The 56,916-nt window shown below is 62.0% G+C and carries 52 protein-coding genes, 1 tRNA gene and 1 pseudogene (1 of these 54 only partly in view); 32 read left to right on the top strand and 22 right to left on the bottom strand.

What is annotated here, in order from left to right; genetic code table 11:
* From hpnE to AB1555_17745, 6 genes are all read right to left on the bottom strand, one after another.
* On the bottom strand, positions 1-811 hold the 5' portion of the coding sequence (gene hpnE / locus AB1555_17770; GenBank protein ID MEW6248534.1) for a hydroxysqualene dehydroxylase HpnE. 566 nt of this gene lie to the left of the window's left edge; the window shows 811 of its 1,377 coding nt (coding positions 1-811); it begins with the start codon at positions 809-811; its stop codon lies beyond the left edge, outside the window.
* 352 nt (positions 812-1,163) lie between these two features.
* Positions 1,164-2,024, bottom strand: a complete 861-nt coding sequence (gene hpnD / locus AB1555_17765) for a presqualene diphosphate synthase HpnD (protein MEW6248533.1) — start codon at positions 2,022-2,024, stop codon at positions 1,164-1,166.
* An 8-nt stretch (positions 2,025-2,032) separates the two neighbouring features.
* A complete protein-coding gene (locus tag AB1555_17760; GenBank protein MEW6248532.1) occupies positions 2,033-2,965 on the bottom strand; it encodes a cobalamin-binding protein in 933 nt (310 codons plus the stop codon).
* Between the two features lie 110 nt (positions 2,966-3,075).
* Complete coding sequence (locus AB1555_17755; GenBank protein MEW6248531.1) at positions 3,076-3,759, bottom strand: HAD family phosphatase; 684 nt, start codon at positions 3,757-3,759, stop codon at positions 3,076-3,078.
* A 192-nt stretch (positions 3,760-3,951) separates the two neighbouring features.
* Positions 3,952-4,590 carry a hypothetical protein gene (locus tag AB1555_17750; GenBank protein ID MEW6248530.1) on the bottom strand — a complete coding sequence of 213 codons (639 nt, stop codon included), beginning with the start codon at positions 4,588-4,590 and terminating at the stop codon, positions 3,952-3,954.
* A 172-nt stretch (positions 4,591-4,762) separates the two neighbouring features.
* Positions 4,763-8,983, bottom strand: coding sequence for an LAGLIDADG family homing endonuclease (locus AB1555_17745; protein MEW6248529.1), 4,221 nt, complete (start codon positions 8,981-8,983; stop codon positions 4,763-4,765).
* 171 nt (positions 8,984-9,154) lie between these two features.
* Here AB1555_17745 and AB1555_17740 point away from each other — a divergent pair, with 171 nt between their 5' ends.
* Together AB1555_17740 and AB1555_17735 are read left to right on the top strand one after the other, a co-directional pair.
* Positions 9,155-9,568, top strand: coding sequence for a secondary thiamine-phosphate synthase enzyme YjbQ (locus AB1555_17740; GenBank protein MEW6248528.1), 414 nt, complete (start codon positions 9,155-9,157; stop codon positions 9,566-9,568).
* Positions 9,569-9,750: 182 nt separating this feature from the next.
* On the top strand, positions 9,751-10,764 hold the full coding sequence (locus tag AB1555_17735) for a hypothetical protein (GenBank protein MEW6248527.1): 1,014 nt from the start codon (positions 9,751-9,753) through the stop codon (positions 10,762-10,764).
* Between the two features lie 127 nt (positions 10,765-10,891).
* Here the strand turns inward: AB1555_17735 and AB1555_17730 are convergent, their stop codons facing one another.
* The 3 genes from AB1555_17730 to folB all read right to left on the bottom strand — a co-directional run bounded on the left by AB1555_17730 (position 10,892) and on the right by folB (position 13,196).
* Complete coding sequence (locus tag AB1555_17730) at positions 10,892-11,317, bottom strand: hypothetical protein (GenBank protein MEW6248526.1); 426 nt, start codon at positions 11,315-11,317, stop codon at positions 10,892-10,894.
* 105 nt (positions 11,318-11,422) lie between these two features.
* The gene (locus AB1555_17725; protein ID MEW6248525.1) at positions 11,423-12,268 is read right to left on the bottom strand and encodes a PHP domain-containing protein; all 846 of its coding nucleotides are present in this window, start codon (positions 12,266-12,268) and stop codon (positions 11,423-11,425) included.
* A complete protein-coding gene (gene folB / locus AB1555_17720) occupies positions 12,255-13,196 on the bottom strand; it encodes a dihydroneopterin aldolase (protein MEW6248524.1) in 942 nt (313 codons plus the stop codon). The genes AB1555_17725 and folB overlap by 14 nt, the downstream gene beginning before the upstream one ends.
* 141 nt (positions 13,197-13,337) lie before the next feature.
* Between folB and moaC the strand changes: the two genes are divergently transcribed.
* From moaC to AB1555_17695, 5 genes and pseudogenes are all read left to right on the top strand, one after another.
* A complete protein-coding gene (moaC, locus tag AB1555_17715) occupies positions 13,338-13,829 on the top strand; it encodes a cyclic pyranopterin monophosphate synthase MoaC (protein MEW6248523.1) in 492 nt (163 codons plus the stop codon).
* Between the two features lie 10 nt (positions 13,830-13,839).
* Positions 13,840-14,640, top strand: a complete 801-nt coding sequence (locus AB1555_17710; protein ID MEW6248522.1) for a molybdenum cofactor biosynthesis protein MoaE — start codon at positions 13,840-13,842, stop codon at positions 14,638-14,640.
* Between the two features lie 60 nt (positions 14,641-14,700).
* Positions 14,701-15,753, top strand: coding sequence for a GTP 3',8-cyclase MoaA (gene moaA, locus AB1555_17705; protein MEW6248521.1), 1,053 nt, complete (start codon positions 14,701-14,703; stop codon positions 15,751-15,753).
* Positions 15,754-15,821: 68 nt separating this feature from the next.
* Complete coding sequence (locus AB1555_17700) at positions 15,822-16,529, top strand: urease accessory protein (GenBank protein MEW6248520.1); 708 nt, start codon at positions 15,822-15,824, stop codon at positions 16,527-16,529.
* 138 nt (positions 16,530-16,667) lie between these two features.
* A pseudogene (locus AB1555_17695) lies at positions 16,668-17,153 on the top strand (MBL fold metallo-hydrolase).
* Here the strand turns inward: AB1555_17695 and AB1555_17690 are convergent.
* Positions 17,116-17,212: transfer RNA gene (locus AB1555_17690), tRNA-OTHER, on the bottom strand. The pseudogene AB1555_17695 and the gene AB1555_17690 overlap by 38 nt on opposite strands.
* Before the next feature lie 61 nt (positions 17,213-17,273).
* Here AB1555_17690 and AB1555_17685 point away from each other — a divergent pair.
* From AB1555_17685 to recN, 7 genes are all read left to right on the top strand, one after another.
* Complete coding sequence (locus tag AB1555_17685; protein MEW6248519.1) at positions 17,274-17,465, top strand: hypothetical protein; 192 nt, start codon at positions 17,274-17,276, stop codon at positions 17,463-17,465.
* A gap of 13 nt (positions 17,466-17,478) precedes the next feature.
* Positions 17,479-18,315 carry an acetyl-CoA carboxylase, carboxyltransferase subunit beta gene (gene accD / locus AB1555_17680; protein MEW6248518.1) on the top strand — a complete coding sequence of 279 codons (837 nt, stop codon included), beginning with the start codon at positions 17,479-17,481 and terminating at the stop codon, positions 18,313-18,315.
* 31 nt (positions 18,316-18,346) lie between these two features.
* Complete coding sequence (locus AB1555_17675; GenBank protein ID MEW6248517.1) at positions 18,347-19,642, top strand: folylpolyglutamate synthase/dihydrofolate synthase family protein; 1,296 nt, start codon at positions 18,347-18,349, stop codon at positions 19,640-19,642.
* A gap of 61 nt (positions 19,643-19,703) precedes the next feature.
* A complete protein-coding gene (lptD, locus tag AB1555_17670; protein MEW6248516.1) occupies positions 19,704-22,100 on the top strand; it encodes an LPS assembly protein LptD in 2,397 nt (798 codons plus the stop codon).
* Between the two features lie 83 nt (positions 22,101-22,183).
* Positions 22,184-22,738, top strand: a complete 555-nt coding sequence (locus AB1555_17665) for a hypothetical protein (protein MEW6248515.1) — start codon at positions 22,184-22,186, stop codon at positions 22,736-22,738.
* Between the two features lie 170 nt (positions 22,739-22,908).
* A complete protein-coding gene (gene trxA / locus AB1555_17660; protein ID MEW6248514.1) occupies positions 22,909-23,256 on the top strand; it encodes a thioredoxin in 348 nt (115 codons plus the stop codon).
* Between the two features lie 24 nt (positions 23,257-23,280).
* Positions 23,281-24,981 carry a DNA repair protein RecN gene (recN, locus tag AB1555_17655; protein MEW6248513.1) on the top strand — a complete coding sequence of 567 codons (1,701 nt, stop codon included), beginning with the start codon at positions 23,281-23,283 and terminating at the stop codon, positions 24,979-24,981.
* Here recN and AB1555_17650 read toward each other — a convergent pair.
* The 8 genes from AB1555_17650 to AB1555_17615 all read right to left on the bottom strand — a co-directional run bounded on the left by AB1555_17650 (position 24,978) and on the right by AB1555_17615 (position 36,904).
* Positions 24,978-26,117 (bottom strand): HD domain-containing phosphohydrolase, encoded by a 1,140-nt coding sequence (locus AB1555_17650; GenBank protein ID MEW6248512.1) that lies wholly within the window; start codon positions 26,115-26,117, stop codon positions 24,978-24,980. The genes recN and AB1555_17650 overlap by 4 nt on opposite strands.
* A gap of 200 nt (positions 26,118-26,317) precedes the next feature.
* Entirely contained in the window at positions 26,318-27,730 is a 1,413-nt protein-coding gene (locus AB1555_17645; GenBank protein ID MEW6248511.1) for a sigma-54 dependent transcriptional regulator, read from the bottom strand.
* A complete protein-coding gene (locus AB1555_17640) occupies positions 27,727-29,019 on the bottom strand; it encodes an ATP-binding protein (GenBank protein ID MEW6248510.1) in 1,293 nt (430 codons plus the stop codon). Before AB1555_17640 ends, AB1555_17645 begins: the two co-directional genes overlap by 4 nt.
* Before the next feature lie 140 nt (positions 29,020-29,159).
* The gene (locus AB1555_17635) at positions 29,160-32,813 is read right to left on the bottom strand and encodes a PilZ domain-containing protein (protein ID MEW6248509.1); all 3,654 of its coding nucleotides are present in this window, start codon (positions 32,811-32,813) and stop codon (positions 29,160-29,162) included.
* 437 nt (positions 32,814-33,250) lie between these two features.
* Positions 33,251-34,264 (bottom strand): hypothetical protein, encoded by a 1,014-nt coding sequence (locus AB1555_17630; GenBank protein ID MEW6248508.1) that lies wholly within the window; start codon positions 34,262-34,264, stop codon positions 33,251-33,253.
* A 75-nt stretch (positions 34,265-34,339) separates the two neighbouring features.
* On the bottom strand, positions 34,340-35,137 hold the full coding sequence (locus tag AB1555_17625; GenBank protein ID MEW6248507.1) for a nuclear transport factor 2 family protein: 798 nt from the start codon (positions 35,135-35,137) through the stop codon (positions 34,340-34,342).
* 209 nt (positions 35,138-35,346) lie between these two features.
* Positions 35,347-36,108: a Stp1/IreP family PP2C-type Ser/Thr phosphatase gene (locus AB1555_17620; protein ID MEW6248506.1), complete on the bottom strand. Its 762-nt coding sequence runs from the start codon at positions 36,106-36,108 to the stop codon at positions 35,347-35,349.
* A 7-nt stretch (positions 36,109-36,115) separates the two neighbouring features.
* Positions 36,116-36,904 carry a ribonuclease H-like domain-containing protein gene (locus AB1555_17615; GenBank protein MEW6248505.1) on the bottom strand — a complete coding sequence of 263 codons (789 nt, stop codon included), beginning with the start codon at positions 36,902-36,904 and terminating at the stop codon, positions 36,116-36,118.
* Between the two features lie 170 nt (positions 36,905-37,074).
* Here AB1555_17615 and AB1555_17610 point away from each other — a divergent pair, with 170 nt between their 5' ends.
* The 18 genes from AB1555_17610 (at position 37,075) to AB1555_17525 (ending at position 50,277) form a co-directional block, all read left to right on the top strand.
* Positions 37,075-37,458, top strand: a complete 384-nt coding sequence (locus AB1555_17610; GenBank protein ID MEW6248504.1) for a cyclophilin-like fold protein — start codon at positions 37,075-37,077, stop codon at positions 37,456-37,458.
* A gap of 116 nt (positions 37,459-37,574) precedes the next feature.
* Positions 37,575-37,856, top strand: a complete 282-nt coding sequence (locus AB1555_17605; protein MEW6248503.1) for a DUF507 family protein — start codon at positions 37,575-37,577, stop codon at positions 37,854-37,856.
* Positions 37,857-37,945: 89 nt separating this feature from the next.
* Positions 37,946-38,224 (top strand): DUF507 family protein, encoded by a 279-nt coding sequence (locus tag AB1555_17600; protein MEW6248502.1) that lies wholly within the window; start codon positions 37,946-37,948, stop codon positions 38,222-38,224.
* Between the two features lie 37 nt (positions 38,225-38,261).
* Positions 38,262-38,705 (top strand): tetratricopeptide repeat protein, encoded by a 444-nt coding sequence (locus AB1555_17595; GenBank protein MEW6248501.1) that lies wholly within the window; start codon positions 38,262-38,264, stop codon positions 38,703-38,705.
* 26 nt (positions 38,706-38,731) lie between these two features.
* Positions 38,732-39,199, top strand: coding sequence for a thioredoxin-dependent thiol peroxidase (bcp, locus tag AB1555_17590; GenBank protein MEW6248500.1), 468 nt, complete (start codon positions 38,732-38,734; stop codon positions 39,197-39,199).
* A gap of 99 nt (positions 39,200-39,298) precedes the next feature.
* Positions 39,299-39,538 (top strand): hypothetical protein, encoded by a 240-nt coding sequence (locus AB1555_17585; protein MEW6248499.1) that lies wholly within the window; start codon positions 39,299-39,301, stop codon positions 39,536-39,538.
* A 31-nt stretch (positions 39,539-39,569) separates the two neighbouring features.
* Positions 39,570-40,469 carry a hypothetical protein gene (locus AB1555_17580; protein ID MEW6248498.1) on the top strand — a complete coding sequence of 300 codons (900 nt, stop codon included), beginning with the start codon at positions 39,570-39,572 and terminating at the stop codon, positions 40,467-40,469.
* Positions 40,470-40,642: 173 nt separating this feature from the next.
* Positions 40,643-41,290: a thermonuclease family protein gene (locus AB1555_17575; GenBank protein MEW6248497.1), complete on the top strand. Its 648-nt coding sequence runs from the start codon at positions 40,643-40,645 to the stop codon at positions 41,288-41,290.
* A gap of 542 nt (positions 41,291-41,832) precedes the next feature.
* A complete protein-coding gene (gene radA, locus AB1555_17570; protein MEW6248496.1) occupies positions 41,833-43,209 on the top strand; it encodes a DNA repair protein RadA in 1,377 nt (458 codons plus the stop codon).
* A complete protein-coding gene (locus AB1555_17565) occupies positions 43,178-44,062 on the top strand; it encodes a hypothetical protein (protein ID MEW6248495.1) in 885 nt (294 codons plus the stop codon). The genes radA and AB1555_17565 overlap by 32 nt, the downstream gene beginning before the upstream one ends.
* 14 nt (positions 44,063-44,076) lie before the next feature.
* On the top strand, positions 44,077-44,868 hold the full coding sequence (gene tsaB / locus AB1555_17560) for a tRNA (adenosine(37)-N6)-threonylcarbamoyltransferase complex dimerization subunit type 1 TsaB (protein MEW6248494.1): 792 nt from the start codon (positions 44,077-44,079) through the stop codon (positions 44,866-44,868).
* Positions 44,865-45,377 (top strand): ribosomal protein S18-alanine N-acetyltransferase, encoded by a 513-nt coding sequence (gene rimI, locus AB1555_17555; protein ID MEW6248493.1) that lies wholly within the window; start codon positions 44,865-44,867, stop codon positions 45,375-45,377. The genes tsaB and rimI overlap by 4 nt, the downstream gene beginning before the upstream one ends.
* Positions 45,378-45,445: 68 nt before the next feature.
* Positions 45,446-45,688 carry a YdcH family protein gene (locus AB1555_17550; protein ID MEW6248492.1) on the top strand — a complete coding sequence of 81 codons (243 nt, stop codon included), beginning with the start codon at positions 45,446-45,448 and terminating at the stop codon, positions 45,686-45,688.
* An 81-nt stretch (positions 45,689-45,769) separates the two neighbouring features.
* On the top strand, positions 45,770-46,534 hold the full coding sequence (gene tatC, locus AB1555_17545; protein MEW6248491.1) for a twin-arginine translocase subunit TatC: 765 nt from the start codon (positions 45,770-45,772) through the stop codon (positions 46,532-46,534).
* Positions 46,535-46,542: 8 nt separating this feature from the next.
* Entirely contained in the window at positions 46,543-47,652 is a 1,110-nt protein-coding gene (locus tag AB1555_17540; GenBank protein ID MEW6248490.1) for a hypothetical protein, read from the top strand.
* Positions 47,653-47,776: 124 nt separating this feature from the next.
* Positions 47,777-48,286, top strand: coding sequence for a peptidylprolyl isomerase (locus AB1555_17535; protein ID MEW6248489.1), 510 nt, complete (start codon positions 47,777-47,779; stop codon positions 48,284-48,286).
* A gap of 22 nt (positions 48,287-48,308) precedes the next feature.
* Positions 48,309-49,046 (top strand): hypothetical protein, encoded by a 738-nt coding sequence (locus AB1555_17530; protein ID MEW6248488.1) that lies wholly within the window; start codon positions 48,309-48,311, stop codon positions 49,044-49,046.
* Between the two features lie 241 nt (positions 49,047-49,287).
* Positions 49,288-50,277 carry a tetratricopeptide repeat protein gene (locus tag AB1555_17525; GenBank protein MEW6248487.1) on the top strand — a complete coding sequence of 330 codons (990 nt, stop codon included), beginning with the start codon at positions 49,288-49,290 and terminating at the stop codon, positions 50,275-50,277.
* 42 nt (positions 50,278-50,319) lie between these two features.
* On the opposite strand, the gene AB1555_17520 is transcribed toward AB1555_17525, so the two are convergent.
* From AB1555_17520 to AB1555_17505, 4 genes are read right to left on the bottom strand one after another with little or no spacing between them, the layout of a single operon-like run.
* A complete protein-coding gene (locus AB1555_17520) occupies positions 50,320-51,726 on the bottom strand; it encodes a TolC family protein (GenBank protein ID MEW6248486.1) in 1,407 nt (468 codons plus the stop codon).
* Positions 51,727-51,756: 30 nt separating this feature from the next.
* A complete protein-coding gene (locus AB1555_17515; protein MEW6248485.1) occupies positions 51,757-52,962 on the bottom strand; it encodes an efflux RND transporter periplasmic adaptor subunit in 1,206 nt (401 codons plus the stop codon).
* Positions 52,963-52,992: 30 nt separating this feature from the next.
* Positions 52,993-56,235 carry an efflux RND transporter permease subunit gene (locus AB1555_17510; protein MEW6248484.1) on the bottom strand — a complete coding sequence of 1,081 codons (3,243 nt, stop codon included), beginning with the start codon at positions 56,233-56,235 and terminating at the stop codon, positions 52,993-52,995.
* 35 nt (positions 56,236-56,270) lie between these two features.
* A complete protein-coding gene (locus AB1555_17505) occupies positions 56,271-56,576 on the bottom strand; it encodes a PG0541 family transporter-associated protein (GenBank protein ID MEW6248483.1) in 306 nt (101 codons plus the stop codon).
* Between the last annotated feature and the right edge of the window lie 340 nt (positions 56,577-56,916).

Raw genomic sequence — 56,916 nt, 5'->3', positions numbered from 1 at the left:
ACCAGTCCGCAGCGAGGGTCTCGCCGTTGCGCAGGTGCACGCCGGCGACGCGGTCGTCGTCGAAAACGAGCCGCGCGGCGGCCGAGTTCAGCCGCAGCGTGACGCCGGCGCGCAGCAAGCGCTCCCGCAGCGGATCGAGCAGCCAACGGCCGGCCTCCGTCGGCGGAATCGTGACGGCCGAATCGCGCTGCCGTGAGAGAAAGCACCGTTTCAGCATGGTCGCGAACATGGCGGCCGACACCGTTTTGAGGTCATCGCCCAGCAGGAATCGGGCCAGAGGGTTCCAGACCGTCGCCCGCGCGGCCTGCGACTGGCCGGTCTCCTCCAACCAGGCGTCGGCCGTCCGAAGTTCCAAGTTCTGCGGGAGCGGGGGATCGCCTTCCCAGGTTCGTTCCAAGAATGAGAGGAGGCGCCAGCGATCGCGGAACGACAGCGCCGTGAACAGCGCCACGCCGCCGAGGGCGTGCCAGGGGCCGGGTGCCAACAGGCGGGGGAACCGCACGCGCCGGTCGGCGGCGGGGAGTAGTTCGAATCCGGACGTCCGGGATGAACGGACCAGCGGAGCCGTACCGCAGTGTTCCAGGAGATCCCACGTCGCGGTCTGGCAGCCTAATAAGACGACCGGCCTAGCCTCCGGGAGGCGCTGTCCTCTGGCCGGCGGCCCGCCGTCTGGGCTATCCATCAGGCGCCCGCCGAGGCGGCCGCGTTGCTCGCACAGGGTGACCGTGAAGCCCCGTTCGCTCAGCTTGAGCGCGGCGGTGAGCCCCGCCGCGCCTCCACCGATGACAAGAACGGACCGTGAGCCTGTCATTGGTCAAGGGTCATTGGCCCAACAGATCGCACAGAACACACGTCGGAAACAGTCCTGGCCATTAACGCATTATTCATGAACGCTTCTGCTGTAAACGCGGATACGCTGTTCCGACGGGCGTGCTCGCCACTCAGTCGGTCAACATACTGTTTCAAGTATGCCTTCCTCCTTCGTGGCTGTGCTTGGGGGTACCCATTGCTCTTCTTGCTGCAATGGGTCTAGCACGGCGCGTCTGCCGGGTACCCGTTGCTCTTTCGGTGCAACGGGTGCAGCGCGACGAACCGTCATGAATAATGCGGGTGAATCTCCCGTTACCAATGACCGTTGGCGCTTGACCATTGACGTCATGTCGTCAGGTCAGACGACTGCGCAGCCACACACCGGCGGCGATGGCCAGTCGATGGGAGGGAGAGAGGCTGATGCGCGGCCCGAACACGCGGTAACCGGATCGCTCGATGCGCCCGAGAATCCGGACATACACCCCGCGCATAATTTCGGCCACAGTCAAGGCGCGCCGATCGTGTGCGGGGAGGGCGGCGATCGCCGCCTGCGCCTTGTCGTAAAACCCGCGCGCCCGCGCAGACTCGAACCGCATCAGCTCCAGGAATGTCGGCGAATACGTCCGTTTGAACAAATCGTCTTCGCTGTAGCCGAACCGCGCCAAGTCTTCCTGCGGGAGATAAATGCGGCCGCGCTCCGCGTCCGCCCCCACGTCCCTCAGGATGTTCGTGAGCTGGAACGCTGTACCCAGATTGACGGCGTAGTCGCGCGCGCAGGGGGAGGTCGTGCCGAAAATATGCAGACAAATCAACCCGACGACCGAGGCGACGCGGTAGCAGTAGAGCGAGAGTTCCTGGAACGTCGCATAACGCGAGATCGTCAGGTCCATCTCGACGCCGTTGATGAGATCGTCGAAATAGTCCTGCGGTACCGCCAAGCGGCTGGCATGTTCCGCCAGACTGATCGTGACCGGGTGGGTGGGGAAACCGCGATAAGCGGCGGCCAGCTCCTCGCGCCAGCGACGAAGCTGGTCGTGCGGATCGCTTCCGGACGGCGGTTCATCCACCGCACTGTCCACTTCCTTGCAGAAGGCGTACACGGCATACATCGCTTCACGGCGCGGCTTCGGCAGGAACAGGAAGGAGTAGTAAAAGTTGCTGCCGCTCTTCTTGGTGACCGCGGTGCAGTAGGCTTGGGCGTCGGCGAGGGTCATGCGTACTGTTAGGACGCGGCGTGGAGGAGCATGTCGAGCTGTTGGACGCCGGGCGGCAACGCTTCTCCGAAGACAGTCGGGTGAAAGATCGCGGCCAGGAGCCCTACGCCGTCCACGAGGCGTGGTCCGGGACGGCTGAAAAAGGAGGCCGCCTCCACGACGTAGGCCTGGCCCTGTCGCCAGGCGCGCAGCGACTGCCACTCCGGGCGATCGATGAAGGATTTGATCTCTCGCGCCGTTCTGGTGATGGAAAAGCCGCACGGCATCAGGACGATGATGTCCGGGTCTGCGGATGTGAGCGCTTCCCAGACGATCCGTTCCGACGGCGCCCCGCTTGTGCCCAGCGCGTCGATCCCTCCCGCCGCGGCGACCATGTCCGGCACCCAATGGCCCGCCGCATAGAGGGGCGACAGCCATTCGAGGCAGGCGACCCGCGGGCGTCTTGTGTCGCCGGCGACTTGTTCGCGGATGCGGGCCAGCCGCGCGCGAAGGTCGGCGACGAGCCGCCGCGCCTCGGTCGTCCGCTCGGCCGCCGCGCCGATCCGTTCGATATCCCCGAGCACCTCCTCCATGGTCGTGGGATTCAGCGTCAAGAGGCGCGGCGCGCGCGGCAGCGCCCGTACGGCCTGTTGCAGTTGGTCCGGCGTGATCGCGCACACGTGGCAGAGGTCTTGCGCGATGACCAGATCCGGTGCCGCCTCGAGGAAACGCGGTTCATTCAGTCGATACAAACGCCGGCCGGCTTGCAGGGTCTCCAGCACGCGGCGGTCGATCTCTTCGCTGGACGTGCGTTCGCCGTCGATGACGGCCTCGACCAGGACCGGTTTCCCGCGGACGGTCGGCGGATAGTCGCACTCGTGGCTGATCCCGACCAGATGATCGACCAGACCCAGCGCGGCGACGACTTCGGTGGCTCCGGGGAGGAGGGAAACGATGCGCATGGCGTAACAGGTCAATGGTCACTGGTCAATAGTCAGCGGCGAAGGACAGAATAGAATGCGGTCGTTTGTTCTTATGGCCATTGACCGATGACCATTGACCATCGGCGATTTTACCTCCACAACCGTTCGCTCAATTCAGCCAGACTTACCTGCTCCAAGGAATGGGTGAGGGCGTCGGCTTCGCGCAAGTCCTGAGCCGTATGCGTGTTGGCCACGGCTAAGACCTTCATGCCGGCGGCGCGGGCCGCGCGGATGCCGGGGATGGAGTCCTCGATCACCAGACAGTCCGCCGACGTCAGGGGTTCATCGGGCCGTCCTCGGTTCAGCGAGGCGAGCGCGTGCAGAAAGCCCTCCGGGTCCGGTTTGCCGCGCGTCACGTCTTCCGCGCTGGTGATGTGCGCGAATTCCTTGCGGATGCCGGCCTGTTCCAGAATGAATTCGATCTCGTGACGCAGGGCCCCCGAGGCAATGGCCAAGCGATACCGGGCCGCCGCGTCCCGCACCAGTTCGCGCACGCCGGGAAAGACGACGAGATGCCGCCGGATGTGCTCCATGTAGGCGCCGGCCTTGCGGGCAACCAGATCGGCGATGGTCGCAGGCGGCGCGGGACGCCCGTTCGCTGCGAGTGCCGCCGCGAAACAGCCTTTGTCGTCGTAGCCCAGATAATTGGCGTAATAGTCGGCCTCCGTCAGGACGACGCCCATCTCGGCGAGGACCTTCCGGAATGCCGCGAAGTGGATCGGCTCGGTATCCGCAATGACCCCGTCGAAGTCGAAGATCACGGCGCGCAGCATGTCACCACAATCGAAATGGGAAGGCCGTCAAGTTGGCCCGCGGATAGCGCGGGCCTGTTCACGTTCCGAGAGTCCGGCGGAAGATACGAGGGTCGGCGCATTATAGCACAGCATTGTGCGTTGACAGGGTCGCGCATGCGGCGAGACGGCAGGGCTGAGAGTCGGAGAATAACGCGCGCTCGTGAGGCGGAATCAGGGTTTCAGCCGCAGGCGACTTTCCGGGATCCAGCCCTTGGTGCCTTCCTCGGTCTTCACGACATACACCCAGGCGTTGTTCCGCCATTCGCCATCCAATACGGTCAGGGTTGAGCCTGGTCGAACCACGGGACCGGGTCGCGTCCCGGCGGCATCGAGCGACAACGTGACCGTTGCGCCGGAAACGCCGGGATCGGCCGTGACGGCGACCTGCTGCCCTTCGGCGAACAATGGGCTGGGCGGCGAGGCCGGAACCGCCATGGGGGACGGGAGGCCCGGTTCCGCGGCCGGAGGAGCCGGTGGAGCCGGCGTAGGCGCGGTCGGCCTCCGCGGCGGGACCGTGGCGGTCGGCGCAGGTGCGGGTTCGCCCAGCAGCGACCCAAGAAGGTCCATGACAATCTCCGGATCCATCGCCACATACGCGCCGCCCGCCACGAGTACGAGGAGCAGCACCCACAGGAGCGGGCGTCCGCCCGAACGTTTGGGCGGCTTGCGGTCCGCGGTCCCGCGGCCGGGGCCGTTCTCTTCTTCGAGCGCGTCTTCGAACTCCAGGTCCGGTTCGGGTTCGCGGGCGAAATGGATGTTCCAGTTGGGGGCGCCGGTCAGCGTGCCTGCGATCCCTGACAAGGCGAGCATCAACGACCTCCTTGGACCCTGATGGCGAGCCACGATCAAACTGGGCCAGTAGATAGCATTATCGACCGGCGGTGTCAATTTTGTTTCGGGAGGGAGATCTCTTGGCGCCCGATCGCGTACGCAGCGACCCTTAACGAAAGATTGCGCCGAGACGACGTGAGCGAGGCACGCCTCAGCAATATTGAATCTGCGCGCAGGAGAGCACCTGTTTCTCGCGGCTCCCGGATCGGAAGACCGTGATGCCTTTGCAGCCGAGCCGGTAGGCCAGCAGAAATGCGGACGCCACGTCGCGCTTGGTGGCCGTCGGCGGAAGGTTGATGGTTTTCGACACGCCGCTGTCGCTGTATTTCTGAAAGACCGCCTGCATGCGCACGTGGTGCTCCGGTGCGATGTCGTGCGCGGTGACGAAAAGCCGCCGCAGATCCGCGGGCAGGTCGGTCAGCTTGCGGATCGATTCGTTCGTCGCCACGCGGCGCAGCAGCCGGGCGGAATAGAGTCCGGCGGCGCGCAGGCGGCTGACGAACTCGGGATGGACCGTGATCAGCCGCACGTCTTCCATGACGGTGCGGACGAAACTGACGCCGTAGAGCGGTTCGATGCCGGGGGAGCAGTCGGCGATGATGCTGATGGTGCCGGTGGGGGCGATCGTCGTGGCGGTCGCATTCCGGAGGCGCCGGCCTTCGGACTCCCATCGGCTCCCCTTGAAGCTCGGAAACACCCCGCGCTCCTTCGCCAGATCGGCCGAGGCGGCGTGCGCGCGCGCCTGCACGAACCGCATGAGCGCTTCACCGGCCTTCAACGCGGCTTCGGTGTCATAGGGAATCCCGAGTTTGATCAGCAGGTCGGCGAACCCCATGATGCCCAACCCGATCTTCCGCGTGCTTTTCGTGATCGTCTCGATCTCGGGCAGGGGATAGCGGTTCATGTCGATCACGTTATCGAGGAAACGGACGGCGACGGGGATCACTTGCGCGAGGCGGTCGTAGTCGATCGACGGCGCGTTGGCCGGTCCTTTCACGAACCGGCCGACATTGATCGAGCCAAGCGTGCAGGATTCGTACGGCAGCAGCGGCTGCTCGCCGCAGTTGTGCACGAGGAATCCGTTGGCGTCGAAAGCATGAATGCCGGAGATCTGCGCGTCATAGACGTCCTCAATGCCGGCCTCAACGATATCCTTGACGCGCGCGATAAAGCGTTCTCGATTGAGTCGGCGCCGGTAAGTGCGAAGAAGGTTGGAAAGCTTAGCCGCTTTCTCTGTGTCAGAGAAACCGACGAGTTCTTGATAGCGGAGCAGATTATCTTTCGATACCGTCAGTTCATGCTGGCTCTGGGTCCGGTACTGCCTGCGTCCTCCCCTTCCGTCCGGCAGGTTCCGTGTCCCTTCCGGTCTGCGGTTTGCGTAGACGGTCGAGGCGATACCGAGACGCAACAGCATCCTTTGGACAGCTTGAAGTCGCGCCAGGTCTGTTTGCGAAAGGCGAACGCTCACGCCCTTGGCAAGCGTGCCTTGCACCGAGCCGTCCGTGTCAAAAAACGCTCTGAGAAAGCCTCTATAGAAATCACTGGAACCCTGTTCGACCAGTGAAGTCATGGCTGTGTTGCCCGGAGTCAACCCGCAGGAGACGGCGAAATCCCGAATGGCAGCCAGGACCAGACGGCTTTCTTGACGATCAGGAACGGCGATCCGACCGCGAAAGTCGCTCCTGTGGGGCAGGGTGGCGGCGCATCGCATCGCCTCGTTTCTGAGGCTGGCGACGCCCTTGCCGCTTGTGTGCCAGATCGAAAGAACAGCCTTATCTTCTTTCAGGACACCATCGCCGATGAGCAAACCCAGGAGATAACCCTGTTCGAAGGTAAAGCGTCCTTTCCATGTCGTGTTGGCCCGGTGATCGTTCAGGATCACCGAATCCCCTGGACGGAGGTCGCCGGTCCGGCACCAATCACTCTCGACGATGTGACGCGTCTTGCGTACGACTCGGCGAACGAGGTGATCCGCCGTCAGGCGAAGGCTGTAGCCCTCAACGGTGTTGAGCTGCACGACGGGCTTGGCGCCGGTTCGGAAAAAGCCCGCGTGACCCGACACATGAAATTCGCCGTTGACCTGAGTCACAAACGGGACACCGATGAGGTCCTTCACTTGCCGTGGGCCATCGAGAGTGTGAACCCAGGTGTCAGCCGTTACGCAGGGATTCGTCGCCTCGATCCGGCCGAGATGCGGCGTCGGGTTGGCGGCGTTGATCGTGTCCAGGAAGACCACCCCCGGCTCGCCCGTGCGCCACGCGGCCTCCGTCAGGCGATCGAAGACTTCCGTCGCCGACAGGCGTCCCGCCGGCCGGCCCGTACGCGGATTGATCACGGCATACGAACGCCGCTCCGTGAGTGCCTGCATGAAGGCGTCCGTGATTCCGACGGACAAGTTGAAGTTCGTCAGCTCCTTGGGATCTTCCTTGACCGCGATGAAGTCCAGAATGTCCGGATGATCGACGCGCAGAATGCCCATGTTCGCGCCGCGACGGGTGTTGTGACTGACGAATCCGTTGGCAATATACGTGTGATGGCCAGGAACGGAGAGATCGACCGTCGGGCACCGGTCCTCTTCGATGGTTTCGATCTGGTCGTAGAACTGGTCATGTTTGAGGAACCACCCCAGAGGGCTGTTCCGGATCTCCTCATGTTCCTCGGCCAGCGCGGCGAGGCGAGATCGAGTCAGATTCCTTGGCGACAACACCCCCGGCAAGTAGTGCTGAATGGCTCGGTAGAGGGTGGGATTGGCTCCGCGCGATTGCCGCATCGGCCCGGATCCGTGTCCGGGTCCGGCGTAGAGCGCTGCGAGGACGTGATGCTGGTTCGGGATGACGTCGTTGAATTCCCATGAAGGTCTGCGGGCTCCGGTCAGGAGCGAGGAACGGGCCGTATCGATGAAGCCGATCTGCCTCGCAAACTGCTCAAGACCCGCGAGCGTCTGAATGTGCAGGCGGTACAGCGGGTTTTTCCCGAACGCTCCCTGCCGCTGTGTCGTGACGCTCACGCGGCTGGGAATTCCCACCGACAACAGCAGTTGTTGGACGTCCTCGATCAACCCTTGCGACACTGATGAAAGAGACGGGCGCCCGTCTCTGGACACCGTTCCATCCGCCGTGAACAAGCCGCGTAAGAATCCGCAGGCCATCTGCCTGCCTTTGCGGAAGACGATTGCCGGAATCCTGGCGGTCAATGCGGAAGATTTCTCCACGCCGAGTTGTTTGAGCCAGGAGACCAGCGTGGTGGCGTTCAGATAATAGTTCGTGCTCCTGTCGTTCACTTTTTGTCGCGCCACAGGAGTGATACCGAAGAGTTCACGGCACGTATTCAACAGCCACGCGCGGATCTCCGGCTGGTCATCGCAAACCGTGACGATGAGGCGGCCGGTCGTGCCCTCGCGATTGTATCGGTTGAAGCTGCCGTCGCCGATGACAAAGCCGATGAATTCGCCGAGCCGTGCGGACGCTTCAGACGGAACGCTGACCGGGGAGGCATTATGATGAGGCGTGTGGTTCAGGGCGGGCAGGCGGTAGTCGTCGGGTTCGAGCATGTGGTCTTTCTGCAAGACTGCCCAATCACCCGGCCGGAGGTCCTTGAGCTGCCTCCACACGTAGCGGCCGTCTTCATCGATCACGCGAATGCGGTGTTCGAGAGTCGCGGACAGGCGATATCCCCTTCGCGTTCGGATACGGCGTACAGGAGCGACGCCGTGAACGTAGAATTCGTCGGAACGTCGGGATCCATCGTCAGTGGCGACGATCAAGCTTGTGGGATGCGGATGCCACGTATGTGGAGCGGCGTCCCCGGGACCGAGTTCGCAAATCGGCACCATGCCGCGGTTGGTGCTGACAAACGTGTCGGGAGCGACGCATCCCCCCTGCTTGATCACTTCCGTCGCCATGTTGAAAATCTTCATGAACGAGACCGGACCCGACGCGACGCCGCTGGTCGATGCGACGCGGTCGTGCCTGGGGCGCAGGTGGCTGAACGAAAACCCGGTGCCGCCGCCCGACTGGTGGATCAGCGCTTGATGCTTCACTGCGTCGAAAATGGATTCGAGCGAATCCTCGACCGGCAGGACGAAGCACGCGGACAGTTGCTGGAGATCCCGGCCGGCGTTCATGAGCGTGGGCGAGTTGGGTAGAAAGTCGAGTTGAGTGATGAGCCGGTAGAACTGCTCCGCGATCCGGCCGCGTTCCGCGCGGGCGGAGTACAGGTGTTCGGCTTCGGCGATGTTCTCCGCGACGCGCCGGAACATGTCCGCGGGCGATTCGATCGGCGCGCCGGCCGCGTTCTTGGCGAGGTACCGGCGGCGGAGCACCGTCAAGGCGTTGGCGGAAAGACGCGGAGCGCGGGAGCGAGTCTTGCTCATCGGGGCACCATCATCGCAATCGGTGATGGCCTATTATAAGTGATAGCTCCCAATCGCTACCACGCCAAATCTCCGACTCCCGTTCTCAGCGGAGAGTCCGCCTCCGAGGCGGCGAGGGCTTGCATCCGGGCGGCGTCTGCGGCAGAATCGCCCTCCCGCACCGGCGCCGCGATGAAGACCTACCGGGAAGAGCTGTGGTTCAAGACCGAGACGAGGCGGGCCTACATCAACATCACCCCGCAGGTCGAAGCGGCCGTCAAGAAAAGCGGCGTGCGGGAGGGTCTGGTCCTGGTCAATGCGATGCACATCACCGCTAGCGTGTACATCAACGACGACGAGCCGGGGCTGCTCAAAGACTACGACGATTTTCTGGAAAAACTGGCGCCGCAGGGCGCCCGCTATCGCCACAATGAGACCGGCGAGGACAACGGCGATGCGCACATCAAGCGCCAGGTGATGGGACGGGAAGTGGTGGTCGCCATCACGGACGGCCGGCTGGACTTCGGACCCTGGGAGCAGATTTTTTACGGCGAGTTCGACGGGCGGCGCCGGAAACGGGTCCTCATCAAGGTGATCGGCGAGTGAGCGGAGCGATGAGCCGTTCGACGCGGAGTCGCCCGTCGACCTGAAAAAAGTCAAGCGGGGAGAGTCGGAGCGAACGACGGAACGGGGAAGGCGCTTGCCACGGTTGCGAAAGTTTGGCAACATGACGCATCATACGCTGGATGACCGACCCGATTCAGCGGTGACGGTCTCAGGAGGGTACCATGTCTAGTTGGTCGCGGCCCGATCCGTTGACGCGCGATCTGATCCATCTCATCAACGCTCGCCGGCACGATCACGGCGACACGGACGCGGCGGTAGACACCTTGCAGGCGTTTTTGGAGCAGGGCCGGGAGCAGGATTTGCTCACCGTGCTGGCGGCGCTCGACGAAGACATGGCGGAGTGGTTGTTCGATTTGGTCGCTGAAGCCGCCTGCTCGGTCGTGCTCGACGGCGATCTCGACGAGAAGCCGGCCTATGCGGTGATGGCGGCGTTGGAACTGCCGCTGCAGGCGAATCTGACCCAGCCTCTCAGACTGAAAATCGACCCTGTGGCGACCGCCGACCTGCTACATCGGCATCTGCGCTTGCCGGCCGGAACCGTCGTGCGGGTCGAGCCCAGACTGCTGACCGATGCGACGCTGGAGTTGATGACGCTCCAGGCGCTCAATGAACATCTCGTCGCGCTCGCCGATTCTCAGCGGACGCAGCCGATTACCGCGCGCGTGCATCCCCCGGTCGAGAACACCGCATTCCTGATCTTCGAGCTGATCGGTTCTCCGGATCCGAGTCTGCCGGAGACGCTCGAAGAGCGCCACCGCCGCGCTCTGTTGGAAGGGTTGGTGGAACAATGTCCGGAGTTGGCCCTGGCGCCCCACATGCTCGAGGCGCCGGTGTATGCGGCCTATGCTATGTTCGACGCGCAAAACGCCGTGCGGCTGCATCGACTGGCGGACGAAACGGCGGCCGTATGGCGGGACCTCGATCCGGTCGTCCGCGCGCGGACGATCGTGCACCTGCATACCCAATGCGGGAACGGCGTGTACATGCCGGTCTGGACCGACCTCTTCGACCCCGAGCTTCCCGAAGACCACGGTCCGCTGTGGACCTCGCCGGACGTGTGGGTCTTCACCGCCGACTTGCCGATCGAGTGGCCGGGAGAAATGCTCACCAATCGTCTGCTCGCAGAAGGCTGCACGCGGTTCGAGAATCACATCGTCGAAGCACCGGAAAACTAGCCTTCCTGTGCAAGCAGCCAACAGCTCATAGCGAATAGCGGGCAGCGGGCGGCAGAGGTCGACGCTGCGTCGCCTCGACTGACTGTTAGCCGGACACTCCTCGCTCTTTTCTCAATCGCCGAGTCCGTTACCGTCCAGGTTGTCCACTGCCGCCCCCGCCGAACGATCCAAAACCTGAACTCGGTGGGAACGGCGCAACCGGCGCGACCGACTCGCGGGGCATCAGCGTGCCGTGCGGATTGAACGGCAGGATCGGCGCGGGCGTGAGGTTATTGGGCGGAGGCGGCGCGCCGAAATTGTAGATGGTCCCGGACCTGGTCTCTCCGCCGGGACTCGTGAATTGATACGTAGAGACCCCGCCGAAATCGTAGACCGTCCCCCGCGTGCCGTGACTGTCCTGATACAACTTGATCCCGCCGAGGTCATAGACGGTACCGGTCGTGCCGTCGCTGCCTTGAATGATCGTCATGTCGCCGGCCTGGACGGGGACGGTGGCGAGCAGGACCCAGAGAATGAGTCCGGCGGTCCGGGTGAGCTGCAGGTGTCTGTTCATGGCCGCTTCTCCTTGAAAAAGGGTACGAGCGACGGGAGCCCCGCCGTCTTGATGTATCATACTAAACGGAGGACCGGACCGGAGCGGCGTCAGCGGGCGCGGGCGCTACGCGAAAGCGGCTTTCTTAAGCGGACCGAGTAACTTCTCCGGCACCTTGAGCCCACCGCGGCCGACCCCGACGTCGATATCGGGCTTTGTCACGCCGTGAAAGTCACTGCCGCCGGTGACGAGCAGATCGAGGCGTTTGGCGATGTTGAGGTACTCGGCCGTCTGTTGCGCGGTGTGCGTACTGTAGTAGACTTCGATCCCTCCGAGCCCCTCGCCCTTCAGCTTGTCGCAGAGCCTGAACAGTCCTTCCGCCGACTCCTTGACCCAGGTCGGGTGCGCTAACACCGCCACGCCGCGCGCGGCTCTGATCCAGGCGATGGCTTCGGCCGGAGCGGGCAGATCGCGCGGCACATAGGCGGCCGCGCCTTCGGACAGATAACGGTCGAACGCCTCTTTGGCCGAGGCGACGTACCCTTTGCTCATGAGCACGCGGGCGATGTGCGGGCGGCCGACCGACTCGGTTCCCGCGAGGGCTCTGACCTCGTCATAGGTGACCGCGAGGCCGAGTTCGTTGAGCTTCTCGATGATGCGCGGGTTCCGGTCGTGGCGGCTGTTCCGCAGATTGGCCAGGCGGCGGTTCAACTCGGCGTCTTTCCAATCGATAAAGTAGCCGAGGATGTGCAATTCGCCGTCGCCGTAACGGGAGCTGATCTCGACGCCCGGGATGACCTCGATGCCGACGCGCTCACCGGCGTCCGTCGCTTCCGGAATCCCGTTCACGATGTCATGATCGGTGATCGCCAGCGCGGTCACGCCGGTTTTCCCGGCGAGCGCCAGCACGTCGGCCGGCGGCAAGCTGCCGTCCGAATGAGTCGTGTGGAGATGAAGGTCAATACGGCTCATGCGCCCCCTTGCCCGTCTTCTGCGCCACGAGTTGGGCGGTGAACGCGGCGTCCGCGCCGTGCCCGCCTTCGTGTTCGCCCTCGTCGTAGTACAGCACGCGCAGACGCGAGGTGAGGCGCAGCAGCTCGTTGTGCGCCAGGCAAAATTCCCAGCGCCGCGGGTGCCGATGGCGAAGGTAGTTGTCGATCAAAAAGGTCTCGTACACGAGCACGCCGTTCGGTTTCAGCGCGTCGAGCAAGGCGGGAAAGAGTGACCGATAGAGATAGAAGAAAACCACGATCACGTCGTACTCTCCCTTCGGAAATTCGGGCGTCCGGTCGTCCTTTTCCAGATCGACCGTTCGGACGGTCAGGTTCCGGAGGTTCCGCTGCCGAGCGGTCGCCGCGAGTGCGGCCAACGCCTGCTCGTCCCGGTCGATGGCCTCCACGTGGAATCCGTGCGAGGCCAGGAACAGGGCGTTCCGGCCGCGTCCGGCCGCCACATCGAGCGCCTTTCCTTTCGGCAATCGGTGAAGCTGCTGGACCAAGAACCTGGCCGGCGGCGGATCGGCCGCATGAAGCTGCTGAGCCGTTCGGCTCCGCTCTAAACGGATCCCGACCGACTCAGTGGAGAGTTTGAGCGGCGGAGCCAGCTTGCGGATCCAGATCCGGACACGCTCGGCGGGAAATTCCGCGAACAACATGCCGACGAGCCGTTCGGCCAGCGTCTCGAGGAGGCAGGAATCCTGACTCGTTCCGACCTCGACGATCCGTTCCGCGACCTGGGCATAGTCCACGGTATGGTCGATGTTGTCGGTGGCCGCCGCCGCTTCCGTCTGGTAATCCAGCTCCACATCGACGGCGATCGGCTGAGGCGTTTGCCGCTCCTCCGGGATGACTCCGCAATGTCCTTGAAATTCCAGGCGTTCGATGACGATACGACCAGCCATGCGAGCCATTCTCGTTGATCATTCAGAAAGGTGTCAAGCAACGGACTAGATACCCATCCGGATATCTTCGCGCTTGACTCCTCTTTTCAGCGGCTCCTATAATTCTCCACGCACTCGCAACGTCCTGATTCACCGAGGAAAATGGCTGAGTTTACGCACTTTAACGAGGCGGGACGAGCGCGGATGGTCGATGTGACCGGCAAGGATTCGACCGAACGGGTCGCCTCGGCGCAAGCGAAGGTCTGCCTCAAACCTGAGACGCTCGAAAAGATTCAGCGGGGCAAGATCGCCAAAGGAGACGTGCTGGCTGTGGCGCAGGTCGCCGGGGTCATGGGCGCCAAACGGACTCCCGATCTGATCCCCATGTGCCATCCGCTTCTGCTGACCAGCGTGGACATCTCGTTCAAGGAAGATCCGCAACCCGATCGGGACGGCCGGTGCGCGATCACGATCACCGCGACCGTCAAGACGACCGGTCAAACCGGAGTGGAGATGGAGGCGATGACCGCCGTCTCGGTGGCGGCGTTGACCATTTATGATATGTGCAAGGCCGTGGATCGCGGCATGAGTTTCAGCGATATCTGCCTGCTGTCGAAGGCCGGCGGGAAGTCGGGCGCGTATAGAAGGGAATGATGAATGAGGAATGTGGAATGAGGAATTCGATAAGCGATCAGGCCAGGTGGGAATTCCTCATCCCAATTCCTCATTCCCCAGTATCGGTTCGATGATCGTCGTCAAACTGTTCGGCATGACGAAGTCGCTCGCGAATAACCAAGGCGAGCTGTCGGTGGCGCCGGCGTCCGGCCGGCGGGTCAAGGATTTGATCGGGGCGCTGGACGCGCAGTATCCCCGGATCGGCGAGTTGATCCACAAAAAGAAAGTCTTGGTGTCAGTGAACCAAACCATCGCAAGCGAGGACACCGAAATCAACGAAGGCGACGAGGTGGCGTTGTTGCCGCCTTTCGCAGGTGGGGCACCCATGACACACGAGAGCGGAAACGGGTCGCCGCGCGGAGACGATGCCATGTTCGTCCGCGTGCAGCGCGACAATTTTTCAGTCGACGAAGAGATCGCCCGGGTGCGCAGCCGATCCACGCGTATCGGCGGCATCGCGATCTTTCTCGGCACCGCCCGAGATCGATCGAAAGGGCGGGATGTAAGCGGCATCACCTTCGAATACTACGAAGGGATGGCCCAGAAGAAGCTGCGCGAGATCCGCGAGCGGGCGCTCAAGGAGTTCGATGTCATCGACGTGCTCATTTTGCATCGGTACGGCGACATCGGAATCGGCGAGAACATCGTGCTGATCGTGGTCGGCGCCGAGCATCGCGCGGAGGCGTTCCGCGCCTGCAAGTGGGCGATCGACGAACTGAAACAGATCACCCCGATTTGGAAACTCGAACATACGCCGGAAGGCGAGGTCTGGGTCGAAGAGCATCCTTAGGACGTGAAGCGTGAGGCGGAAGGCGAACGAACAGCGAATCACGGACGACCACCACAACGCATGTCCGCTCATACTCCCATGACGGTCGGCGATGTCTTCGGCAGGCCGCTGAAGAGCCTGCGTCTTTCGGTCACCGACCGGTGCAACCTCCGCTGCAAATACTGCATGCCGGAGGAGGACTACACCTGGTTGCCCCGCGAAACCATCCTGAGTTTCGAGGAACTCTACGCGCTCACCGATGTGTTCACGGAACTCGGCGTGGACAAGGTACGGTTGACGGGGGGCGAGCCCCTGCTCCGGAAGGATCTGCCGATCTTCGTCCGGATGCTGACGCAGAACCGGCGTATCAAGGACATCGCGCTGACGACGAACGGCGTGCTGATGGCCGATCAGGCGGAAGCGCTGTACTATGCCGGCTTGCATCGCGTCACGGTCAGTCTGGATACGCTGCGTCCCGATCGGTTCCGCGCCTTGACCCGGCGAGACACCCACCGGCAAGTGCTGGAAGGGATCGATGCGGTGGTGCGGACCGGGTTCCAGAATCTGAAACTGGACACGGTGGCGATCAAGGGGTACAACGACGACGAGTTGGCGGACCTCATCGAGTACGGCAAACACGTCGGCGCTGAAGTCCGTTTCATCGAATACATGGATGTCGGGGGCGCGACCGACTGGTCCATGGAAAAGGTCCTCTCCCGCGCCGAAATCCTCGACCGGCTGACCCGCCGATACGGTCCCATCGAGCCCGTGATCGAGGAAAGCTCCGCGCCGGCCCAGCGCTTCACCCTGCCTGACGGCACGACGTTCGGGATCATCGCGTCGACGACCACGCCCTTCTGCGCGACCTGCGACCGGAGCCGGGTGACCGCGGACGGCCTGTGGTATCTCTGTCTGTATGCGAAGGACGGGATCGATCTGCGCGCCCCCCTCCGCGCCGGCGCCTCGCGGGATGATCTGATAGCGCTCATTCGCTCCGGCTGGCGGCATCGCAAGGATCGAGGCGCTGAGGAGCGCAAGGCCCTGGAGCAATTCGGGCTTCGGGAGGAGCGGTTGATCGAGATCGAGCGGCTTCGCGAGGACCCCCATCTTGAGATGCATGCCCGAGGGGGTTGACCCTGGTCCGCCCCGTTCCATTGACCGGACGGCGCCGTTCAGCCGCTTCCATACAATTCCTTTCCTTCATGCTGGACACCCAACTCCTCACAATTCTGGGTCTCGGCTTCGTGCTGGGGCTTCGCCATGCGCTGGATGCCGACCATCTGGCGGCCGTCTCCACCGTGTTGGCTCAGCGGCCGACTTTTAAGGCTTCCGGACTGATCGGATTCTGGTGGGGTCTGGGACATACCGTGACGCTGCTCGTGGTGGGCTGCGTCGTCATGGCGATGAATGTGACGATTTCCAGTCGCTTGGCGGAAGCCTGTGAGTTCGGAGTCGGAGCAATGCTGGTGGCACTTGGGGTATCGCTGGCGCTCAAGATGTTCCGTGAAGGGTGGCACCTGCACACCCACGAGCACGACGGCGAACGACACCTTCACTTCCACAGTCATCGATTCGGCGCCGATCACATTCACGCACACTGGCTGAAACATTCGCTTCAGCCGTTGCTGATCGGTATGGCCCACGGCCTGGCCGGCTCCGCCGCGCTCCTTCTGGCGGTGCTCGCCGCCGTACGCACCGTGGGCGAAGGAATGGCTTACATTCTCGTGTTCGGCGCCGGGTCCATTTTCGGGATGATGCTGGTGGGACTCGCGCTCAGCGTTCCTGTCGTCTGGTCGCTGTCCTTCGGTCGCCGGGCTTATTGGGCGGTGCAGGGACTTGCCAGCCTGGGGAGCATCGGTTTGGGAGTCGCCATGATGGTTCGTATCGGACTCGGCGGAGGGTCGTTGTAACGAAGCCGTAATCCAGCCCGGAGGCCCATCCGGCTCACCACAGCTTTCTTCGTGCGAAGTCGGAAAGGGTGTGATAATCTTCGACCCTGTGCGTGCGATGACGGGAGGAGGCCGCCAACGCGATGATCGGTCGACGGGGTGCCGCTCGTGAAGATCCGAGTGCTGGGGTGTCACGGTTCTGACCAGCTCTTGGATGGGGCGCGCGGACCGCTGCAGTGCGGGACCTGCGGGTTTCTAGTCAATGGAACCGTACTGGTCGACGCGGGCACCATCGGCTCGCAGCTCCGGTTGGTCGAGCAGAAGCAGATTCGTCACGTCCTGCTGTCTCATCTCCATTTCGACCATATCAAAGGATTGCCGACGCTCGCCGACAATTTGGTCGGCGAATCGGACGGTCCGGTAGGTGTCGCCGGCATCCCCGAAGTGCTCAAAGGGCTGGAAGCCCACATCTTCAACGGCGAGGTCTATCCCGACTTCTTCCGGTTGCCCGACCCTGAACGGCCGGTCTTCGTCTCGTGCCCGCTCACGGCCGGCAAGGAAGCCCGGCTGTCTGGTTTGACCGTGATTCCTGTTCCGGTGAACCATCTGGTGCCGACGGTCGGATTCGTGCTGACCGACGGCGAGACGACGGTGCTCTATAGCGGCGATACGTACCGGACGGACCAGCTTTGGCGTACGGCGGCGGGCTTTCCGACTCTGAAAGCGGCCTTCATCGAGACCTCTTTCCCGAACGAGATGGAGGAATTGGCCAGACTCACCAAGCATCTCACGCCTGCACTTCTGGCGGAGGAATTCCGTAAGATCGGCCGTTCGGATCTTGCGCTGTACGTGTACCACATGAAACCCCGGTTCAGGGATCGGATCATCCACGAACTCGGCGATCTGAATCTGCCGAATCTGACTGTCTTGGAAGAAGGGCAGGAGATCGTCGTCTAAGAGGTCAAGAGCCATGGCGTGGTTTAAAAAACAGAAATCGGCCGATACCGAAGGGCCGCGACGGGCGAAGGTCGCGGAGGGCATGTGGCTGAAGTGCAATCACTGCCGAGAAATCGTCTATCGCAAAGAAGTCGAACGCAACAACAAGGTCTGCCCCAAGTGCGATTACCATTTTCCCATTTCCGTCATGGAGCGTATCTCCCTCCTGGTGGACCTGGGGACATTCAAAGAGTGGGACGCGGAACTGGAGCCGCAGGATCCATTGGGGTTTCACGATACCCGCTCATACCGTGAACGGGTGAAGGCTCAGCAGGAAAAAACGGGCCGCAAGGACGCGATCGTGATCGGAGAAGGCTCGATCAACGGTAAGCGGGTGGCCCTGTGCGTCTTCGATTTCGGGTTTATGGGCGGCAGCATGGGCTCCGTGGTCGGGGAGAAGATTTGTCGCGCGGTCGATCGGGCGCTGGCCGCCCGCCTGTCGGTGATTATGGTCACGACGTCGGGCGGCGCGCGGATGCAGGAGGGCATTCTCTCGCTGATGCAGATGGCGAAAACCTCGGCGGCGATCGCGAAACTCGGCGAAGCCAAACTGCCGTTTATTTCGGTGCTGGCCGATCCGACGTTCGGCGGCGTGACGGCCAGCGTGGCGATGTTGGGCGATGTGATCATCGCGGAGCCGAAAGCTCTGATCGGGTTCGCCGGCCCTCGCGTCATCGAACAGACGATCAAACAGCAGTTGCCCGACCAGTTCCAGCGGGCCGAGTTCCTGTTGGAGCACGGCATGGTGGATATGATCGTCGAGCGCAAGCAACTGAAAGAAACGCTGAGCACGCTGGTGGCCCACTTTTAGCTTCGCACCCGCCCGCACCGAGCCGATCGCGATGTCCTACGAATCCGTTGTCGAGTTTCTCTACGGCCTCCAGAAGCACGGGATCAAACTTGGGCTGGAGAACATGCGTCTGTTGGCGGCCCGCTTGGGTGAGCCGCAGCGGCGGTACCGTACGCTGCATATCGGAGGGACCAACGGCAAGGGTTCGACCGCGGCCGTCGCCGCAGCGATCCTGCAGGCGGCGGGGTACCGCGTCGGCCTCTACACGTCGCCCCATCTGGTCGATTTTCGCGAACGCATCCGCGTCAACGGCGAGCTGATCGGAGAAGCGCAGGTGGCGGAGTTGACCGAGCGCATCCGCGAACTCGTCCAAGCCGATTGCTCCCCGACCTTCTTCGAGTTCACCACCGCGATGGCATTTCAACACTTCGCCGATGCCGAGGTGGACGTGGCCGTGCTGGAAGTGGGTATGGGAGGCCGGTACGACGCCACCAATATCGTCGAGCCGCTGGTCACGGTCATCACCACGGTCGCGCTGGATCACGAAGAGTACCTCGGCCGTACGGTGGACGCGATCGCGTCGGAAAAGGCCGGCATCGTCAAGCCGGGCGTCCCGCTGATCGTCGGTTCGGTGCCCGCGGAGGCCTTCACGGTCATCGAGGCCGTTGCGTCGCAACACCGGGCTTCCATTGCACGGCTGAATCGTGATTTTAAGGTCGAAGGAGAGAACCCGGCGAGCTTTCGGTACGAAGGGGTGGCGTCCCGCTATGATCAGCTTTCCTGCCCGCTGGAAGGACGTCATCAACTGGACAACGCCGCTTGCGCGCTGGCGATGATTGAAGCGGCCGGCGTCCGCGGATTGCCGGTTTCGGAGCCGGAGATTCGTGCCGGTCTCAGGTCCGTGCGATGGGAGGGGCGGTTGGAGGTGATCGAGCGGGAGCCGACCGTCTTGGTGGACGGCGCGCATAACCCGTCGGCGGCCGAGGCGGTTGCCGAGTACTTGAGCCGGTATCGCCGCCAGTATCCGGGTTCGCGGGTGATCCTGGTGCTCGGCATGATGCGGGACAAAGATCACCGCGGCTTTCTAGCCAGGCTGCTTCCGGTTGTGGACGAGGTCGTGTTGACCCAAGCGGACATCGCCCGAGCGGCCCGCGCCGAGGATCTCCGTCTCTCGCTTGCCGACCTGATTCCCTCCGCCCATGCGGTTCCGCAGGCCGCCGACGCGCTGGCGCTGGCCAAGCGCTTGGCCGCTCCGTCCGATCTGATCTGCGTCACCGGTTCCCTGATGCTGGTGGGCGATATCAAGGCCCTCTTGCGCGGCTGTTGGCTCTCGCCTCTCCGGGGTTGAGATGGGTCGACGGCCCGGGTCGGTCAGCGGGTGGGCGTGCTGTGCGCTGACAGGGGTTCTGATGGGTTGGGTTTCGCTCGCGTGGGGTGCGGGCGGACCGGCCAAACCGGCGACCGCAACCGCGACTCCCGCCGCCGCACAACCGATCGAGATCACCGCCAACCGTATCGACTATCTGAAAGAGCTGGAAACGTACGAAGCCGACGGGTCCGTAGTCATTGTCCAAGGCGCAGTCCGCCTGACGGCCGATCATGTGACCGTCAGAATGCTGCCTGGCATCCTGATCGCGACAGGCCATGCGCATTTGTCCGATCCGAAGGCGGACGTATGGGCCGAGCGGCTGGAGCTGAACGTCAATACCGAGGCGGGAGTCGTCATCAACGGTCAGGTTTATCTGCGGCCGACCAATACGTTCGTGACGGGTCGTCTGCTCCAGCGCTTCTCGGAAGATCATTATCGAGCCAAAAATGGATCGTTCACCAACTGCGATGCCATGGAGGGAGCGGTTCCCGCCTGGCGTTTCACGTTCGATGATGTCGACGTCAACGCCGGGGAAAGCGTGGCACTCAAAGGCGCGTGGCTGTGCGTCAATGACGTGCCGGTCGTGCCGATCCCGACCCTCACATACCCGCTCAGCACCCGCAAGAGCGGGTTTCTGATCCCCAATGTCGGATACGACAATCGCTTCGGAGCGAGCCTCCGGCAGAGCTACTTTTGGGCCATCAACCCCAGCCAAGACTTGACCCTCTCGCCGCAGTACTACAGCGATCTCGGATATGGCGGCGACCTCGAATATCGGTACGTGCTGGATCGCAAATCGCGGGGCCAGTGGCTGATCAGTGCGCTGCAACAGCAGACGTTGCCCAACGTCGCCGGGGTCAGTCCGGTGGGGGCGGACGTCAAGCGAACACGGGCGTTGATCAGCGGGACTCACGTCCAGCAGGTCAATCCCGACCTGCTCATTCGCGCCCAGGCGTTTCTCGTAACGGACCCCGATTATCTGCAACAACTCAGCAATTCCGGCGCCCAACGGGCGTTGCCCAGCGGGGAATCCAATCTGCTCGGCAGTCAGCGTGTGCCCTACGGCAATCTCTATCTGCTCGGCCAATACCTCCAGCCTCTGCAATCGGGCGGCAGCGACACCTTCCAGCGGCTTCCGGAGTTCGGCTACACGGCGTCCAACTTTTCGCCGTTCGGCGGTCCGGTGCTCCTCGGGATGGACACGAACTTCGTGAACTTCTATCGCGACCAGGGCTTCACACAGAATCGTGTGGATATCATGCCCAGCTTGTCCACGGAGACGCTCGGCATCGGCCATGTCATCGGCCTGAAGCCGCGACTCAAAGTGCGGGAGGTCTATTACACGCGCGGCGTACGCACGGAAGAATCGGTGCATCGCGAGACGTTGTGGGCTGCACTGGAGGCGACCTCCAAGCTGGCGCGCCGGTTCCGGACGAGCGACGGTGGAGCATTCCTGCACACGATCGAACCCGGCGTGATCTATGAATACGTGCCGCCGACCGATCAATCGCGGATTACGCAGATCGATCAGGTGGACGATTTGCCGAAGAAAAGCCTGCTGACCTATTCGCTGCGGAGCCGGCTCCTCGAGCATGAGGCACGAGGGGGTAGTTTCAACTGGTTGGACTTGACGCTGGCGCAAAGCTACCGCGTCGGCGCCGTCCAGACTCGGGCCAGGGATTTTACGCCCGGCGTGTTGCCGGAGTTCGGGTCCGTGACCCAGCCGCTTGTGCCGGCCACGGTGGCGATCGACGGAAAGAAGTTTTCCGATGTGTGGCTGAGAGCGGTGATCGGAAACACGACTCCCCAGGTCGTGCCTGCGTCCGGGCAGGCGTTCGCCAAAGGCGGGTCCGCCGGGATCGAACAGCTTCCGGCATTGAACACGTACCTCGTGGTTGACGCCTTCTTCGATCCGTACCGTGGAACCATGAGCCAGTGGAACACGGATCTCCGCTTCCAGCGGCAGAACCTGTGGTATGTGGAAATCGGGCAGCGTCATACCCGTGACGGTAACCGCGTGCGGCGCGGAGACATCTGGAATCCGATCTCGTTCAACGAAGTGTTTGCGCCGACGCCGGAGATTCAGTTCGTGACTGCAGGAGGCGCGTTCCGGACACCGTGGGGGTGGACCGTCGGAGCTAAGGGGTACTATGACGTCAAGAACGGTCGGAGCCCGGAGTACGACGTGGTCGCTCTGTATCAGAATCCGTGCAAGTGCTGGTCGCTGGGGTTGTACTATCTGCAATTCCCCGACCGGGCGCAGTACAATTTCATGTTGAGTCTGACCGGCGTGGGTTGGACCGAAAACTTCGGTACCGCGGTCTTGCGCACGATCCTCAGCCCACTGTTGATGGGCGAACGCGGCCTGCCTTGGGCTTCCCCCGGCGGTCCCTATGGCCGGCCGCAGCCGGCACCGTCGGTGCCGGGCGGAGCTTAGTCTTGAAGACACGGGACCGTTGCGTTCCCATCGGGTTCGGTCGATTCGGCTTGTATCGCATGGCTTCGACCTGGAGGTGTCTCATGCAGAGGATGATTCGTCCAGACTCGTCTCTGATCCGGTTCGGCCTGACAACTCTGGCGGCGGCTGCGCTGCAGATAGCCGGAATCCAGGCCGATCCTGCATATGGAGCGTCAGACCCGTCGGCCGGTTACCTGCATCGCGCAAAGGTGTTTCTCGCTGCGGGCGACTATAAACGGGCGATCGAGGCCTGCCAGCGGGAGGTCGATGCGCATCCTTCGGCGGAGAGCTACGTCTATCTGACGTACGTGTACCATGCGCTGGACGGGTATCTGGATCATCTCGCCAAGACCGATCGGTGGGTGGCGGTCGAGCATCTTTTCCTCAATCTGGCGACCGGCCGGCCGGAAGATCTGGTCGATCCGCCGGACGTGTTGGCCAGGATCGCCAAAGAAATCATTCAGAGCGCAGTGCAGCGTCAATCGGACATCAGCGCGGCGATGGCGACCAGGTTGGACAAAGCGGTCACCGAGCGTCTGTGGAAGCAGCAGACGGCGTGGCGGGCGGCCAGACCCGATGATTGGTGGTTCGGTGTGCCGGATGGATGGGGATGGTGACGGCTGACACAACGTGCGTGTTGTGAAACAGGCCAAGGTGTCTCCTTGCCGGCAAGAGATTCCGCGCTGGCGTTGACAGTCCAAAGAAGCGTGGTATACGATGCGCGGGCACGTTTTCGTGACCCGTTCGACATGTTAACGTTTGTGCTGAACGCGAAGGAGGAGCATCCGTGGGTGGTGATGTCTTGAAAGTCGATGATGCGACATGGGAGACCGAGGTCATCAAGGCGCCGGAGTTGGTCATGGTGGATTTTTGGGCGGTGTGGTGCGGTCCTTGTCAGATGGTCGCGCCCATCGTCGACGAACTGGCCAAGGAATATGCCGGCAAGCTCAAAGTCAGAAAACTGAACACCGACGAAAATCCTGAGATCGCAGGACGCTATCAAATCATGAGCATTCCGACCATTCTGTTTTTCAAGAACGGGCAGCCGGTCGAGAAACTCGTCGGAGCGAGACCCAAGCGGCAGTTCAAGGAAGTGATCGATTCGTTGCTCGCCCAACATTCGGGCACAGCGTAAGGGCTCCGTCCATGTCCCGCAGCCATGCTCACCGAGCTGCGCATCTCCAATTTTGCGGTCGTTGAGCAGCTCGATCTCCAGTTCGCCGAGGGTTTTACGGTCCTCACCGGCGAGACGGGCGCGGGAAAATCCATCCTCATCGACGCGATCGGCTTGTTGATCGGGGGGCGCGCGTCCGCCGATCAGATACGGGCCGGGGCTGAAGACGCCCACATCGAGGCGGCGTTTCGCCTTGATCCGACTTCTCCCGTCTTGAAAATGTTCCGTGACGCCGGCGTGCTGGGCTCCCAGGAGACCGAGTTGATTGTCCGGCGCATCCTCTCGCGTTCCGGCCGAAACCGCGCGTACCTCAACGGCAGCCTGACCCCTCTCCATCTCCTCGAATCGCTCGCCGGTACGGTTATCGACATTCACGGCCAACATGACCAGCAGTCGCTCTTGTCCGCACAGGCGCAACTGGACACGCTCGATGCGTTCGGCCGTCTCGGAGGGCTGCGCGACGAGTATACGGCGGTCTACGAGCGGTGGCTGGCGAACCGACGAACGCTTGAGGAAGCCGATCGTCTGTCGACGGAACGGGTCCAGCGGGAAGACTTCCTCCGGTTTCAGTCTCGGGAAATCGAAGAGGCGGCGATTCAACCGGGGGAAGAAGAACGTTTGCAGGCCGAGCGCCGACGATTGGTGCATGCGCGGCGCCTCGCAGAACTGACGCAGACGGCCTATGAGCTGCTGTACGCCGGGGACCAAGCTGTGCTCAACCATCTCTCGACGGTCGAGAAATGCCTCCGACAACTTCACGAGATCGACCATGAGACTGCTGCGTGGGCTGCGGCGTGCGGTCAAACCGCCTTGCAACTGAGAGACCTCGCGGCGTCCCTTCGCGAATATCAGGACCGATTGGAGCAGGACCCCGATCAGTTGGAGCGAGTCGAAGAACGGCTGGACCGTCTGCAGCGGCTGAAGAAAAAATACGGCGGGAGCGTTGAAGGCGTGCTGGCCTACGCCGCTCAACTGAGGCGACAGCTCGAAGAACTCGGCGGCTCTCAGGTTCGCGTCGCCGAGTTGCGGGCGTCGATCGAAGAAGACGTCCGCCGCCTCGACGCGCTCGCGTCACAGCTTTCCAAGGGCCGCGCGAGGGCGGCGAAACGCATGCAGGAACGGGTATCGGAAGAACTGGCCGCTTTGCGCATGGATCAAACTCGGTTCGAGATTCGGGTCAGGATCGGCGCCGGCGATGAGGCGTTCTCGCCGACGGGGCGCGATGGTGTCGAGTATCTGTTGTCGGCGAATCGCGGCGAGCCGCTTCAGCCGCTCACCCGCGTCGCTTCGGGCGGGGAATTGTCGCGGGTGATGCTCGCAATCAAGACGGTCCTGGCGGAAACGGACCGGGTGCCTGTGCTCATCTTCGATGAAATCGATTCCGGGATCGGCGGAGCGGTGGCGGCCGTGATGGGACAGCGGTTGCGGGCGCTGGGCGCCTATCATCAAGTGCTGTGCGTCACTCATCTGCCTCAAGTCGCCTCGCAGGCCGAGCACCATCTGTTGGTGGAAAAGAGCGTGAAGCAAAACCGGACGAGCACTTCGGTGAAGAAGCTTGATCAGCACGCCAGACAGGACGAGGTGGCCAGGATGCTCGGCGGTCTTACCATCACGAAGAAGGTGCGGGAGACGGCGGCCGAAATGATCGACAGCGTGAAAGAAACGAGAGAAACCGGTCCGAGCTAGGGTTCCGGTGTCGCGGTGGGCATGGCCGCGATGGCGAGGGCGGGAAGCGAGGCTTTGCATTCGTTGACGACTCGGACGAACACTTCCGTCAGGATCGGATCGAAGCGAGTCTCCGCTTCCAGCGAGATCCGGCGGATAGCCTCCTCGATGGACGCGGTCGGCCGCGCAGGCGATTCGGCTGTGAGATGGTCGAACGTTTGGGCGATCGCGACGATCCGAGCGAGAAGAGGGATTCCTTCGCCTTGGAGACCATGAGGATAGCCGGAACCGTCATACCGTTCGTGATGATAGGCGATGATCTGGGTGACTTCCGCTGAAAAACCGAGCGGCAGCATCATGCGCGCCCCGATCTCGGGGTGGCGTTTGAGGCTCTCAGCTTCGCCGGGGCCGCTATGGCCGAATGTGTATGGATCAAGGGCGATTCTCCCGATATCGTGTAAAAACGCTCCCAGCGCCAGGGATTTCTGCTCCGCCACGGTGAGGTTGAGACGGTTGGCCAACAGCGTCGAATAGAAGCTGACCCGGCTGCAGTGGTTCAGCAATTGCCGGTCTTTGGCCTCCAGCAGATCAGAAAGCAAGGGCAGCAGTTCGGCCGGGTCATTTGTCGTCGGTCCTTCCCGCGGTGACTTCCCACCGGCGAAGTATTGGCGTTTCAGGTCAACCCAGGTATTGTCGCAGTCCTGCTCGGTCCCCCAGGCCGTTCCGGCGTTCTTGAGGAAACGACGCAGAAAGTCGAGCCGCTGTTTCTTCTCCAAGGTTTGATTGATCAGCGTGATCAATTCGGTCACGTTAAACGGCTTCAGCAGATAACCGGCCGCGCCATGGCGTATGCCCTCCATCGCCGATTTCAGGCTTCCGTAGCCGGTGATGATGATGACCTCCACATCAGCATGCTCGTGTTTGATGTCTTGGAGCAGGTCGATGCCTTGGCGATCAGGCAACTTCTGGTCAAGCGTGATCAGATCGATGTGGTGTTCTTTGAGCACACGCAGCGCCGCGTGCGCGTTTTCGGCGGCATGGATCTCAAAAAAGGGACGGAGGATGACTCTCAGCGCATCGCGGGGACCGGCCTCGTCGTCCACGACGAGAATCGAGGGTTTAGGGGGAGGGGACGTTGAGCCAGGTGACGTGTTCATCGGTCTACAGTTCGTCGATCTGCTCAGAAACGAAGCAATTTATATGCCTTATCAAAGGCTTGTGAGGGGCACCGCAAGGTGCAGTGGGGATGAACACGACGCATCTATATGTAGTCGGAAGGTGGCTGTCAGGCTCTCTCTACAAGTCACTATCTAGGTGAAGATCGCGCGAGAATCGCTCACAACTGTCCGTCACTGTGTCATTCTTGCACTAACTGCACGGGCTCGCTGCCCGTCGAACTGTCCGGTCTGCTGATCCCTAAAGTATCCATCCGGTATTTCAGCATGCGTCGGCTGATGCCCAACAGATTGGCGGCGTGCGTCTGCACGTAGTTGGTGCGCTTGAGGGCGTCCAAAATGATCTCTCGCTCGAACTCCATCACGGCTTTTTCGAGAGACAGGCGGCCGGCCAAGGTGTCTTCGCGCAACGACGACGAGCGGCTGTCGCTCCGCAGCGAGTTGGGCAGGTGTTCCGGAAGGATCGTGGCGCCTTGCGACCACAGCAGCGCCTGTTCGACGACGTTTTCCAGCTCGCGGACGTTGCCCGGCCAGGGATATCGAGACAAAAGCTCGATGGCTTCTTTGGAGAACTCCTGGTGGGGTCGCTTCTCCTCTTCGATTCGCTTGTCCAGGAAATGCTTGGCAAGAAGCGGGATATCCTCTCCGCGTTCCCGCAGCGGGGGCAGATACAGCGAAATGACGTTGATGCGGTAATACAGATCTTCGCGAAACGTGCCGCGGCGGACCAGATCGTCCAGATTTTTATTGGTGGCCGCGATGATGCGCACATCCACCTTGATGGGTTGGATGCCGCCGATGCGGGTGAACTCTCGTTCCTGCAGCACACGCAGGAGTTTGGCCTGGGTCATGGGACTCAGGTCGCCGATCTCATCGAGAAACAGGCTGCCGCTGTTCGCCAACTCGAATTGGCCGACGCGGCGGGCGGTCGCGTCGGTGAACGAGCCTTTCTCGTGGCCGAACAGCTCGCTCTCGATCAGCGTTTCCGGGAGGGCGGCGCAGTTCAGCGCGATGAACGGCCGGTCGCGGCGTGAGCTGTTGTAATGGAGCGCCCGCGCCACCAGTTCTTTGCCCGTCCCGCTCTCGCCCGTGATCAATACCGTAGTGCGGCTGTCCGCCACCTGTTCGATCTTGGCGTAGATCTCCTGCATGGCGGGGCTTTTCCCGATGAGGTTGTGGAATGCGTACCGGTTCACTACCTGGGCGCGGAGGTAGCGGACTTCTCGTTCAAGGTCGTGCGACTCGAGCGTGCGGGCGACGACGATGCGAAGTTCCTCGACGTCGAACGGTTTCGAGAGGTAATCCGCTGCGCCGAGCTTCATCGCGTCCACGGCGGTCTTCACCGATTTGGTCCCGGTCAGCATGATGACGGGGATCGAGCGGTCCTCCGCCCGCATGGCCTGCAGCACAGTCAGCCCGTCGGTTCCCGGCATGATCACGTCCAGGAGTACCAGATTGGGCGATTCGCGCCGGAACAGATCCAGTCCTTCCTGAGCGTCCGCCGCCGTGATGACGTCATAGGTGGGTTCCAGGACCATCTTCAGCGAAGCCCGAACCCGCGGTTCGTCGTCGATCAGCAAAACCCGTTTCTTCATGTGTCTCCAGACGTATGGCCGGCGTGAGGACGAATGGCCGCGGGCATGTTCACGTAAAACGTCGTGCCGACCCCCTCTTTGCTCGAGACTTGGATGTTCCCATGGTGCTCTTGGATAATCTGATGCGCGATCGTCAGCCCCAAGCCGGTCCCTTCGTGCTCGCCGCTGTGGTGCTTCGTGGTAAAGAAGGGATCAAAGATGTGTTCCAGGTTGCTCTCCGGAATTCCGGGCCCCGTGTCCTCGACCTCGATCTGCACCCAGACCTCTCCGGAAGGTTTGATGAGCCGATGCGTGCGCACCTTCAAAGAGCCGCCGCATTCGCTCATCGCGTCCATCGCGTTGAGCAGGAGATTCAAAATGACTTGCTTGATCTGTTGGCGGTCCAGCATGACCCGGGGAAGGTCCGAGGCCAGCTCTCTTTCGATCGTGATGCCGCAGCTGTCCGCTTTCACCTCGACGAAGTACAAACAGGAGGAGACGATTTCATTGAGGTCTTCCTCCGTCAGCTTGGGTTCCATGTAACGGGCGTAATCCAGGATTTCTTGGATTAACCGCTCGATGCGATGGACGTCGTCGATGACTACCTTGCTGAATTCGCTGATGAATTCCGGGTCGTCTTTGCGCTCAGGCGCGAGCTGAATGAAGGTCTTGATCGAAGTCAAGGGGTTTCGGATCTCATGGGCGAATCCTCCGGCGATGGTCTCCAGCGAACGGAGGCGATCGGTGCGTCGCATCAAGGTTTGAGACCGCCGCAGATCCTCGTACAGCAGGGCATTGTCCAGCGCGTTTGCGGCGGTCTGCGCGAGGGCCATGAGCAGGTCCGCCTGATCCACAATCGCAAAGTCGTTGTCCGGGCCTCTCCCCATGAGACAAAAAGCGATCAGACGGTTTTTGGTGATCAGCGGAACGCAGACGTCCGCGCGCCAACTTTCCAGAGTCGCCAGCACACCGGGACCGAGTGTCCCCCCGCGCTTTTCCGCGTCGACGCCCGCGCGCACTACGGGCGATTGGTGGCGGGACAGAAACGCAGGGATCTGATGGTGCGCGGGGATACCCGAAGGGAGCGCGGTGTCAGGGGCGAATCCGCGGGAACAGGCCAGATGGTAGACGTCCTTCTCCTTGTCGAGCAGAAACAGCGCCGCATGCGGAACTTGGAGCAATTGGGACAGTCCCGTCAAAATCCGCTCGCCGAGAACGCTCAGTTCGGCGATCGTTCCCATGTCCCTGCTGAAATCCGTGATGATTTTCAAAGCGTCAGGCGTCGGAACGACCTGAGTCTTCCGTGTCATACTATCTTTCAGACTCAACCTGTAGTCGCGGCTTTCCAAGACAGGCGAATCGCTGTGTAACGCGCCGTCGGGGTGTTAGAACGTGTTCAATCAGAAGCGGGAAGTCAATTGCGGCAGAAGTATACACCCGGTGTAAGAATTCAGCCAGAGGAATTCGGCTTTTCAACCAGCCCGATGCATGCGTTGCCGGCGAAGGCGGTGTAGATGCGCGGGCGGACGGCGCCGCTCAATCTGAGCAAGCGGGCCAAGTCGTTCGGATCGAAGCTGTGGATTCGGCCTTCCCGGAGCGCCTGTCGCAGGCGGCCGAGATAGCGCAGCAATTCTCGGTCCTGTGAGTGTCCCCGGTACATCATGGAGAGGTCGGTATCCGGTGTCCAGGTCGTGATCAGCAATGTTCCGCGGGGCGCCAACACGCGCAACAGCTCGCAGAGTGTGTAGAGCGGGTTCTGTACGTAACCAAGCGCGAAGAGACAGACCACCCGGCTGAATCGGCCGTCCTGAAAAGGCAAGGGGCTGTTCCAGTCCGCGCACAACCAGGAGGTCTGTAAAGGGGGGGCGGGTGCCAGCGCGCCGGCGAATTTGGCGTTCAGGTCGGCCAGCGTCTCGTTTGCGGTCAGACCGGCCCGCGTGACGAAGTCGGCCTGGCTGTCCAAGCCGACGTACCGCACGGCTCGGGTGAGCGTCTTGGGTTTGTGTTGCGAGCGATAGGCCTGGTTGATCAAGAGCAAGCGGGCGAAATCGCCATGTCCGCACCCGACCTCTAAAATCGGCTCGCGGTCCTCGAATTCCCCGAGCAAGCGGTGGAGATGATCCAACAGACGCCAGTGCTCGGGGTGTTGTTCGTGCTGTCGGACGTGCTGCACGTGGGCTCGCCACAAAGCCAGCGCGTCCGCCGTGGACATGTCATAGTGAAGCTTGAGCCGCTCCTGTTCGATACGGCGCTGAAAATCGGTCTCCCGCTCGACCGGTTCAAGAACGGTCCGCAGGGTGTCCCGATAGCGGAGCTTCTTACGGCACTGCGTGACCAGTTCGCGGAAAAGCGGAAGGGACGGGCCCTCGGCTCTGCGAGCCGGGAGGAAGACCTCCGGTTTCAGGCGGATCACCTCTCCGCGCGCGCCCAGCGCCGCAAGTACGCGCTGAAACGAATCCCGGCGGATCCCATCCTGTGTTGTGTCCGAAGGTTCGCTGATGTGTGGCGTCAGGAATAGGACCGTGGCGCGGACCCGCTCGGCGTCCTGAACGGCCGAAGCGACGTCCACAAAGCTTCCCGTGACCGCATCCTGGAGCCAATGGTCCGTGTTGACGTTGAGCCCCCAAATGGGTTCGAGCCCTCGCCGTTCCCCTTGCAGATAGGCCTCGACCAGATCCTGTCGATGCTCAACGGCGATAGCATGCCTGACGTCCAAGACTCCGTTCAGCATAATCAACAGGGCGATCCGGTGGTCGCGCGCGGCGACTTTCAGCGCGGCGCGACCGTCGAGATCCGGGGCGATCACGGCGATCGGCGCGGCCGGCCAGGTCTGTGCGGCGAAATCCAATACGCCCAGCAGATCCAATTGCATGTCGGTGAGCGTCGTGTGCTCCAAAATGCCGTCGCTTTCGCCGATGTGGTTGGAGTGATCGAAGCGCAGCGTCTGAAACCCGTTGCCGGCCAAGTACTGGGCGAGGACCAGGTGGTCCGTTTTCGTCCGGCCGTAGCCCGGCGCAATGATGACCAGAGGCGTGCCGGGGCCGAGCGGGTCGCGTGGCAGGTCATGATAGAGGGCGAGACGCCGTCCCCGTGCGTTCCGGCACTCGCGCAGGGTATGCACGACCTTCGTTCGCTCCAAGCCGTCTTCGATTTGCAGGGGAGAGGTGAGCAGGCGGGCGATCAGACGGTTGATCTCCCGCTCCGTCCGTTCCTCTAGTGAACGGAAGCGGAGTCCCACGCGCAGGGCGCTCTCGGAAGGGCCGGGCCATAAGTCCTTCGGTGCGCTCGGATCCGGGGCCGTCCAGATGACGTCTCCGGTCACGACGGATTCGGCACCCGGAGACGGCGTGGACGGTGTCGCGAGAGACAGACGGAGCGTCAAGCGAGGCGCCAACATATCGGGGCGCGCGTTGACTTGGAGACACGCGCCCCCACGACTGACGTTCACGGTCAAGCCGATGTGCCGACCGCGGCCGGACGACGGCTCGGAAGGTTCGACGCGGACGGGCAGCGTCAGTTTCGCCCGGATTTCGAGCCGCCGGTCGGCGAACGAACTTTCGATGCTCTCGAAAGGCCGCTGTAAGCCGGTCTGGCGATCCGGGGGATAGGCAAGGGGAACGAGCCCTTCGATCGAGAGCGGAAAGGCTTGCTCGCGAACCGCATCCAGCAGCGAAGCCAGGACCTGACTTTCTGTGTCGCCGAGGGAGGAAAATTCGACGGCAAGTGCAGTGGACCACGGAGCCGCTGTGGCGCGCAAGGCGTCGACTCCGCCTCGTTCTCGGACCGTGCCATGGAGCTCTAACGTTCCGCCCGCGCTTCTGAGGGTCAGGTAGATGGGCTGGCCGTCGACGGCGGGGAGGCGATCTGCAAACGTCAGATAGGCGCCGCCGAGACTCATGTTGAGCGCGGTGCCGTTCCAGGTGGATCCCTCGACGGTCAGGCTGGACTCGATATGCGTCGATACACGCGGCCAGCGCCGACGTTCGGCTGCGGCGACGGTCGGCCGTTGTTCTGCCGGCGGCTCGACTCGTGGCGGCACGGCTTCCTTCCGCTCCCGCTCCGTTTCGGGCGGGAGGGGGACGGCCGCCGCGAGTTCTTCCCTGACCTGTGCGGCCTGAGAGGCGTGAGCCGCTATGGCTTCCAACTGACGTTCGAGCTGGAGCGCCCGGATCGCGCTCAACAACTGTTGGGAATTCGTCTGGAGGGCCGTGAGCGGATCGTGAAGATCGCGGGAGGCCTTGATGAGCAGCCGACCGATCTCCAGCAGTCGGTCCGTTTGTCGTAGTTGGCTCTGGAGGCGATGGACCGTCTCTTCCTGCTGCCGGCGCCCGGTTACATCCCGCAAGATGCCGAGCGTTCCCATGAAGCGGCGCTGGGAGTCGTATAAGCCCTTGGCGTGGAGTTCGACCTCCACGCCGTGTTCATCACGGCCCGTTCCGGCTTTGGGCAAAAGGCGTAAGAGAACTTGCCTGCTGGATCGGGCTCCGCTGCGGCGCTCGTTGAAACGATGTTCGGCCGCCTGCCGCTGGTCTGGATGAACGATCTTCGTAAAGTGTGCGCCGGCCAATTCTTCGGGCGCGTATCCCAAGAGTGACGACACATGGGAGCTGACGTACACGAACCGCCCTTCGGAGTCCAATTCGTACACCGTGTCGGGCGACGTTTCGACGAGACGGAGGTAACGTTCGTGGGTCAGATCGAGCTTCGCGCTCAACTCACGTTTTTTCACCGCTTCCCCGGTAACGATGATGAGTTCGGTGAGAAAGGCCGGAGAGTTCTTGAAGAGATAGAAGTCCGCACCGCCGCGGATGACTTGAAGGAACGTGTCGGAGTCGGTGTGTTCGCTCTGAACGATGATGGCGGCCTGCGGCGCGCGCCTCCGCAACTCCGGCAGAATCGTGATCCCGCTCCTGGGGGACAGGTTCTCTTCCACCAAAATGACGTGCCAGCTTTGCTTGGAGGCCCATTCGACCGCCTCGTCTGAGGAATAGACCGCTTCCACCCGGCAGCCCGGGTAGAAGCCGCGCATGCTGATCGTGACAAGCTTGATCTCTTCCGCGTGCTCGTTCGCGACCAGCATCGTGAGGGGTTCTTGCTCTGGCATTCGGTCTGTCCTGCGGAGCCGAATGTGGCCCCGTCTCCGTGCGGTATCTTTTACAGGCCGGCGTCGACAACGTCAGCTGCCCACGCCCGATTGCTCTCTCACCCCCGCCGCTTGGCCGTGACTGCTCATGAGCGTTTCCGTCGCTCCGGCCCATGGCTTGCCGGCCCTCCGGCCGAAGCAACGGCTGTCATGCGACGACCCGCCATGAATAACGGGCGCGAGAGGTCTTGAATATCATAGTTGGGCCGCGACAACCCAGTCCGCGGCATGGGGGCGGAGCCTACTTTGGTAGGGGACAACAAGTGAGCGCCGACGGCCGCGGCATGGAAGAGGAAAGACCTATGGCCAAATTTGTACGCGAGCGAAGCGCAAAACCGACTTTCCGGAGCCTATAGCTGCAAGTGGACGACGGCCTGACGTGGGATCCCTCGATGCACTCAGTGAGCCGGCGAAGCGCCGTTCATACTGGTTCCGGGACAGGTCCCCGGCGTCATGTAGAGGAGGTAGTTGCCCATTCCATACTGGATATTCGGATTGTGGAGCGGGTGGTGATACACCATCACCATCTCATAGTCGTCTTTGGTGTTGACCGTAAAGCCTCGGGCGTCACGATAGACTTGGTGCGGTTGAAACTCCAGAAATGTGCCGTCCTGAGCGACGTCCGGGACCGTCCGCAGGAGTGTCCGCCCGGCGGTCCTGTTCTCCAGGGCGATCAGCAGCAACTCATCGTGGCCATGGGGATAGGCGAACTTCACGCATCCATCCATAAGAAACTTGAGCGGTGCTGACAAGACGTGGACACCGGGTTTGATCTCGATCCCTTCGTCGGTCTGGTCGGGACCACGCTGTCCGAACTTGCTGTAACACACGATGTTCACCCCGACCTGATAGACCTCCATTTCCTTGACCGGGGTCCCTTCCGGCGCCATGTACATGGTGAAAGAAGCCATCACGTCCTTGGTCGGCGGCGCCTTGTGATAGAAGGCGACGACGGACATGAGATGCTGCCCTTTGGCGAGCTTTACGCCGTAGCCTTCGGGAAACCGGGCCTCCGTCATTTCGAGACCCGCTCCTCCGAAGAACAGCGGCTCCCCCGGGCAGGAAACGCTTGGACGGTCGTTGTTGAGCATCAGAATGTGATGGAGGTAATTCTTGGGCAACGGCTTACCGTCTTTCGTGAAGACCTCGGACTTGAAGCCGATCATGTACATGTCTTTCGGGAGCTGAAAGATATGCTTGGGCATGCTGGCCGCCAACTCTCCGTCATGGCCCGACGGCAGGTCGATGGGGCCGAACGTGAGCGTCACTGCGTTGTCTGTGATCGCGACCCTCGTCGTGGTCTGATTCTTCAGCGTCGGAACGGTCTGATGGTCATGGTCACCGGACGCATAAACGGGTCCGGCACTGGTGACGAGCAAGAGCAAGAGGCCGACCGCAGACGAGCGCTTCATAGGACCTCCTTGTTGGGAAAGGCGCTGATCGCGCTCTACGTCGATTCTCAGGGCGTGGTGTCGTAGCCAGGCACGTCATCGCGTCGATCGGGACGATGGCGGGGGAGTCAGTCGCTTCCACACATAGGTTCCTCCGTGTTGCCTGGGAGGAATGTCGGTGCGACTGCCGACCCGTGTGTACCACCAGATGCCTTTGGCCTGAGTGCCGTCCTCCGACAGCAGCACTTCGAAACCGCCTTCGCGGTCATTGCCGGATTGTTGCCAGGTGCCTTGCCAGAGCCGGCTGACGAACTTCGTGGTCTTGATGGTGCCGCCTTGGTGGGTATAACTGCCGTTGCCGTTTCGATCGAGCGTGGCTTTGTAGGCTTTATCTTCTTCTTGAATCTCCCATTCGCCGCTGAGATCCGGACGCTGGTCGTTTGACTCAGCCCCGGCGGCCGTCGAGACGGGAGAGGCGACAGGCGCAGTGCCTGCCGCGTCGAATCGCAGGCCGCTGAAGGATTCGTGCCAGGAATGAAGCACCCATCGGTCGTGGCGGCGCTCCAGCACGCCGGTCTCGCGTAGCGGCAGCACGGTGCGGGTCTGCTCGCCGCCGTGGCCGACATAACGGATGTAGTCCAGCTCCATCGCGAACCACGCGGTGTCGCCGCGAATCCACACTCTGAGTTCTTTAATGGGAATTTCCAGCCGGGTGACCGACTCAAATTCCTCCCGCATGTCCCTGGCGAACTCGGTCCAGCCCACGTATTTGCGTCCGCCGACGGTGTAACTGACGATGTCGGTATCGTGGGCCATCAGCCGGGAGAGCGTCGCCAGGTTCTTCTCTGCGTTGGCGCGGACCAGGGTCCGGATCACCGCCTCAGGGCTGGACACCTCATCGTCGGCGCCTCCTTCCTCGCCATGAGCCCAAATCGCGTCGCTGAGAGAAAGAGAAAGCGATAGAAGGACGGTCAAAGCGACTGGCTGACGGCGCCCGCAGAATTCTATGGCCATCCCGGAATCGAAATAGGAAGGTGTGAAGGTTGGGAATGGAGGCTACAGAATGGTGAAGGCGTTGTCAATTTCTTTTTCGGGCGGCAAGGTCACGAACGGGCATCTCGACAAGCCACCACCGTCACGTTGTCCTCTCCGCCGGACCGCAGCGCCTGTTCGACCAGCGCTGCACAGATCTGTTGGGGTTGCTGGCCGGTCCGCCGCAACACGCCGGCGATCTGTTCGTCGGTCAGCATTTTTGTCAGACCGTCGGTGCAGAGCAGGAGCACATCGCCTCGGCGCAGCAAGAAACTCGACACGTCGGGCTCTACCGTTTCTGCAATGCCGAGCGCGCGGGACAGCACGTGGCGATGCGGGTGGAACCGCGCCTCTTCCGGGGAGATCAGGCCTTGCCGGACATAGTCTTCCACAAGCGAATGATCGCGGGTGAGCGGCAGGAGACGCGACCCGCGCCAGAGATATGCCCGGCTGTCGCCGACATGGGCGACCGTGGCACGCGCACGAAGTCCGGACGAAATTTGCAGCGCGACGACGGTGGTGCCCATTCCTTTCAGATTGGGAGAAGCCTCTGCGGTTGCAAGAATGGCGCGATTGGCCGCCTCGATCAAGGCCTTGAGCTGAGCGACGGCCGGGTTTCGTCCGGCGCGTTTCGGCATCCTGCGCGGAAACGCCGCGGCGGCTTGTTGGCTAATGACTTCGACGGCCAACCGGCTGGCCGCGTCGCCTCCGGGATGGCCGCCCATTCCGTCGGCGACGACCCAGAGGCCCCGATCGTTGAGAATCGCGAAGGCGTCTTGGTTGGAGGAACGGAGGAGGCCCGTGTCTGTGAGTCCGGCGCCGATCCAGGTCATGGGCCGTTCAACCGGGATGCATCGCCGACCGAAAGGCTGGAGCGGGCGGTCCGTACCGTTCGACGAGTCGTCCGTACAACCGTTCCGCCAACGGTTCCAGATTGCGCGTGTCGGCCGCGTTGTACCGGAGGAGAAGATCCAGGCTGCTCTGCCGTCCGCGCCGCCATTCGTTCCATAGCCTGACGGCGTCCCAGCCGTCCAGTCCGTTGAGGTCCGTGTCCCGTGAAATCGAAAGCTCGGATTCGATGCGCTTCAGTCCTCCGTGCAGACCTAAACGACGCGCCGCGAAGCACAGGTCGAAGTGCGGCAGCCTGATGTCCAGTCCGGGAAAAGCGGCGCGCAGGAACGGCACGTCGTAGACGCTGCCGAAGAACGTGACAAGGAGGTTGGCTTGCGCAAAGGCCTCGTTGAGCCGTTCTTCCGTCAACGTCTCCCCGTAAACCAGGCTGGTCATCCGTCCGTTCGCGCAAAGCCCGATCACCGTCGCATGGCCATATCCGGCCGGTTCTCCCGACGTCTCGATGTCGAGGAAAAGCGTCCGCGAGCGAAACGTGTCGAACAGACGCCAGTGGTCGCGCGATTTAAGGCACGCGGCAAAAAATCGTGAGTCGCCGGCCTCGAGATGGTCGATCGCTGCCGATACCTCCAGGTCGTAGAGCGGTTTTCGTTGGGGGGAGATGCCGGGCAGGGACAGTTCACTGAGAAACGCGCGCCATGAATCGATCCCGTGCTCCCACAGGCGGCGCTCGGAATAGGAGCCGATTCCCTTGAGAAAGACGAAGGTCGATTCCAGCATCAGCGTCTCGGAGAGAAAACGGTAGAGCGTGGAGAGGATTGTAGCCTTGATTTCACCACACAAACAAGCTACAGTCCGCTGCCGAAGCGGAGTTTGCGCAGATCCTGCCGCTCGGCGCCGAGCGCACGGGGGGAAAAGCACGGAAGCGCATTACGGAAATCGATGGCGATATGGGAGAGACAGCGAAACGGATTCGCATCACCGTCGGGTCGGTTCAACTCGAGGCGGAACTGAAAAATAATAAAACGGCGGAAGGCGTCTACGCGGCATTGCCGGTCGAGGCGCCGGTGAACACCTGGGGCGAGGAGTTTTACTTCAAACTCCCTGGCGTGAAGGACCATCGCGAGACGGCCACGACCCAGGTCAAAGCGGGCGACGTGGCGTTCTGGGGGGCGGGTGAGGTGTTGGCCATTTTTTTCGGACGCACCCCCATGAGCATGGGGCCCGACCCGGTCCCCGCGGATCGGGTGAACGTCATCGGCCGCATCGTCGGCGACCCCACGCTGTTGCGGCAGGCCACGAGCGCCACGCGCATTCGAGTGGAGAAGGCCTAAAAAATAATGAGGAATGAGAAATGAGGAATGGGGAATGATGAAATCGTGAAGTGGGTCGTTACGAAGGAAGATACGCAATTCAACATGCCGCATTCCTCATTCCACATTGCTTTTCAATGAGGCTGACCAAGGAACGCGTTCGACACATGGCCGAAGTGCTGGTGTCGCGCCTTCATCACGAAGGGTACATCGAGCTTGCTGGCGACAAGAAAGCAGCCGTTGAATCGCTGGAGTATGCCATCACAGAGGAGTTGTCCGTGGAGGACCGGCTGAATGCCGAGGTTCGGCAACTCATGAAGGCCTATGAAGGGGAGATCGAACGCGGGCAGGTTGACTACCAGAAGATGTTCACGATGATCAAACAGAAGTTGGTCAGGGAACGGGGGATCATCTTATGAAATGTTGAATGATGAATTATGAATGAGAAATTGGAAAGACGAAGAACATTCCGCATTCCTCATTCAACATTCCTCATTGTAGTTCAGGTATGTTGCTCAGCGAAGACAAAGTCAGCCATCTCTCGCACGTCATTCTGAACGCGCTGAAGAAGAGTCCGGCCGTACGGCTGACTGGAGAAGAAGGTCGTGCCCTGCGGGAGATCAAACGCGTGTTGGCAGCCGAGCTCGCGCAGGAAGAAAAACTCGATCAGGTGGTGCGAGCCAAATTGCGGTCCTATTCCCGGCCTATTGTCGAGGGCAGTGCGGAGTGGGAAGTGCTGTATCGCAAGACGTTTGAGGAGGAGCTTCGTAAGCAAGCCAAGCCTTGAGTTTGAGAACCATGGCACGAGTTGGCAAGGAGGAGCTATGACGATCGCGAGCGTTCTTATGAGCGTTCTGCTCGCCCTCACGCTGGGAGCCTGCGCTGGGAAAGACAAGCCGAAACCGCTGGTGCCGCTGGCCCTGGGTGCGGGAGCCCAGGCGTCGGCGATCGCCTTGACCCAGCAAGGGACCACCGCCTATCAGAGCGGTCAGTTTATGGAGGCGAAGAACTATTTCCGTCAGGCCGTCGCGGCCGCGCCGGATTCGGGCCCGGCGCACTATAACTTGGCGCTGGCGCTGAACGCGCTGGGTGAGACCGAAGATGCGCGCGCGCATTTCATCGAGGCCGCCAATCTGGCCCCTGGCGATAAGATCATCTGGGACTCGCCGGCCCTGCGTCCCTATGGTTCGCCGGAATCACCGAAGCAGGTTAAAGAGATGCCGGACCACCGAAGCCGGCCGGCGTTCGGACAGGTGGGTCCTCGGTGACATGATGAAGGCGGAGTGTTGAGACCATGGGGAAAGAACTGGCGATCGGCGACAAGGCACCGGATTTTTCTCTTCCGAATGAAGCCGGCGAGACGGTGAAGCTCAAGCACTTCAAAGGGCGACAGGTCGTCCTCTACTTTTATCCCAAGGACGATACGCCGGGTTGTACGAAGGAAGCATGTGGCTTCCGCGACTCCCTGGAGCCGATCAAGAAGGCCGGCGCAGTGGTGTTGGGCGTCAGTCTTGACGGCAGAGAGTCGCATCAGAAATTCATCGCCAAATACCGGCTGCCGTTCCCGCTGCTCAGCGACGAGGACGCGACGGTATCGAAGGCCTATGGCGTGTACAAACAGAAAAACATGTACGGCAAGAAGTTTTGGGGCATCGAGCGGAGCACCTTTGTCATCGATCCGGCCGGCAGAGTGAAAGCGATCTTCCGCAAGGTCAAAGTCGACGGCCATGTGGACGAAGTGCTGGCTGCGCTGAAAACGTGAGGGGCAGAGGGATACCGCGGCAGCGGGGTAGTGTCTCGCAATCCTTGGCCACGTCTTGCTGTACCACGGTACCCCTATACCCCTTTACCCCGTTTGGCTGTGGATGCCCGCGAACAGACCTGGCACGGACTTCGAGCCGCATCGCTCTCCATCGTGCCCGGCGCGGGGCATTTGTACATCGGCGAGAAACGCGGCTATGGCCTTCTCGTTTGTGCCTTGATACTTCTTCTGGTCTCCCGTCTCATCTGGCCGCCGGCCGAACTGCTCTATCTAAGCCTGGCGATCTTCTCTGCCTTCGACGCCTATGCCATCGTCAAACGGGGGTATGGATTGATTTGACGCTGGCGTCGTCCGACACTACTCTGTAGGCATGCAAGCAAGACAAGCCTCCGCCGAGAGTGTGTTCTGCATTCTCGTTGTCCTCGCAGTGTCGGCGTTCCTCCGATTTGTGATCATCGCCGACGAGGTCCGGGCGGTGGACAAGATCGAGGGCGCGCTCTCGGTCAATGACGCATTGGCCGTGTCCGGAGAGACGGCCAGGATTGAAGCGAAGCTGGTGCGGAGCGGCCTTCTGAACGAGACCGGTCTCGGCGGCGAGAAGCTCGAACTTCTCGTCGAAGGCAAGGTCGCGGCCACGGCCATGACGGGCGGCGATGGGCGGGCGTTTTTTGAATATCGGCATCCGAGAAAAGGCAATCACACGCTGACGGTCACGGTTCGACTTGTACCGAATCCCCGCGCGATTGCGTCCGCGGCGACCGGGACGTTGGCCGTGTGGGAACGCCGGCGTCCCATCCTTCTTGTGGAGCTGGCGGCATTATTCGAAGAACCCCAGGCGCCGCTCGTGCCGCTGCCGCTGGAGATCGGCGGGCAAGGGCGCCCGGCTCCGGTACCCGATGCCGCCGATGAACTCACACGGCTGACCAAGTTTTACTACAACCCCGTCTATCTCGCGTGGCCGGGCAAAGAACCGTCCAACTCATTCGGCTCGACGGACGAAATCAGGGCCTGGCTTCGTGACCACAAGTTCCCCGCCGGCGTGATCCTGACCGTGCGTCCTGGCCAGGAAGCCCTGAACGCTGCGCTCGACGCTCTCAAGGCCCAAGGCTGGGCCTCGCTCAAAGGCGGTATCGGCCGCACCCGCGGCTTCGCCGAGGTCCTCCTCGAACACCGCCTGGATGTCGTCATCGTCCCCGAACCCCGACGCGGCGAACTGCCGAGAAAGGCGAAGGCGGCGAAGGATTGGAAGGAAGTGAGGAAGAAACTATGAAGAGAAAAGGGGTGGCTGGGCCGACCCTATCATAACCTCTTGGATCACTCCCGGGTCTGCGAGAGGCGGCCATGCCACAGGTGCTCACTCTCCTCCGGCTTTCCTGTTTGGGGGTTTTCTTTTGTCTTACTTGTCCAACCCTCGCGGCCGAGTTCTCCGGTCAGGTCGTCGGTGTGATAGATGGGGACGACGTGGTCGTCCTGCACAATGGCCTCAAGGAGGATGTTCGACTCAACGGAATTGACTGTCCTGAGAAAGGGCAAGCCTATGGTGAACGTGCCAAGGAGTTCACGACCAGGCTTGCGTTTCGGAAAGTGGTGCGAGTGCTCGTTCAAGGCTCTGATGCGTTTGGGCGAACACTCGGCGAAGTCGTTCTGCCTGATGGACGCGTCTTAAACCACGAACTGGTCAAGGCCGGGCTGGCCTGGTGGTTTCGTCAGTATGCGCCGGAAAACGCAGAAGTTGCGAGGCTCGAGAAGGAAGCGAGAGAGGCGAAGAGGGGATTGTGGAGAGACTCGAAACCTCTTCCACCGTGGGTCTTCCGCAAGATCAGGCGAGGCCAACCACTCGATCCATCGGATTTCGCCCTGTTGGACCAAGCTCCTCCGGCACTTGAGGCGGTTCCTGGAGGGACTCTACCGACACCGCAGCCGGCAATCCCGACGTTTCCGATCATCGGCAACCGGCGCAGCCGCATTTATCACCGACCAGACTGCCCGAATTACAGCCAGGTTTCCCCCGATAATCGGGTCGAGTTCTCCAGCGCGGCCGAAGCCGAAGCCGCAGGCTATCGGCTCGCCCGCAACTGTCCGGTCGATTAGAGGCGACGGGCAGTAGTTAGTCCTCAGGCCGGAGTCACACTGCCGCTGGTATGACGCAGGCGGAAATCAAGCAGTGCCGGCACCGCCTCCTGGATGAAAGGCGTCAAAAGAGAGAGCGGTTCGCTCTCACTCTGCAAGCCGTCAATGCGTTTGAGAGGCGTCGCGTTAGATGCGAGAACGGGACAACTGCCAAACCGGGGCCGTTCGAACTGGCCTCGCTGCGCACACCGCTATCCATTGCAATACAAGAAAGCGATGGGTTCCTTGGCAGCCGGCTTTCGCTCCTTGTTAGAAAGAACCGCGGAATAGCCTACTGACGTGAGATTTATTTCGCATTGGACTTCGCACTCTTCGCACACCGATCGTGGGTGGTGCCGACCTGGGAGCCCGTTCGCGCGCAGCGGGGACCCTACACCGGGCGGGGTGCGAGCACGAACGGGCTGGTCGGCGACAGGCCCCGCGATCACTTTCTTCCTTTTTCCCGCCGCATCCTTTAAGATAGTGTTTATCTTCCTGATCTGACACGCTGAGGCATCCGGCGGATGCGGGCGAGGACCAGTTTCTCCTGTCAGGCATGCGGGCACCAGGCGCTTCGGTGGCTGGGCCGCTGCCCGGACTGCGGCGGCTGGAACACCATGAAGGAGGAGCGGGTCCAACCCGCCGGCAAGGGCCGTCCGGCTGCGTTCAAGATCGCCTCCTCCAAAGCCACTCCTATCGCGGAGATCGAGGTCGTCGGCGAACATCGCCGCTGCACCGGTATCGGGGAGTTCGACCGGGTGCTGGGCGGCGGGGTCGTGCCCGGTTCCGTCATGCTGATCGGCGGCGACCCCGGCATCGGTAAGACGACGCTCCTCTTGCAGGCCCTCCCCCGGTTGGCTGCCGACGGAGAAAAGGTCCTCTACGTCTCCGGCGAGGAATCACCTCGGCAGATCAAGATGCGGGGGCAGCGGCTGGGGATCGAGCATCCGGGCCTTTTGATCCTGGCAGAGACCTCGCTGGAAGAGATCCTCAAAGCCGTGCAGGCGATCCAGCCGAACGCAATGGTCGTGGACTCCATTCAGACCGTCTATACGGACCAACTGACCTCAGCGCCCGGGAGCATCAGCCAGGTGCAGGAGGTGGCCGGCCAACTGATGTGGTTGGCCAAACGGAGCAGCGTGCCGGTGTTCATCATCGGCCACGTGACCAAGGAAGGGGCCATCGCCGGCCCGCGTTTGCTCGAGCACATCGTGGATACGGTCCTGTACTTCGAGGGCGACAAAGGGCACAGCTACCGCATCCTGCGGGCGGTGAAGAACCGGTTCGGCTCCACGAACGAAATCGGCGTCTTCGAGATGAAGGACACCGGTTTGGAGGAAGTCGGCAATCCGTCGGAGCTGTTTCTGGCCGAGCGGCCGCAACGCAGCACCGGCTCCGTCGTCGTGTCGAGTCTGGAAGGATCGCGCCCGATTCTGGTCGAATTGCAGGCGCTCGTCTCGCCGACCGGTTATGCCATGCCCAAGCGCATGGCCAATGGAGTCGAGTTGAATCGGGTCTCGCTGCTCCTGGCCGTCATGGAGAAACGCCTGGGGCTGCATCTCTCCGGACAGGACGTGTATGTGAATGTGGTGGGCGGGATGCGGGTCGACGAGCCGGCCATTGATTTGGGGATCGTGGCCGCCGTAACCTCGAGCTTGCGGGAGATGCCGATCGATTCTCACACCCTGGTGGTGGGCGAGGTGGGGCTCGGCGGGGAAGTGCGGGCTATTAGTCAGGCGGATCTCCGTATCCGCGAAGCCGCCAAGATGGGATTTCGCCGGTGTCTGCTGCCTGAGCGGAACGTGTCCAAGCTCGACCCCGTCGACGGCATCGAATTGATCGGTATTCATGAGTTGCGGGAGGCGTTGGATGCGGCGCTGGTGTCAGGCCCGAGGGAGTAGGGAAAAGGCGAACGGCAAAGATCCCGCTCTCTCTGTGGCGGTCCTTCTGCTCGTTCCTTTTACTTTTCTCGGCGGCTGCGCGGTGTTTCCGTCCCGCCCCGAAGTTCCTCTGAAACAGGCGACGGCGGCGGAGTTGACGGCGTTGCTGCGGGAGAGGGAAGCGGCAATCCAGACCATGAAAGGGCTCTTCCGGGTCTCCATCAAAGGGGAAGGGATCCCGATCGCGCAACGCATGGAGGGCGCGATGTATTACCGCCGTCCTGATGCCATGCGGCTTCAGGGCTTTACGGCGTTGGGGGGCGAACTGTTTGAATTCGTCCTCTTGGATGATCTGTACAAGCTGCGTCTGCCCACGATGAGCCGCGTGCTGACCGGTCGCTCGTCCGAGATCGGTAAAATGGGCAAATTGGCGCGGCCGTTCCAGCTGAGCGTCTGGGCGATGAGCGGAGCGGTCGGGATCGCATCGGTGGCCAGAAACGAGCGGGTGGCGCTCAGAGAGGACGGCGATCGATACCGCCTTGATGTGTTTGCGCCCGGCGAAGGCGACGCCAGGAGCGGGACCGTGGTCCGGCGTCTCTGGTTCGAGCGGCGTTCGCTGCAGGTCGTGCAGGAGGAGCGACTGTCGCCGACCGGCGAGCTCGAAGCGGTCATGTACTTCGACGACTTCCGTCCGGTCGGAGAGAGCGAGGCCGGCGTGCAGACACAGAACGCGGCGAACGGATTTCGCACTCGGCTGATGCGACCGTTCAAGATTACGATGGAAGATGGCCATGGACAGGGCAGCCTTCAGGTGACGTTTCACGAGATCGTGCCCAACGCGCCGTTGCGGCCGGCCGATCTGGGGACCATATAGGGTAGGTATGACGGATGAAGATTCTGGCTGTTGAAACCGCGACGGCCTGGCAAAGCGTGGCGATCCTCGAAGGCGAGCGGGTGCTGGCCCGTTCGGATCGCGACGCCGAGGGCTCGCATGCGAGATGGCTGGTCCCGACGGTCGACCGATTGCTGGCTTCGACGCACCTTGAACTCGCCCGGTTGGACGGGCTGGCCGTCTCGATCGGCCCGGGGTCCTTTACCGGTCTGCGGGTCGGGTTGGCGACGATGCTGGGATTTCGGGCGGTGACGGGATTGCCCCTCGCGGTAGTGCCGACGTTGGAAGGGTTGGTGTGGAACCTGCGCGGGACTGCGCTTCCCATCTGCCCGATTCTCAAAAGCCGAACCGGCGAGGTGTACTGGGCCCTGTACCGGTGGAGCGTTGAGGGGACGTTGCGACAGCTTGCGGAAGAACGGGTCGGGCCGCCGACTCTGATCGGACGGGACATCACAGAGCCGACCCTCGTGTTGGGGGACGGGTGGCCGCGGTACGCTGTGGACATTCGTCAGGCACTGGCCGACCGGGCCTCGCTCCTGCGCGAGGGACCGGCCGAGGCCATACGTCCCTCGGCGGTGAGTATCGGGCTGGCCGGGTTGGAGCGGCTTTCCCGCGGCGACGTGGCCGGTCTCGGCGTGGCCCCTCGCTATGTCCAGCGTGCGGAGGCCGAGATCAAGTACGAGCGACGTCCGGCCGGTTCGGTGACCAAGAACCAGCGGGTCATTCAACAAGGGATTGGTCGCAAGCGGACACGACGCCCGATCATCTCCATCCTTCGGCCGTCATGAATGAGAGCGCTTCCAGCCTGATCAGCGGGTCTCTCGTGATCGAGCCGGCTTCTCCGGAGATGTTGCCGGATCTGTTGCGGATCGAAGAGGCTTGCTTCTCCGCACCCTGGAGTCGCAAAATGTTCGAAGCGGAGTTGACCGGCAATCCGTTCGCCCGGTTTCTGGTCGCCAGATTGGTGAACCGCGACGCGATGGCCAAAACCATCGTCGGCTATCTGTGCTTCTGGATCGTGTTCGACGAAGTGCGGTTGATGAACTTGGCGGTGATCGAAGCGGAGCGACGCCGAGGAATCGCGACCGCCTTGGTGTCGCGGGCTCTGGGGATCGGGATGGCGGCGGGTGCGGTGCGCGCTGTGCTGGAGGTCAGGGCGTCGAACCGCGCCGCGCGCGCGTTGTACGAGCGGATGGGGTTCCGCCCGTTTTCGACCAGGGCTCGGTACTATACCGATCCCGTGGAGGACGCGGTGCTGATGCACATGGAGCCGCTGGTCGTCGAAGCGGCGCCGTAAAGTCAGATCGAGAAGCCGGCCGCTGGAGGGCCGGGTTCGCGTTTTCTTACTCAACCAGGAGGTGCGATATGCTGACGGACGGTTCGATTGCTGAGCGGTTGCGCCAATCCAGCAGCGAATTCCGGGAGCTTGAAGAATCTCACCACCGACTCGATGCTGAATTGGCCGAACTCCAGAAACGGCACGTGCTGACCCCGTCAGAAGAGCTTCTGAAGAAGCAGATTCAGAAGGAGAAGCTGGCGAAAAAGGACAAGATGGCGGAGCTCATCCGCCTCTATCGCGAAAAGGAACTGCACTCCGCGACACACTGACCTGTGCGCCAGGTCAGCACGCTGCCTGCCAGGCCGACGGAACGAAGCCGGACGGCCGAGGAAGGGGAGGTTCTGTCCGCCGTGCTTCCACCGTTAGCGGCCCACCTACGGACGGTCAAACGACGGCTTGCGATCATCGCCGCCACCCTGGCGGTGGCGTTCGTCTTGACGTTCGCCTATTCGGCCGAAATTATCGAATGGCTGAATCGACCGTTCCCCAACGCCTTGGTCTTCTACGGGCCGGCTGAAGCCCTGTTCGCTTCGGTCAAGGTGTCATTCCTGGCGGGTTTCGTTCTGAGCTTGCCGGTCATCTTCTATCACTTTTGGAAATTCATCGAGCCGGCTTTGCTGCCGGAGGAACAGCGCCTGGCGATTCCGCTGTTTCTCCTGGCCGGCTGCCTGTTCGGATTGGGGTTGGTCTTCTGCAACCTCGTGATTCTGCCGCTGGTCATCGAGTTCTTCGTCGGCTTCGGAATGGACCGGGACATCACGCCGGAGCTGGCCGTCGGCATGTATATCGATTTCAACGTCAAGTTCCTGCTCGTCTTCGGCTGCGCGTTCGAGCTGCCGCTCGTGCTGACCTTGTTGGCCCGCGTCGGCGCGGTATCGGCCGCCACGCTGGCGTCCTATCGGAAGCACGCCGTGATGGTCGCGCTGATCTTGTCGGCCGTCGTCACTCCGGACGCGACCCTGTTTACCATGTTGTTGATGGCCGTGCCGCTGATAGTGTTGTATGAGGTGGGGATCGTCGGCGCCAGGTTGTTCGGCCGGATTCCGGCGGCGGAAGGGCCTGCGCCGGCGGAGGCCGCGGTGCCGATGGGCACGGCGGGACATCGGGTGCAATGATGAACAAGATGGTGCGCAACGGTTGGCGTGGTCGTGTGATCGGCTCGCTCGGGTTGGGCATCAGCCTGTTGGCCGGTGTCGCCCTCGGCTCGATGCGGGCCGAGGAAGAGTCGACCGTGCATGCGGGAAGTCTTCATCGAGCGCAAACGCCGCAGGTTTGGGAAGTCAGCCGACCGGCTGAGCCGTCCGCGTCCGCGGTGAGCATTCAAGCGATGACCACGGTCGGCAAGGAAACCGTGTTCGCCGGGTCGTTCGGCATGGGCATTTTCCGCAGCGATAATCGCGGAGGGATTTGGACTCCCGTGAACGAAGGCTTGACCGATCCTTTCATTCTGTGTCTGGCGACCGGTTCCAACGGCACCGTGTACGCGGGGACGTTCCGCGGCGGTGTGTTCCGGACCCGCGACCGTGGCGAGAGCTGGGAGCCGATGAACGCGGGACTCAAGCGACTGGAGATCAAAACGCTGCTGATCACGCCCGGCGTCATCTACGCGGGAACGGGCGACGGTGTCTATCGGCTGAGCGAGGCCGACGATCGATGGATCGTGGTGACCACGGGTCTGGACGAGGTTCTGGTCCATGCGCTTGCCAAGGCATCGGACGGCACCCTGTTCGCCGGGACTTCGGGAAAAGGCGTGTTGCGGTATAAGGAAAGCTCGCCGGGCTGGGTTCGCATGCGGCACGGGCTCAAAGACCATGAGGGGCTGGTGGAAAATTTCATCCGGGTTCTGGCCATCGACAAGGAGCAGGGCGTGTATGCTGGCACGTTCGACGGCGGCGTGTTCAGGAGCGGCGACGGCGGCCAGACGTGGCGCCCGATCAGCCGCGCGCTTCCGAACGATTCGATCCGCAGCATTCTCACCAACGAGCGGGGCCTGTTCGTCGCCACCGGCCGGGGGATCTACAAGACCGTCGATCAGGGACGCCGATGGACGGCGCTGAACAACGGTCTGACCAACATGTCGGTGCAGGTGCTGGTCGACTCCGGCGACGGGTCGCTCTATGCGGGAACCAGTTCCGGAGCCTTCCGCAGCGATGACGACGGGAAGAGTTGGGTGCCGATCAGCGAAGGCTTGCAGGGAACCTTTCGTTCGCCGTTTCAGGCGCCGTTCAGGTAACGCCTGCTCTGAAGGCCGCGAATAGCTGATAGCGAATAGCCAGCAGCCCACCGCTCCAAGTCTGCAAGGTCAGACCTGTTCGCTGCCGGCCGTGCGCCAGAAAGCTTTTTAGAAAGGACCATCCATGCATGAGATCAGTGACCGAACGCGCGCGACCGTTACGGTGACTTCCAAGGGACAGACACTCGGCGAGATCATCCTGCGCTTTTTTCCGGATGTGGCGCCCAATCACGTGAACAATTTCGTCAAGCTGGCGAAACAGGGGTTTTACGACGGCACCACGTTTCACCGGGTGATTCCCGGCTTCATGATCCAGGGCGGCGATCCCAACAGCAAGAACCCCGACCGGTCCACGCACGGCATGGGCGGCCCCGGGTACCGGATCAAAGCCGAGTTCAACAGCCGACCCCATAAACGGGGGACGCTGTCGATGGCCAGGGCGAACGATCCGGACAGCGCCGGGTCGCAGTTCTTCATCTGCGTGGCAGACGCCACCTTCCTGGATTGGCAATACACGGTGTTCGGCGAGGTCGTGAGCGGAATGGAAGTCGTCGACAGGGTGGTCAACATGAAACGGGACGGGCGGGATAATCCGCTCGAGCGGGTGGAGATGACGATCACAGTCAGCGAATGACGTGAGGCGTGAGGCGTGAGGCGTGAGGCGTGAGATCGAAAGAGGGATCTTCAGAACGATCGTTTCACGTTTCACGTTTCATGTTTCACGAGGCGCGCTTCTGTGCGCCCTGCTCGCCGCGTGCGCCATCCCCCAGGTTTCTTCGCGCACCGTGTACGAAGACCCGACCAATTTTGTTCGCCTGGAAATCGATTCAACCGTGTTGCCCGAGTGGCCTCCCAGCGCCCATAGTCATCCCGCTTCGATCTCCGTCGAAGAGATGGCGTCCGTGCTCAGGCAACTCAAGGTTCAGGAGCACCGCGTCGCCCTGCAGCGGATGATCCAAGGCGACGCTCCTCGCGTACCGGCGTTCAGCGAGGAGGAAATCGCGCTGTTGGCGCCCCGTTTATCGGAGGCGCTCGCTCAGGCGAAACCTAACGAGCGGGTCACCTTTTACTTGAGCTATCCTCAAACCTCCATTAAGCGGGTGATTACGACCGGCGGTCTGTACGTGCGAGGGACCGAATTGCATTTCATTTTGGGAAACTGGCGGATCGTCTACGGCATTCCCGCCTACGGTATGATCTACGACCGTCGTTATCCGATGAGCCCGACTGCGGCCAAGGGATTCGACCTGTTCTTCGAACAGGACGCGGCCGTCTTGCATCAGAAGAGCAGCATCTGGGATCGTCTGCTGGCCAATGAAAAAGACGAACTGGTTATCGATCTCTCACGGGTCTTTCCAGGTGCCGCGGCAGGCGATCCGGTCGCTCGCCGATGAACGACCGGGGCGGCCTGCCTCGGTTCCATGTCACTTCTCCGGCCGTCCGCCTACAGCTCGGCGTGCTCTCCTCATGATGAGCGTCCGGTGAACCGGCGTCTCGCCTGCGCATGGCGCATGCGCGGCGGGATTGTTAGACTAGAGTGGAGTCAACGGACCGACGCGAGATTCCGAACGGGAATGGGACAGTCGGAATCGCACGCGGCTAAGCGGAACGATCTCCGAGGAAAGGAGCCTGGGAATGGGCAGAGACAAATGGATCGCGCGGGTGATCATCGCCTGCATGTGTCTCGTTGTAGGCGGCGGAGTCGAGTCATGGGGTCAGGACACGCTGTGGGAGACCTATATCAACGCCGGAACCAAGGCCTACGGAGAAGGCCGGTACGGCGAAGCCGAGAAGATGTTCGCGGAAGCGCTGAAGGTCGCCGAACAATTCGGGCCGCAAAATCCCCGCATCGCCACCACGCTGAACAATCTTGCCGAGACCTATCGCGTGCAAGGGAAATATGCCCAGGCGGAAACCCTGTACTTGCGTTCCATGCGGATACGGGAAAAAGTCGAAGGTCTGGAGTCGCTGGCGGTCGCGCAAAGTCTCAACAACCTTGCGCTTCTCTACGCGGTGCAGGGAAAGTACGCTGAAGCCGAACCGCTCTACACCCGCGCGCTGGCCATCAGGGAGAAGCTGCTCGGGCCCGAGGATCAGGATGTGGCGTTGGTGCTGAACAACCTCGCGCTGCTGTACAACAACCAGGGGAAGTACGACAAAGCCGAGCCGCTGTTTCGTCGCGCGCTGGCCATCAAGGAAAAGGGCCTGGGCTCCGAACACCCCAGCGTGGCCACCACGCTCAACAACTTGGCGTTGGTGTACAACAATCAGGGCAAATACAAGGAAGCCGAGCAACTGTATCGACGTTCCCTCGGTATCCGCGAGAAGACCCTGGGGCAAGAACACCCGGATGTCGCCCAAAGTCTCAATAATCTGGCGTCCCTCTACAGCAATCAAGGGAGGTTCAAGGAGGCCGAACCGCTGTACAAGCGGGCCCTGGCGATCGTCGAAAAAGCCTTGGGCGCGGAACATCCCGAGATCGTCATGATTCTCAAGAACTATTCGATTCTGCTGCAGAAAACCGATCGAAAGGCCGAAGCCATCAGTTTGGCGGCCCGCGCCGACAAGATCAAACGCCAGCATGAACGGGAGAACACCTTGCTGAAGCCCAGCGGATCGCCTTAACGCCCGATGCGCCCGCGGACGCTTTTCTTCCTTGCCGGTGTGTCATGGAGTCATGCCGGGCGGTGAGGACAGCGTGTCTGGTATCGAGAGGGCGCCCGCGGCATACGCCAAGGTCACTTCCGCAATCTTGTAGTCGTACTGCGCTTCGGCCAGCCTGGTTTGCGCCCCTGTCAACGCGACCTCGGATTGCGTCACTTCCACGATGCTTCCCAGCCCCAGCTTGTACCGTTGGCGCGCCAACTGCAGCGCTTCCTGGGCGGTCTTCACCTGTTCTTCCGCCAACTTGATTTGCTGCGCGAAGGTGACGGTGTCCAGATAGGCGTTCGTCACCTGCTGGGTCAGCGCCTGTTCGATGTTGGACGCCGCCGCGTACGCCGCCGCTTGCTGGGCGCTCGCCTCCCGCACCTGGTTTTCGATGAGAAAGCCCGTGAAGAGCGGAAAAGACACCACGGCGCTGGCCGCCCACCAGCCCCCGGTTCGTTCGCCGCGGTCCGTGTCGAAGGTTTGGAAATCTCCGGCGCTCGCGACGGCGTTGACGGTCGGCAGATACTGTTTTCGCGTAGCGCGGAGCTTGGCTTCGGCCGAACGGGCCTGCTCCTGCGCGCGCTTGAGTTCGGGATGGGAGAGACTGTTCGCGATCAACGTCTCGAGCGGTTGCTGCCGGATGACTTCGATGGAGACGTCCTCCAGCACGTAATCTTCCGGACCGGTGATCCCCATCGCACGGTTCAACTCGGCGAAGCTGGCCTTGAGGTTGTTCCTGGCGCGCACGAGGGCCGCTTCGGCGTTCGTCAATTCCACCTGCACGAGATTCAGGTCGAGCTTGGATTTGAGCTGCTGGCGGTACAGCGTCTCGACCTGGGAGCGGATGACGCCGCGCTCGCGCACGGTATCCTCCGCAATCTCCACCAGCCGGCGTTGCTTCAGACTGTTCAGGTACGCCCGCTGGACGCTCACGATCACCAAGGCCCGTTGCGCGTTGACATCCTGCTCGAACGCGCGCGCGGCGAGATCCGACGATTCGACCAGGTCGCGGGTGAACCCGAAATCGTACAGTCGCTGGTTCGCGATGACCCCGCCCGTGTACTGGCTGAGATTCTGGCGCAGCATCGAACCGGCCGGCGTGACGAACCGCGGGTTGATCCCGCCGGCGCCGGCCGCCGTCGCGAAGTCCGCATAGATCTGCGGGTAGTACAGGGACCGCGTCTGCTCCGTCCGCGCCTCCGCCGCCTTGCGGTTGGCGTTGGCGACTTGGAGCAGCGGGTGCTTCTCGAGCGCCAATTCCACCGCCTGTTTGAGGCCCAAGAACTGCCCCTGAACCTGACCGCTCTTGTCGGTCCTGAGCGGGACCCGTTCCGTCTCGGCGGAGGCCGGGAACGGCGCCCACCAAACGGCGGGCGCGATGAGAAGAACGAGCGCGCACGACATGGGCCGAACACGGTATCGCATCGGACATCTCCTTTCGCGCTGAGTCGGCGTTCAATATTTCTGGCTGGACGGTTTTCCGCTCGGCAGGTTGTACCGGGACGCGATGACGGATTTCCCGTCGGTCAGCCCCGTTTTTCCCACGATGACGACCTCGTCGTCGTCGGTCAAGCCTTCGACGACTTCGACCCAGACGCCGTCATCGATGTCGGTTTTGATCGGCACCCGGTACGCCTTCCCCTGCCGGACGACGAAGACTGATTTCGTCTTCTCGGGTCCGCCCGAAGCGATTGCGGAGGGGGGAATGACAAGGGCGTTCGGATGCTCGCGTAAATAGAATGTGGCGTTGACGAACATGCCGGGCTGAAGGCGGCGGTCCTTGTTGGGGACGTCGATTTCGACCAACAGCGTGCGGGTTGCGGGATCCAATGCTTCGGTAGTTCGCGTGATGGTGCCGGTGATGTCCTGGGCGGCGAGCTCCCGGGACGTCAGGACGACCTTAATACCCGGCTTGGCCAGCAACGCGGCTTCCTGCGGGACGCTGGCGTACACCCGGACGATATCCAGGTCCATGATGGTATAGAGCGGAACGGCTTGGGTCGCCGAGCCAGCGGCGGACTGGATCATGGATCCGGGATCCGCGAAACGGGCCGTGATGACCCCGGAAAACGGGGCGTACACCTTCGTGTAGCCGAGCAGGGTGCGGCGGTTGTCCATGACATGCTTGGCCGCTTCGGCCGACGCTTCCGCCACGTCCACGTCCTGCTTGGCGATGACGTCGGGATTTTCTTTCCATACGTTGGCGAGACGCTGGTAGGTGACCTTCTTGATTTTGTAGTCGGCCTGGGCTTGACGGTATTGTTCCTCGACTTCGGGCGCGTCGATCACCGCCAACAGTTGGCCTTTCCTAACCTGGTCGCCCTTGTCGAACCCCATCCATTTCAAGTACCCCGGCACCTTGGCGTACAGGGTCGCCTGGTACCAGGGCGAGACGTTGGCCGGGAGCGTCAGCGTGTATGCGAGGTCGCGCCGTTGCGGTTTTAGTACCTGAACGGGAACGGCGAATCCTTCGCTCTGGACCGATTTGCCCCCCTCTCCGGTCAAGGCCGATCCCGGGGAATCCGGTGGCGAAGCCGGCTGGGTCGCGGATGTAGCTGTGAACGTGTGGTCCTTGGTCGAGACAAGCACCCACACGAGCATGGCCGCTAGACCGACGCCCACCCAGAGGAGGAATTTGATATTGAGCCGAGACGGCATCATTTCCCGGTGTCAGGAATGCCTGACTTCTTTTTACGTGGAAGCGCCCCGCGATGCAACCTTCTTGTCCATCAAGCGCTGGCGGGCGATCGCATGCAGCACAGGAATGAACAGCAGCGTCATGAACGTCGACACCAGCAGCCCGCCGATGACGGCCCGCGCCAGAGGCATGTTGGCCTCGCTGCCCTCGCCGAGGCCCAGCGCCATCGGCGCAAGACCGAGAATGGTTGCCAGCGACGTCATCAGGATCGGACGGATGCGCAGCCGACCGGCCGCCACGACGGCGTCTTCCAAAGGAGCACCCTCGCGCAATCGGCGGTTCGCAAAGTCCACGAGCAGGACACCGTTGGCGACGACGATCCCGATCATCATCAGCGTCCCGATGAGCGATTCGACGTTCACTGAGGTGTTTGTCAGCAGCAGCATCCAGATGACGCCGATGAAGCCGAGCGGGACCGAAAAGAGAATAATCAAGGGATCCAAATACGATCGGAAGAGCCCGACCATCACCAAATAAATCAACAGGACAGCCAACGGGAGGACTCCGGCGAAGCCTTTCAATGCCGCCCGCATTCCATCCACTTCGCCTTTGAACTTCACAGAAACGTCTTTCGGCAACTCCACCCCAGCGAGGGCCGCCTCGACTTGACTGGCAACCCGTCCGAGGTCATTGCCGAGCACGCTCATGAGCACATCCATGGTCCGCTGCAGATTGTAGTGGTCCACGGTCTCAGGCCCCGTTTTCCGGCTGACCTGGGCGAGGTCGCGTAAGAGGACAGGCGCAGTTTTCTCGGCGCCTGCCTGGGGTAGCGAAGGACGTTGAGGGAAGGGAGTCTGTTGCATCGCCAGGGCCGAGCCGCGTTCCGAGGGCGTCACAGCGCTGACGGCCGCGGGTTGGTCCACATGGAAGCCGACAAGGGGGGTGTTGAGAAAGTCCTCGAAGTGGATCAAGGTCTGCTCCGGGTACTGGGCAACCACGAAGTAGGCGTTGTTGGATTTCGGGTCGATCCAGTACCCCGGGTTGAGGGTCATGTTAGAGCTGAGGCCGGTCACCAGGTCCATCACCACCTGCCGTTCGTTGAGCCCTAAGTAGGCGGCCTTGGCGCGGTCCACAGCCAGATGCAATTCTGGGTAGTGCATCCCCTGCCGCACCTGTACGTCGGCGGTGCCCGGCACCTGCGCTGCCACGTCGCGGATGCGGGCGGCGGCCTCGGCCACCTGGCTGAGCTGGGGGCCGCTAATCTTGATATCGATGGGGGCGGGAAGGCCGAAGTTGATCACATCGCTGACGATGCCGCCGGTCTGGAAGGAGAACTTGAGGCCGGGAAACTCCCGGGCCAGCCGGGTACGGAGACGGCTGATAAGGGCATCGGTGCGCACGGTGTGCTGACGGGTGAGGCTGACGAGGAGGAAGGCCTGGTGGGGCCCATTGACCGGGGTGAAGAGGACCATCCAGCCGTGGGGCAGGCCGATGTTGGCGACGATCTGGTCGAGATCACTAGCGGGGATCTCCTGGCGGAGGACGTCTTCGAGTTGGCCGACAAGGGCCTCGGTGGCTTCGACGCGGGTGCCCTCGGGGGCGGCGACGTGGAGAATAAACTGGCCAGCATCCACCTTGGGGAAGAATTCCGTGGCGAGGCGGGGGGCCAGGAGCAGGGAGCCGATAAAAATAGCGGTCACGCCGCCCACCACCAGTGCCTTGTGCCCCAGGCACCACCGCAGGACCACCACGTACGCGGCGATAAGCCGATTGAACAACCGGTCGAACAACCGCTCGTGCGAGCCTTCGGCCGCCCCTGGGCCTTGGTGCTCGTGCTTGATCAAGGCTGCCATCGCTACGGGCGCAACCGTCATGGAGGCGAAGTAAGAGGCGACCATGGCGTAGGCGACGGCAAGGGCCAAGGGCACGAACAGGAACTTGATAATGCCGGTAAAAAAGACAATCGGCAGATAGACGATCAGAATGCTGATCGTCGCGACCAGCATTGGCAGCGCCACTTCGCCTACGCCGTCGCCGGCGGCCTGGCGGGGGAGTTTGCCCATGCCGAGATGGCGATGTACGTTTTCTAGCACGACGATGTTATTGTCCAGAAGTGTGCCGATCACCAACGCCAGGCCACCGAGGGTCATCACGTTCACGGTGTGGCCGGTGAAATAGAGCAAGACAAACGCGGCCAGGATCGAAATCGGGATTGCCAACGCGATGATCAGCGTGTACCGCAGGCTGCCGAGGAAGATGAGGACCATGAGGCAGGCGAGCCCGCCGCCCAACAGGCCCTCGTGCTCCAGTGTCTGGATGGCCTGCCGGATGTACAGAGATTGATCGAAGATCAGCTTGACCACCAGGTCCTTCGGCAGCCCCAACAGTTTTGGCAACGTAGCCTTGATCCCGTCGATCACCTGGATCGTGTTCGCTCCCGCCTGCTTCATAATTGGCAGATACACTGCCCGCCGGCCGTTGATCCGCACCACGTTGCCCTGGATCATTGTGGAGTCGGCCGCCCGGCCCACATCCTTGAGCAGGATCGGCACCCCGTTGACCACCTTGACCGGAATCTCGTTCATCTGCTCGACGAACTGGATCAGGCTGTTGGTGTAGACGTTGTAGTCGAATTCACCGATCTTCACATTGCCGGCGGGGAGCAGGAGGCTTTGGGCGTTGACGGCATTGACGACGTCCCGGGTGGACAGCCCCCGGGCCAGCATGCGCTCGCGGTCCAGAAACACGGTGATCTGACGGACCGTGCCGCCGAAGCTGGGGGCGACAAAGACCCCGGGGACGTTGGCCAGTTGCGGCCGCACGCCGTAGTAGGCCAAATCGCGGACTTCTTTCTCGCCCAGGGTCTCGCTGCTCACGGTGAGGGTGCCGATAGGGAGACTGGCGGCGCCGAACTTGATGATGATGGGCGGGAAGACGCCCTGCGGCAGATAGCGCAGGGCCGAGTAGGTGAGGCTGGTGATCTCGGCCATGCCGGCGTTGACGTCGTAGGAGGGATGGAAGTAGACCTTGATCAGGCTGACGCCGGGCAGGGAGCGGGACTCGATGTGCTCGACGTAGGAGGCTTGCAGATAGAGCTGCTCCAAGCGCAGCGTGATGGCGCCCTCGATCTCGGAGGGCCCCATGCCTTTATAGAACGTGGCGACGGCCACCACGGGCAGGTTGATCTCGGGAAAGATGTCCACCACCATGTTCTGGTAGGACACCACGCCCAGGATCACGACGATCAGACTGATCGCCACCACCGCGTAGGGATTTCGTAAAGACGCGCTGATCATGGTTCACATGCCTGTCGGCTCGGCTTGCACGGCCGTCATACGACTTGTCGGCAGGGCATGACGAACACGCGTAAGGGGATTTTGGTGTCGCCTTGCTGCTGCATCAGGTGGTCGCGAAAAGCCTGTAACCGTCCGATGACCCGCTCGGCTTGCTGATCCTCCATGGCAGCTAGAATCATGGAATTATGACCCGGCCACGTCAAGGACCCGAACGCCTCGCCCGCTTCGCCGATGCCGAAGACTTTGGGCGCTTCCGTAAACGCTTTGATGTCCAGGTCTTTTAACAGCCGCCGAATGTCTTCATCAAGCGATTGTCGAAAGATGACCAACAGCATCTGCATGGTTGTCTCCTGCGTTGAAAATGCCACCCCCTCCCTCCCCTCCCCCCTTGAGGGGGAGGGCCGGGGAGGTGAGGATTTTCATTATGCGTGGGTGAGCTATCGCTCATAGGGACTGTCTGAAAATAGGCACGAGGCTAGAGACTTGGGGCTAGCCCGCATTATTCACGAACGCTTCTGCTGCAATCGCGGATTCGCTGCTCCGACAAGCCTAGCGGCGGGCGTGCTCGCCATTCAGTCGGTCAACATACTGTTTCAAGTATGCTTCCCTCCTTCATGGCTGCGCTTGCCCGTCTCGCAACGCGACTCCCGGGTACCCGTTGCTCTTTCATCGCAACGGGTG

The organism is Nitrospirota bacterium, assembly GCA_040755395.1.
GTDB lineage: Bacteria > Nitrospirota > Nitrospiria > Nitrospirales > Nitrospiraceae > DATLZU01.
Note: the sequence above shows the minus strand (reverse complement) of the source record. Positions and strands in the feature narration are given on the sequence as shown.

What these genes read in the sequence shown, in the direction of transcription:
- hpnD (MEW6248533.1), bottom strand. Translation starts at nt 2,024, where the DNA reads ATGACCCTCGCCGACGCCCAAGCCTACTGCACCGCGGTCACCAAGAAG.
- AB1555_17760 (MEW6248532.1), bottom strand. Translation starts at nt 2,965, where the DNA reads ATGCGCATCGTTTCCCTCCTCCCCGGAGCCACCGAAGTCGTCGCCGCG.
- AB1555_17755 (MEW6248531.1), bottom strand. Translation starts at nt 3,759, where the DNA reads ATGCTGCGCGCCGTGATCTTCGACTTCGACGGGGTCATTGCGGATACC.
- AB1555_17750 (MEW6248530.1), bottom strand. Translation starts at nt 4,590, where the DNA reads ATGCTCGCCTTGTCAGGGATCGCAGGCACGCTGACCGGCGCCCCCAAC.
- AB1555_17745 (MEW6248529.1), bottom strand. Translation starts at nt 8,983, where the DNA reads ATGAGCAAGACTCGCTCCCGCGCTCCGCGTCTTTCCGCCAACGCCTTG.
- AB1555_17740 (MEW6248528.1), top strand. Translation starts at nt 9,155, where the DNA reads ATGAAGACCTACCGGGAAGAGCTGTGGTTCAAGACCGAGACGAGGCGG.
- AB1555_17735 (MEW6248527.1), top strand. Translation starts at nt 9,751, where the DNA reads ATGTCTAGTTGGTCGCGGCCCGATCCGTTGACGCGCGATCTGATCCAT.
- AB1555_17730 (MEW6248526.1), bottom strand. Translation starts at nt 11,317, where the DNA reads ATGAACAGACACCTGCAGCTCACCCGGACCGCCGGACTCATTCTCTGG.
- AB1555_17725 (MEW6248525.1), bottom strand. Translation starts at nt 12,268, where the DNA reads ATGAGCCGTATTGACCTTCATCTCCACACGACTCATTCGGACGGCAGC.
- folB (MEW6248524.1), bottom strand. Translation starts at nt 13,196, where the DNA reads ATGGCTGGTCGTATCGTCATCGAACGCCTGGAATTTCAAGGACATTGC.
- moaC (MEW6248523.1), top strand. Translation starts at nt 13,338, where the DNA reads ATGGCTGAGTTTACGCACTTTAACGAGGCGGGACGAGCGCGGATGGTC.
- AB1555_17710 (MEW6248522.1), top strand. Translation starts at nt 13,840, where the DNA reads ATGTGGAATGAGGAATTCGATAAGCGATCAGGCCAGGTGGGAATTCCT.
- moaA (MEW6248521.1), top strand. Translation starts at nt 14,701, where the DNA reads ATGTCCGCTCATACTCCCATGACGGTCGGCGATGTCTTCGGCAGGCCG.
- AB1555_17700 (MEW6248520.1), top strand. Translation starts at nt 15,822, where the DNA reads ATGCTGGACACCCAACTCCTCACAATTCTGGGTCTCGGCTTCGTGCTG.
- accD (MEW6248518.1), top strand. Translation starts at nt 17,479, where the DNA reads ATGGCGTGGTTTAAAAAACAGAAATCGGCCGATACCGAAGGGCCGCGA.
- AB1555_17675 (MEW6248517.1), top strand. Translation starts at nt 18,347, where the DNA reads ATGTCCTACGAATCCGTTGTCGAGTTTCTCTACGGCCTCCAGAAGCAC.
- lptD (MEW6248516.1), top strand. Translation starts at nt 19,704, where the DNA reads ATGGGTTGGGTTTCGCTCGCGTGGGGTGCGGGCGGACCGGCCAAACCG.
- AB1555_17665 (MEW6248515.1), top strand. Translation starts at nt 22,184, where the DNA reads ATGCAGAGGATGATTCGTCCAGACTCGTCTCTGATCCGGTTCGGCCTG.
- recN (MEW6248513.1), top strand. Translation starts at nt 23,281, where the DNA reads ATGCTCACCGAGCTGCGCATCTCCAATTTTGCGGTCGTTGAGCAGCTC.
- AB1555_17650 (MEW6248512.1), bottom strand. Translation starts at nt 26,117, where the DNA reads ATGAACACGTCACCTGGCTCAACGTCCCCTCCCCCTAAACCCTCGATT.
- AB1555_17645 (MEW6248511.1), bottom strand. Translation starts at nt 27,730, where the DNA reads ATGAAGAAACGGGTTTTGCTGATCGACGACGAACCGCGGGTTCGGGCT.
- AB1555_17640 (MEW6248510.1), bottom strand. Translation starts at nt 29,019, where the DNA reads ATGACACGGAAGACTCAGGTCGTTCCGACGCCTGACGCTTTGAAAATC.
- AB1555_17635 (MEW6248509.1), bottom strand. Translation starts at nt 32,813, where the DNA reads ATGCCAGAGCAAGAACCCCTCACGATGCTGGTCGCGAACGAGCACGCG.
- AB1555_17630 (MEW6248508.1), bottom strand. Translation starts at nt 34,264, where the DNA reads ATGAAGCGCTCGTCTGCGGTCGGCCTCTTGCTCTTGCTCGTCACCAGT.
- AB1555_17620 (MEW6248506.1), bottom strand. Translation starts at nt 36,108, where the DNA reads ATGACCTGGATCGGCGCCGGACTCACAGACACGGGCCTCCTCCGTTCC.
- AB1555_17615 (MEW6248505.1), bottom strand. Translation starts at nt 36,904, where the DNA reads ATGCTGGAATCGACCTTCGTCTTTCTCAAGGGAATCGGCTCCTATTCC.
- AB1555_17610 (MEW6248504.1), top strand. Translation starts at nt 37,075, where the DNA reads ATGGGAGAGACAGCGAAACGGATTCGCATCACCGTCGGGTCGGTTCAA.
- AB1555_17605 (MEW6248503.1), top strand. Translation starts at nt 37,575, where the DNA reads ATGAGGCTGACCAAGGAACGCGTTCGACACATGGCCGAAGTGCTGGTG.
- AB1555_17600 (MEW6248502.1), top strand. Translation starts at nt 37,946, where the DNA reads ATGTTGCTCAGCGAAGACAAAGTCAGCCATCTCTCGCACGTCATTCTG.
- AB1555_17595 (MEW6248501.1), top strand. Translation starts at nt 38,262, where the DNA reads ATGACGATCGCGAGCGTTCTTATGAGCGTTCTGCTCGCCCTCACGCTG.
- bcp (MEW6248500.1), top strand. Translation starts at nt 38,732, where the DNA reads ATGGGGAAAGAACTGGCGATCGGCGACAAGGCACCGGATTTTTCTCTT.
- AB1555_17580 (MEW6248498.1), top strand. Translation starts at nt 39,570, where the DNA reads ATGCAAGCAAGACAAGCCTCCGCCGAGAGTGTGTTCTGCATTCTCGTT.
- radA (MEW6248496.1), top strand. Translation starts at nt 41,833, where the DNA reads ATGCGGGCGAGGACCAGTTTCTCCTGTCAGGCATGCGGGCACCAGGCG.
- AB1555_17565 (MEW6248495.1), top strand. Translation starts at nt 43,178, where the DNA reads ATGCGGCGCTGGTGTCAGGCCCGAGGGAGTAGGGAAAAGGCGAACGGC.
- tsaB (MEW6248494.1), top strand. Translation starts at nt 44,077, where the DNA reads ATGAAGATTCTGGCTGTTGAAACCGCGACGGCCTGGCAAAGCGTGGCG.
- rimI (MEW6248493.1), top strand. Translation starts at nt 44,865, where the DNA reads ATGAATGAGAGCGCTTCCAGCCTGATCAGCGGGTCTCTCGTGATCGAG.
- AB1555_17550 (MEW6248492.1), top strand. Translation starts at nt 45,446, where the DNA reads ATGCTGACGGACGGTTCGATTGCTGAGCGGTTGCGCCAATCCAGCAGC.
- AB1555_17540 (MEW6248490.1), top strand. Translation starts at nt 46,543, where the DNA reads ATGGTGCGCAACGGTTGGCGTGGTCGTGTGATCGGCTCGCTCGGGTTG.
- AB1555_17535 (MEW6248489.1), top strand. Translation starts at nt 47,777, where the DNA reads ATGCATGAGATCAGTGACCGAACGCGCGCGACCGTTACGGTGACTTCC.
- AB1555_17525 (MEW6248487.1), top strand. Translation starts at nt 49,288, where the DNA reads ATGGGCAGAGACAAATGGATCGCGCGGGTGATCATCGCCTGCATGTGT.
- AB1555_17520 (MEW6248486.1), bottom strand. Translation starts at nt 51,726, where the DNA reads ATGCGATACCGTGTTCGGCCCATGTCGTGCGCGCTCGTTCTTCTCATC.
- AB1555_17515 (MEW6248485.1), bottom strand. Translation starts at nt 52,962, where the DNA reads ATGATGCCGTCTCGGCTCAATATCAAATTCCTCCTCTGGGTGGGCGTC.
- AB1555_17510 (MEW6248484.1), bottom strand. Translation starts at nt 56,235, where the DNA reads ATGATCAGCGCGTCTTTACGAAATCCCTACGCGGTGGTGGCGATCAGT.
- AB1555_17505 (MEW6248483.1), bottom strand. Translation starts at nt 56,576, where the DNA reads ATGCAGATGCTGTTGGTCATCTTTCGACAATCGCTTGATGAAGACATT.